Genomic DNA, 55,643 nt, shown 5'->3' with positions numbered 1-55,643 from the left:
AACTGCTCACGGCTGATGTCACTGGGATAGCGTGCTCTCATCTCCATATGATCGGATATTTCGGGCAGACTTTGAACAGGTTCTTAGTGGATGAGTCATAAATGCAGAGTCCGAACAATGGCTGCGCTGCCGTTTCAGTCGCTCAAAGTCATGGCAACGACGTACCGATGCGGTAGCGTGGCTGGGGATTGGCGGAGAGCGGCACAGGGATGTGCCACGGCGGCGAGTCAGACAGGATGTCTGACCGAGCCGAATAGCCGATCCCCGGCCGCGCTGCCGCCGCTTGCCGAAGCCAGTAACTGACAAGCGGGTTGTACGCGGAGAAACCGTACCCTCACCTCAACCCCTCTCCCAGCGGGAGAGCCTTTAGGCGTCGGCGTCAGGCAAGACGTGACGCCGTTCGATGTAGGCTGGCCAACGCGCGCGTGGCGATGCCGCGCATCTGTTCGCTCAGCTTGTCGTTGTCCATGGCTTGCTGCCAGAACTGCTCGGCCATCCCGGCAGCGCGCCGCCATTGCGCGAACTGATCAACGCTAGGCGGTGGAATGTCGATATCCCGCTGCACGACTTCGCCACTGGATGCCGGCCGCAGTGCCATCGGCAGCATGTCGTACACCGGCGCAAGTTGCAGGGGCAGGGTGTCGGCAAGCACCAATGCCGCATTGCCCAGGTGCATGTCGGTGTTGCCGATAAGCGTGCCGAACCAACTGATCACTTCCAGGCGCTCGGCGTCTTCCGGGCTTAGCCAGCCATCGCGCTTGAGCAGTGGAGCAAGGGTCCGCCAGCTGCTGGTGTTCGCGTCGCCGTAAAAGGCAGCGAACAGCGACATCAGTGAGACGAACCCGCGCCGGCCCAATGCAGCAGTCCGATCGAAGCGTGTCGATTCGAGGAAGACGCGCCCGCCCGCCTGCAGCAGCTGCGTTGCCGCTGCAGGGATGCCGCCGGCAATCAGAATCTGGCTGGCCAACCACTCCATGTGTAAAAGATCCGCCCAACGCCGGCCTGTTGGCTGATCGGTCTGGTCGGAGAACTTGACGATCACGGGGCGATACGCGCCATCTTCTCCCAGCACTGCAGTGAACTTCGGCTGCTCGCCAGCGGCAGACGAGCCAACGGCCTCGCCGCGCAATGCAGCTTCGGCGCGGCTGAGATATTCATCGGGGCGCGCCTGCATGGCGATGCACTCAGGCTGTTCGATCGCCTCCAAAGCCAGAGCCAGCGCCCGCTCGCCGATCAGCAGGTCGCCAAGCTGGTCGTGACCATCCGACAGCATGGCCACCAGGTTGTCCCTGGGCGACCACAGCGCCAGGTTGTCCGGTAGGCGCAACGGCCCGGCGACACGGTGCGCCAGATTGCGCCCGAGAAATCCCTGGGGCCGTTGGTCGTCGATAAACCACGGCAGCGACGCGAACATGCCTGTGTCCAACGGCGGATGCAATAGAACGGGGTTGTCCTGCAAAAGGTCGACAAAGAAATGGTCGTTATGCAGCACCAACAGGTGGCCCAGTGGTACAACGCGGGCATTGTGATCGATTCGATAGAGCGGCCACATATGCTCGCCCCGCAACTCACCTGTGGCCGCGTAGCCGGTAGTGCGCGCCTTGCCATAACGCAGCACTGCAGGACCTGCACTTGCGACCAGGCGAGACAAGGTAGGGCGGCTCACGCCCAGGCGCGCCGCCAGATCGGCCCCACGCATGGGGCCGTTGATGCGTAGCGCGGCGATCAGCCGTTCGACTGCGTCGGGAGAAGGCATGGAGCGCAGATTCTGAAACGATATGTGAAACGATAGTAAGCCACTAGTGACTACCTAATCAATTGATATAAAAGAAATTTCAGTTCAGCGATAAGCGTCATTGACGTCGGTAGGTGAAACAATACCCCGGTGTGCCTGGCTATCTTCATGGTCACCACCGAGGATGGATACACACGCAACGGACCGGACATCAATCCGCACCGATATCGTGCCGGCACGTCGCAGCATCCATCGCGGTCGGGCTCAGCAAGACGGTTACCAAGCCGTGTGTCTGAGTTGCATCCAGCGTACGTGCGTGACAGCCGTGGGACGTGGCAGCACTGCCGCACGGCGCAATGCGGCACTGGGCGTGGCGCGCGATGCGCTCAACGTCAGTGCGACGCGTTGGTCGGCGAGACACATACGGCTTGCAGGCGCATCGCGACCGCCGCTGCAACGTTCCGTTGCCGATGAAACAGTGGCAACGGCGAAATGTGCGTGGTATCAATGCATCCCATGAACGCACCCCGCAGCCAGTTTTATTTTTGGTACTACGGTTTTCCGATGCCGCTGGCGGAGGACGGATTGCGCTCACCCTGAAGAAATCTTCAGCAGCATTCCCGAAAAGCCGCCAGCGCACACTGGCGGCTTTTTTGTTGCCGCCTCGCCTGGCATCCCTGATGCAACACGCCCACCGAGACACTGTTATGCCGCCTGTGACCGATGACCTGCGTATCCGCAAGATCGAAGCCCTCGCCCCGCCCTCCCAGCTGCTGTCGCTGCTGCCTTGCGACGACCGCGCCTCCGAGACCGTGACCAATTCGCGCGCTGCCCTGCACGAGATTCTGCATGGCCGCGACGACCGCCTGGCAGTGGTGATCGGGCCCTGCTCGATTCATGATCCGGTTGCGGCGATGGACTACGCGCACCGCCTGCGCCCACTGCGCGAGCAGTTTGGCGACGCGCTGGAGATCGTGATGCGGGTGTACTTCGAAAAGCCGCGCACCACCATCGGCTGGAAGGGCCTGATCAACGATCCGGACCTGGATGGCAGCTTCCAGATCAACAAGGGTCTGCGCGTTGCGCGCGGCCTGCTGCGCGACATCAACAACCTCGGCCTGCCGGCGGGCGTGGAATTTCTCGACATCATCTCGCCGCAGTACATCGCCGACCTGGTGGCTTGGGGCGCGATCGGCGCACGTACCACCGAAAGCCAGGTGCATCGCGAAATGGCCTCCGGCTTGTCGTGCCCGGTGGGCTTCAAGAACGGTACCGGTGGCGACGTCAAGATTGCGGTGGACGCAGTGGGTGCTGCCTCGCATCCGCACCATTTCCTGGCCGTGACCAAGGATGGCCACACTGCGGTGGCGGCGACGGCAGGTAATCCGGATTGCCACGTGATCCTGCGCGGCGGCAAGCAGCCCAACTTCGACGCGGCCAATGTGGAAGCGGCAAGCCAGGTGCTTACTAAATCCGGCTTGCCGGCGCGCCTGATGATCGACGCCAGCCACGCCAACAGCGGCAAGAATCCCGAAAACCAGCCCAAGGTCATCGACGACATCGCCAGGCAGCTGGAAGGCGGCGAGACGCGCGTCGTCGGCGTCATGGTGGAGAGTCATCTGGTTGGCGGACGTCAGGAACTGGTACCGGGCTGCGCACTCACCTACGGCCAGAGCATCACCGACGGTTGCCTGGATTGGGACGCCTCGGTACAGGTGCTGGAGCGCTTGGCGACGGCGGTGCGTGCACGTCGTGCGAGGCGCGTTGCCGAAGCTGCGTGATTGGTGAGAGCCCCTCTCCCGCCGAGAGAGGGGTTTGGGTGAGGGTGCGGGGCGAAGCCATACTTGGAATGAGATGCCATGAGGCTTCGCTCGTACCCTCATCCGGCGCTTCGCGCCACCTTCTCCCGAGGGGAGAAGGGATAAAGCCCCTCTCCTGCCGGGAGAGGGGTTGGGGGTGAGGGTACGGCGGAAGACAGCCATCTAAGATTGCATGCTTACAAACGACGCGGCGCACTCGCAAGGGCAACAGATTCAAAGCCCAGACCACTCGAGTGCGACTCATCAAAGCCCAGCATACTCAACTAGATGCTGTGCACTCTGCCCGGCACGACGATCAGGTGCACAGAGCGCGGCATGATCGGGCAGCTGCAACGCGCGCGATCACCCCAACATATCCCCCGTCTCCAACCACCGCTGATGCCATGACAGCGCTTCGGTCAACAGATGCGGGGTGTGCTTGCCGTAGCTGTCGCGATTGGCACGCGCTACATAATCTTCCAGTGCATCGCGATAACGCGGGTGCACGCAGTGATCGAGCAACTGGCGCGCGCGTTGTTTGGGCGTGAGCCCGCGCAGATCGGCCAGGCCTTGTTCGGTGACGATCACCGAGACGTCGTGTTCGGTGTGATCGACATGGCTGACCATCGGCACAATTGACGAGATGCTGCCGGCCTTGGCGATGCTGGGGCTCAAAAAAATGGACAGGAATCCATTGCGCGCAAAATCGCCGGAGCCACCGATGCCGTTCATGATGCGGCTGCCCATCACATGGGTGGAATTGACGTTGCCATACAGGTCGGCTTCGATCATGCCGTTCATGCCGATGCAGCCGAGCCGGCGCACCAGCTCCGGATGATTGGAGATCTCCTGCGTGCGCATGACGATGCGTTGCCGATAGAAATCGATATTGCGCTTGAACTCCTCGTTGCCTTCCGGGCTGAGCGCAAACCCGGTGCACGAGGCATAACGCAGCACGCCATCGCGCAGCAGCGCGAGCATGCCGTCCTGGATCACTTCGGTGAACGCTTCCAACTCACGAAAGCCGCTGCGTGCCAGCCCCGCCAGCACTGCATTGGGAATATTGCCCACGCCCGATTGCAGCGGCAGCAGACTGGCCGGCAGGCGGCCCTTGCTCACTTCATGGCGCAGGAACTCGATCAGGTGTTCGGCGATGCGTTCGCTGCTTGCATCGGCAGCGGCGAACGGGCTATTGCGGTGCGGGCCATGCGTGCGCACCACCGCCACGATCTTGTCCGGATCGCAGCGCAGGCTGGGCTCGCCGATGCGGTCGTCGCCATGCAACAGCGGGATCGGTTTGCGACGCGGCGGCAGCGCGGTGCCGTAGTAGACGTCGTGCATGCCGTCCAGACCGGCCGGCTGCCAATCGTTGACCTCGATGATCACTTTCTTGGCCAGGTCCAACCAGGTCTTGTTGTTGCCGATCGAGGTCGACGGCACCAGGCTGCCATCGGCGCGGATCGCCGAGACTTCCACCACCGCGGTGTCGATCTGCCCGTAGAAACCGAACCACACGTGCTGGGCGACATGGCTGAGATGGATGTCGATGTAGTCCAGGGTGCCGGCGTTGATGCGTTGGCGTGCATCCGGGTCGGACTGGAACGGCATGCGCATGGCGATGCCCTCGGCCTTGGCCAGCGCGCCATCGAGTTCCGGTGCGGTGGAGGCGCCGGTCATCAACTTGATCTGGAACGGTTGGCCCTGCAGATGCGCCGCTTCGATGCGCTGTGCCAGCGCCATCGGCACCGCCTTGGGGTAGCCGGAGCCGGTGAAGCCGCTCATCGCCACGGTCTCGCCGGGCTGGATCAAGGCGGCAGCGGCCTCGGCAGAAACCAGGCGTTCGCGCAGCGGCGCGTGCAGGATGCGTTCGTCGGACATGGGCAGCACAGCGGAAACGGGAGAAGCGCAATTATCGCCGCTGCACACCTTGATCGGGGCGCGACCTTGGTGGAATGAGCGAGCGCGACACCGGTCATGCGCATGTTCACGCCTCGCCGCCAGCGCAACCGCGATAGTGACGGCAGACTCATCACTGCCTGCGCCCATGCCCACACTTCGCGATCGCTTCCAGCGCTGGCCCCGGCCGTGGCGCATTGCAGTGGTCGTGCTGGTGGCGCTGTATGCGCTGTATCTGCTGGCCGGCAACCTGTTTCTCAACACGCCGCTGTTCGATGCCGTCACCAACCGGCAGCCGCATAAATTCATCATGCAGACCGGCCCCGCGCTCACTGTGTTTCCGGGCCAGATGATGGCCTGGAACGTGCGCATGCGCGGGCAGGCCAACCGCACCGTTTACGTGTTGCATGCCGATCGCGCCAACGCGCGCGTCGCCTTGCTGCCGTTGTTCCGGCGCGAGGTGCGCTTGCCTTGGTTGCACGCCACCGGCCTGAGCGCGGAAGTCGAAACCTCCGATAAACCCATTCCACCACCGCCACGCGGAGATCAGGGCTGGACGCTGCGCTTCGATGCGATCACCAGCAACAGCATCCGCAGTGCGCGCCTGGGCAAGTTGCTGATTGCAGGACAAGGCCATGCCACGGTCGGCTTTCTCAAGCAGCTCAAAGGTGGCCCGTCGGAGCTGTTTGCTTCCGAGGCGAGTTTTACCGATGCGGTGGTCAGCTACGACGGGGTGCAGGTGTTCAATGGCGCGCAGCTGGACACGCAATTCCAGTTTCCACGCCATTACCGCGATGAGGCTCCGGGCCTGCGCAAGCTCGGCATCACCCACGCGCGCCTGCAGCTGAAGGCCAGCACGGTGGCGTTGAAGATCGACACCGGCGCGCCGCACGTGGACATCCGCAGCGGGCCCTCGGCGGCGCGGGTGGAGGCCGACATCACGCTGGATCGCGGCGCATTGCAGCCTGGCAGCCATGCGGTCTGGCGGCTGCCGTTACTGGCGGGCGTTGGCGCGACCGATCGCGGCATGCTGGCGTTGCAACTGGATGTGGCGCGCGATATCCGCGTGCAGGCGCGGCTGCCGCGCGATGAAAAGACCGGCAGCGAGCTGCAGGCCGATCTGCGCCTCGCCGGCCGCGGCATTCCTTTCCAGGATCCGTCGCAGGTGTTGCCGCGATTGTCCGGGCAGGTACGTGGGCGTTGGAAGTTCGAATCCCTGAACTGGATTGCCGAGTTGTTCGTGCGCAAGCCGTGGTTCCAGCTCGAAGGCGGTGGCCTGGTCGAGGCCGATCTGCGTCTTGCGCAAGGCCGGCTCGCCAGTGGCAGCAGCCTGGAGATTCCGCGGGTGGAAGCCGTGGCGCAGGTGTTCGATACACGCCTGGCCGGTGTCGCCACCGCACACGGACGCATCGACGATGCCGCCACGCCGCAGGCGCATCTGGAGGTGAGCATTCCCACGTTCAAGGCCGCGCCGCGCGATGCGCCCAAACAGATCCTGCTGGATGGCCGCGATCTGCAGCTGGCCATGCATGGCGACGCCGAACTGGCGCGCCTGCGCGACACGCTCAAGGCGCAGCTGCGTTTCAGCGATGCGCGCGTGCCCGATCTCACCGTCTATAACCGCTATCTGCCGGGCAACAACGTGCGCCTGCTCGGCGGCAGCGGCAGCCTGACCGGCGATGTAGCGCTCAACGCCTCCGGCGAGGTCGGTAGCGGTCACGCGCATCTGCGCGGGCAGGGCGCACACCTTGCACTGGCCGGCGTGCAGATGCGCGGCGATGCCGAGTTGCAGGCGCAGCTGCAGCGCGCCGATTTCAAGAACAAGTTCTTCGACCTCAGCGGCACGCGTGTGCGCTTGCGCAATATGCGCGTAGGCGACGACAGCACGGATGCCAACTGGTGGGGGGAAATGCAGGTCGGCGCCGGCACCATCCAGGCCAGTGCGCCGTTCCAGGTGGATGCCGAAGCGGCGATTCGCATGCGCGATGTTGCGCCGCTGCTGTCGGTGTTTGCGCAACGCGCCGATTACCCGCGTTGGGTCTTGGGCTTGCTGGATTCGGGCGAGCTCGATGCCACCGGCCGGGTGCGTTGGCGCAAGCAGCAGGTGCTGATCGACGACCTGCATGCGGAGAATGCGCGCCTGTCGCTGCGTGCGCGCTTGGCCTTGAACGAGGAGCAGCGGCGCGGCGATCTGTATCTGCGCTGGGGCGTGCTGGGCGCCGGGATCGAACTCGATGGCAAGCAACGCCAATGGCATCTGGCCGGCGCACGCGAGTGGTACGACGCGCAACCGGGGCTGTTGCCGGCGGTGTCGAAGGCAAAGTAGGCGGCTGGTGTTTGAGGCCTTGCGTCGTGCGGCCAGCTTCGTCGTCGTCGCAGAGGCAGTGCGCGCACTGCCGCGCGTGTTGGACATCGAATGCGCACGGGCAGCCTGCTGGTGCCCAGCCGCAATCGCCGCTGCGCGCCGCACTCACGGCCTGCTTGGCACACTGCGCCACGCCGCGTGCGCGGTTTTCAGGAGCCTGCCGTCATGACGATGCCTGTTCGCGCCCGCTGGCGTGGGTTGCCCCGCGCGGTGCGTTGGCCTGTGCTGGCGCTGGTTGCGCTGTATGCAAGCTATTTGCTGCTCGGCAATCTGTTGCTCAACACACCGCTTGGGCCGGCAGCGCTCAACCGCAAGCCGGACAAATTCAGCATGCACTGGGGCCCTGCAGTGACCTGGTGGCCGGGGCGTCTGGTGCTGTGGAATGTGGACTTGCAAGGCCGCTCGACACGTAATAGCTGGAATGTCAGCGCGCAGCGCATGAGCGGGCAGGTGCGGCTGTTGCCGTTATTGCATCGGCAGCTGCTGGTGCCGGAGTTGCATGCATCCGGCGTGCGCGGTGGGATGCAGGCCGCTGCGCCGACACCCGGTGCTGCAGCGACGCAAGCGCCGGCGACAGCGCCGAGCACGCAGGTTGCCGCTGCTCCGGTGACTGGCGCAGTCGGCAGGCCAACGCCAGCGCAAGACAAGACATCTACATCAACGAGCAACGCAAAGGTCTCAGCCGGCACGCAGCCGCCCACGCAGATGACTGGCGCGCGCACCAGCACACCGCAATCCGCCCAGGTCGTCCAGGTCGTCCAGGTCTCTGAACCCCCGGCCAGCACCCTGCCGACTGCTCCGGCCTGGACCCTGCAGTTCGACCGCATCGTCGCCGACAACGTGCAGGCAGTGACGCTGCGCCAGCTGCACATCGAAGGCGATGGCCAACTGCAGCTGGGCGTGTTCAAACAATTGCGCGGCGGTCCGATGGAACTGTTTCCCTCGCGTGCGACCTTCGACAACGCACGGATGCGCTGGGATAACAGCGAAGTGCTGCGCAACGGCCAGCTGCGCATCGAAGCCAGCATCGCGCGGCATGCGCCCGAGCAAGCGCGTGGGCTTGCGCTGCTGCAACTCACCGACGCGCTGGTGGCGGTACATGGTGACACTGCCGCACTGGATGTGACACGCAATGCGCAGGGCCGCCACACGGTCGCCACGCGCGCCGGCAAAGGCCGCGTAGATGGCGAGTTGCGCTGGACGCGTGGCGCGCTGCAGCCCGGCAGCCAGCTGCAATGGCGCGCGCCGTTGCACGACAGCACGCGTATGCCGGCTGCCTTGCTTGGCGAACTGACCGCGCAACTGCAGGTCGATCAGGACATGCGCTTGCAAGTGCGCATGCCCGAGCCGGCCGATGCCGGGCTGACGCTGGATGCGGATCTGCGCGTGCAAGGCCGGCAGCTGCCGCTGCAATCCATGCGCAGCCTGTTGCCGCGTACCTCCGGGCATGCGCGGCTGCACTGGGAACTGGCATCGCTGAGCTGGATTCCGGCGCTGTTTCCGGATGTGGACTGGCTGACGCTGGAGGGCGACGGCCTGGTGGATGCCGATCTGCGGATCGAGCGCGGCCAACTCGGCGCCGGCAGTCGTCTGCAGGTGCCGCATGTGCGTGCGCATGTCGGCGTGATGGGGCATGCGATCGATGGGCAAGCCAGTGCCGATCTGCGTGTGGACGCCGATGCCAACGGACAGTTGCTGCCTGCCCTTGTATTGCAGATGCAGCAGTTTTCGATTGCGCACAGCGATGCGCCTGCGCGCCCGTTCGTGCAGGGCCGCGATCTGCGTCTGGATCTGCAAACGCGTGCCGATGCACGCAATCTGGCGACGTTGCGCGATGTCACACGCGCGCATCTTGTGTTCGTCAATGCGCGCGTGCCGGATCTGCGTGCCTACAACCGCTATCTGCCGCAGCAGCAACTGCGTTTCGATGGCGGCAACGGTGTGCTCAGTGGCGATCTGCAGATCGAACCCGGTGGGCGTATCGGCAAGGGCGGCCTGCGTATCGGTGCACGTGCGGCGCGGCTGCAGTTTGCCGGCCTGGCACTGCGTGGCGATGTGGATGCGGATCTGCGTCTGCAGCGCGGCGATCTGCGTGCAGAAAATTTCCGCCTCGATGCCAGCACCATCCAGTTGCGCAATATCGGATTCACAGGCCCGGATGGACAACGTCGCGATGGCTGGTGGGCGCGCATCGTGCTGGAAGACACGCACATGCAATGGCGCAAGCCGATCGGTGTGGATGGGCGCGTGCGCATCCAGGTGCGCGATCTGGCATTCCTGATGTCGCTGTACGCGCGCGATCGCTCGATTCCGAACTGGATGCTGCGGCTGGTGGATGCGGGGCAGGCGCAAGTGACCGGTCGCGTGCATTGGCAGGACGACACCGTCATCGTCGATCGGTTGCAGGCACGCAACGAACGCTTTCAGATGGATGCACGATTGCGTTTGCAGGGCACCCAACGCAGCGGCAGCCTGCTTGCCCGCTGGGGGATGTTGAGCGCGGCGGTTGGCCTGCGCGGCGACACGCCGGAATGGCATCTGCTGCGCGCACCTGAGTGGTATCAGGCCCAGCCCGATCTGCTGCGCTGAGGGCACTGCGCGGCAAGACGGTGTGAAGGAAAAGCGCCAGTTCTGTACTGCCAAGTATTGTTTTGCAGTGCAGCGTGCAAGTGGCGTTCGGGGCGCGCACTATGATCCTGCATCCCGACGTGGGGGAGGGAGCAAAGCCCGCTGGCAGTTCGCTGCAAGCGGGCTTTTTTATTGCCTGAGGTTTGGCGCGTCAAGTCACCGCCACCTGTGCTCAGCGGGAAAAACGCCTGAAGTCAGCCGGCTGGCAGGCCAGCCAGCCATGCCTTGCAATGGGCAGCATCGGCCGGCCACCGGAAGCCAGTGAGATAGGCCGGCCCGGAGCGCGCGGCTGCACGCGCCGCCGGCATCCGATAGAATGAGATCAATTCTCATTTATCGCCTGACGCCTCGCGGTCCGGGCTCAGCCGTTCAGGAGGTCATCGTGTCGGTCACGCAAGGCGCGCTTCATCAACAGGTGGAGCGCCTGTACACCGACCACCATGGCTGGCTGCAGGGCTGGCTGCGGCGCAAGCTGGGCGATGCGTTCGTGGCCGCCGACCTGGCGCAGGACACCTTCATCAGCGTGATCAATGCCGGTGCGGCCGCCGAGATCCGCGAGCCACGGCCGTTCCTGGCCACCATCGCGCGCCGGCTGATGGCGCACCGGCAGCGCCGCAAGCTGCTGGAAACCAGTTACCTGGAAATGCTGGCGGCGCTGCCGGAGGAAGTGGCGCCGTCGCCGGAGCTGCAACTGTTGGCGCTGGAAGCGGTGCAGCAGCTGGACCAGGCGCTGGACGGCCTGCCGCCCAAGGTGAAAGAAGCCTTTTTGCTGGCCCATCTGCAGGAGCTGAGCTACGCGCAGATCGCGCAGCGGCTGGGCGTGTCCAGCAGCTCGGTCAAGCAGTACCTCACGCGTGCCAACCGGCATTGCCTGTTCGCGCTCTCGGCGTGACTCGCGCAGATGGGTGATGCCGCGTCCCGCAGCGCGCAGTCCCTTGGCGCCCAGCGGCCACTGCTGGCCGGCGGGCAACCGATCAGTGCGCAGGTCGCCGATGCGGCAGCCGAGTGGCTGACGCTGCTGATGTCCGGCAGCGCCAGCCAGGCGCAGCTGCAGCAATGGCAGCAGTGGCGCGATGCGCATCCGGATCATGCGCGGGCATGGGCGCATATCGAATCGGTGACCGGGCGGCTGAAGACGCTGACGCCGCAGGCGGCGTATCGCAGCCTGTCGCCGTATGCCGGTAACAACGGCCAGGCATCGCCGGGGCGGCGCAAGGCACTGAATCTGCTGCTGTGGGGCGGGGTGGCCGGGGCCACCGGCGTTCTGGTCTCGCGCACCGAGCCTTGGCAGCGCGCCACCGCCGATTACGCCACCGCCACCGGTGAGCGTCGCCAGTTGCAGCTGCAAGACGGCAGCCGCGTCACGCTCAACACGCGCAGCGCTATCGATGTGCGTTTCGATGCGCACCAGCGGCTGCTGCAGGTGCTGGCCGGCGAAATCATGGTGACCACCGCGCATGCGCTGGGCGCCGGCCACGATGCGCGACCCTTTGTGGTGCGCACTGCGCAAGGCGATATCCATGCGCTGGGCACGCGCTTTTGCGTGCGCCAGGACGAGGGCGATACGCAGGTGAGCGTGCTGGAAAGTGCGGTGGAGGTGCGGCCGCATGCGGCGGAAAACGCGTCTGGGCGCGTACATGCGGGAGAGCAGTGTCGTTTTACCTCCGAGGCGCTCGGCGCCATCGCTCCAGTCGATGCGCAGGCGGCGGCCTGGGTACGCGGCCAGTTGATCGCCGACGAATTGCGTCTGGATGCCTTCATCGCCGAACTGGGCCGGTATCGCTCCGGGCTGCTGCGCTGCGACCCGCAGGTGGGTGCGCTGCGCGTCTCCGGCGTCTTTCCGCTGGACGACACCGAGCGCATCCTGGCGATGCTGCCCAGCGTGCTGCCGGTGCGGGTGAGCCGGCGCAGCCGGTATTGGGTGACGGTGCAGGCGGCCGGGCAGGGCTGAGGCGCTGCCAGGCGGCACGTCGACGAAAAAAGTTTGCTGCCGGTCTGCCCGATCGCCGCAGTTGCGGCACCTCCACAATGACGGTGTCAGTGCGACACCAACATCTTGTGGAAACAGCATGTCGATCACTGCCCGCCGCGGCCAACGTTTTTCTTCTCCGTTTCAGCGCATCGCCTCGTTGCAGGCAACACAGCGGCCCATCAGCACGGCAGTTGCGATTGCGCTGTGCAGTCTGGCGCTGTGTGCAGGCATGCCCGATGCAATGGCGCAAAACGCAGCCGCCACGCAGGATGTGCGGCAGAGTTATCGCATTCCCGCCGGCCCGCTGGCACCGGCGCTGCGCAATCTGGCCGGTTCGGCCAACCTGTTGCTGAGCTTCACCGCCGCGCAGACCGACGGCAAGACCACCGCCGGGCTGGATGGCAGCTACACCGCACCGGCGGCGTTGGCGGCGTTGTTGGCCGGTAGCGGCTTGCAGGCGGTGCCGTTGGAGACCGGCGGCTATGTATTGCGCGCCGCGCCACGGGTGAGCGCGACCAGGAGCGAGGTGGATGCGTGGTTGCTGCCGACCGTCAAGGTGACCGCGCAGGCCAACCGCAGTGCGGCCACCAGCGGCACCGGCAGCTATACCGCGCGTGCGGTGAGCATCGGCCGCGGCGAGCAATCGCTCAAGGACATCCCGCAGTCGATCAGCGTGGTCACCCGCCAGTTGATGGACGAACAGAACATCACCTCGGTCTACGACGCGCTGGCCAGCACCACCGGCATCACCATCGTGCAGAGCCCGCAGGGCGGCAAGTACATCTATTCGCGCGGGTTCGACATCACCACGGTGCAGTACGACGGCGTGCCGCTCAATCGCGGCATGTACGGCCGGGCCAGCAATTACAGCGACAACATGGGCATCTACGATCGCGCCGAAGTGCTGCGCGGTGCGGCCGGCCTGCTGCAGGGCGCGGGCAATCCCGGTGGTGCGGTGAACCTGGTGCGCAAGCGCCCGCTCGATGTGCCGGGCGTGAGCGTGATGGTGCAGGGCGGCACGTGGGATCGCTACGGCGCGCTGATCGATGGCAGCGCCAACCTCACCGCCGATGGCGCGTTGCGCGCGCGTGGGGTGATCGACTATCAGGACCAGGGCTCGTTCGTGGATGGCGTCACGCGCCGCACGCCTACCTACTACGGCACGCTCGACTACGCGTTCTCGCCGCAGACCCAGCTCAGCCTGGGCATGAGCTACGAACAGGTCGAAGGCCGGCCGTTCTTCGGCGGCTTGCCCAGCTTTACCGATGGCCGCGATATCGGCCTGCCGCGCGAGACCAATCTGGGCGCGCAGTGGAACCGGCAGTCCTCGTCCAATCGCGGGCTGTATCTGGATCTGGATCATCGCTTCAATGACGATTGGGTGTTCAAGCTCAGTGCGGTGCAGGTGCGCGAGCTGCACGATCTGAAATACGCCAGCTCCAGCCGTGCGATCAATCCGGCCAACGGCACCGGCGCCTTGTTGGCGGCACGCACCATCTCCGATACGGATGCGTTCGGCTTCGATGCCAATGTGATCGGGCATTTCAGCGCGCTGGGCCGCCGGCATGAGCTGGTACTGGGCAGCAATTTCGCCGAGAACACGGTCGACACCGTCTACGGCACCAAGAACAACTTCCAGACCTTCAACGTGTTCGATCTGCAGCGCAATGTGCGGGCGATCAGCGATGACGAAATTTTTGCCAATGCGCGCGAGGCACGGCATGGCACCTCGCGCGAGTTCGGCCTGTACGGCGCGTTGCGCTGGCAGTTGAGCGACCCGCTCAAAGCCATCGTCGGCACCCGCGTGAGTTGGCACGACACCCAGTGGAACACCACCACCACCGGGCTGTCGCCGTCGCAATCGATCGAGCACACCCGCGAGACCGGGCAGGTCACGCCATATGCCGGCCTGGTGTATGCGTTGAGCCCGACCTGGTCGGCCTATGCCAGTTATGCGGACATCTTTCAGCCGCAGAACGCGCAGACCGAAGCCGGCGACATGCTCAAGCCGATGACCGGCGCCAACTACGAGCTGGGCATCAAGGGCGAGTGGCTGGATGGCCGCATCAACACCGCCTTTGCGTTGTTCCAGATCGAGCAGAAGAACCGCGCGCAGGCCGACTTGACCACCAGCCCCACCTGCCGCAACAACGACTTCTGTTACATCGACAGCGGCAAGGTGCGCAGCCGCGGCTTCGACGCCGAAGTGAGCGGGGAGGTGCTGCGCGACTGGAATGTGTTTGCCGGTTACACCTTCAACCGTACGACGTATCTGCAGGATGTCACCAGCCAGGGACAGGCTTTCAACAGCTATACGCCCAAGCATTTGTTGCGTGTGTGGACGACGTATCGGTTGCCGGGCGTGTTGCAGGATGTGACCGTTGGGGGCGGCGTCAGTGCGCAGAGTGCGGCGTATCGGCAGATCGGCACTGCCATCGCGCCGATCGAAGGACGTGCGGTGTGGAATGCATTGGCGCGCTATCAGGTCAACCGGCAGTGGTCGCTGGCGGTCAACCTCAACAACGTGTTCGACAAGCAGTACTACAACACGCTGTCCAGCTTCGTTAACGGCCGCTATTACGGCGAACCACGCAATGTGATGGTGACCCTGCGCGGCGCGCTGTAATGCAGGCATCGGCAATGAGATGGTGCGTGGCGATGGCCGCATGAAGGAGGGGTTTCGCCAAAGCATGGCGTGGCTGCACACCTGGTGCGGCCTCACCTGCGGCTGGTTGCTGTGCGCGATTTTCTTGACCGGCACGCTCAGCGTGTTTCGCGACCCGATCACCCGCTGGATGCAGGCCACGCCTGCCTTGCCGAGTGCGAGCACGCACGCGGCGTTGCCGGAACAAGCGCTGGTACCGCGTGCATTGGCACAGCTGCGTCAGCTCGCGCCGCAGGCACGCCTGTGGCGGATCACCTTGCCTGCGCATCCAGGTGAGGCGCTGACGCTGTTCTGGCGTACGCCGGATGGCCAGGGCCAGGCCTCACTGGATCCCGGTAGCGGCGAAGTCTTGCCGTCGCCGTGGGGCCGGCAGACCGAAGGCGGCCGGCATTTCATGAGCTTCCACTACACCTTGCACGGCGGCATTCCCGGCTATTGGCTGGTGGGCTGGGTGTCGATGTGCGGGCTGATCGCGCTGGTGTCCGGGGTGATCGTGCATAAGCGGATCTTTCTGGATTTTTTCACCTTTCGCCCCGGCAAGGGCCAGCGCTCGTGGCTGGACGCGCATAACGCCACCGCGGTACTGACGCTGCCGTTTCTGCTGATGATCGTCTACACCGGGCTGGCGTATTTCTACACCAGCTACATGCCCGCGCCCTTGCAGGCGGTATATGGCAGCGATGAGGACGCGTACACGCGGTATGCCGATGATCTGTCACCGGCGTCGCCTGTTACAGGTGCCGACGCCACTGCGCTGAACAGCGTGCCTGCCTATCTGCCGGAGTTGGTGCAGCGCGCTGCGGTACTCAACGGCGCGCCTGCACAAACGCTGGTGATCGAGCGCCCGGATCAACCCGGCAGCAAGCTGCGCGTGATTGCGCATATGGCCGATACCGGCAGCTCGCGGCGTCTGCTCAATCCACCCGGCAGCGTGGTGTTCGATGCGAATAGCGGCGCGGTGCTGGAGCAGCATGCAGACGCCTCACGTACCGACGTGCGCGCGCAGGATGTGGAAGAGGTCATCAAGACCTTGCACGTGGCCGGTTTTGGCGGCTGGACCAGCAAGTGGCTGTATTTCACCTGCGGCCTGGCCGGCACCTTGATGATGGCGACCGGCACGCTGCTGTTTTCGATCAAGCGGCGTCGGCGCAGCGAGCAGGAGTTCGGTGCGGCCACTGCCGGCATCTATCGGGTGGTGGAAGCGCTCAATGTCGCCGCGCTTGCGGGAACCGCATTGGCGAGCATTGCGTATTTCTATGCCAACCGCTTGGTGCCGGCTGCGCAGGCCGAGCGCAGCCAGACAGAAATTCATGCGTTCCTGTGGGTGTGGATGGCCACGCTGCTGCATGCGCTGCTGCGCCCGCCTGCACGTGCATGGGTGGAGCAATTGGCGGTCACCGCGCTGCTGTGTGTTGGTTTGCCGCTGCTCAATGCGCTGACGACCGGGCAACACGTTGGCGTGTATCTGGCTGCCGGCGATCTGCAACGTGCCGGGGTCGAGCTGGTCTCGCTCGCCTTTGCTGTGGCATTTGCGTACGCCTCATATCGCGCGCATCGCAGTGCCATGCGGCCTGCGCCGGTGCGGGCCAAACGAGGCGCCACTGCCGCGAGGGATGCGTTGTGAATCGTGCCTCCAGCACTGCATCGGTAACGCGTGATCGCTGGTCAGTCGCCGGTCGCGTGCTGGCCGCCAGTGTCGGTGGCTATGCACTCACCTCCATCGGCTGCAGCGTGCTGGCGCAGCTGCTGACCCGGTTCGCCGACGTCTCGCCAGCGGTGGCGGTACTGAGCACGACGTTACTCAGCTTCGTCATCTACACCGTCGTGGTGTTATGGATGTTCCGCGCGCGCAATGCGTTGCGCATGTGGTTGTGGCTGGGCATGTGCCTGGGAGTGCTGGCTTGCACTAACTGGCTACTGCGGAGCACGCCATGGGTGGGCTGATCACCGCGCTGCTGGGCACCGCGCTATGCCATGCCGCAATGATGGCGTTGGCGCTCGCGATGCATCGCCATTACGAGCAGCTGACCGGGCGTCGCACTGCACCAGTCACACAGCGATGGCTGCTGTGCTTGATCGGTACCTGCCTGTTGTTTGCAGCGCTTGTGCTGTGCGTACTCGGTTGGGGCGGCACGGTGGGAACGATGTTGTGGTTGGGGTTTCTCAGCGTGGGCGCGCTGTTGGTGGCGCTGGGCCTGGCGTACGCGCCGCGCTGGAGCGCATGGCTGGCGTTGCTGCTGGGCTGCGCGGCGTGTGTAGTGATTGGCTGGCGCGCGCAGTAGGTGGTGCGGCGTTCGCTGACCAGTGAAGTGAGGTCGGCAATGGCAGTGACGTTGCTCGCATCAAAACGAGCCGACGCTCTCCACTGGTCCTTGCCCGCCCACCGTCGCGGGACCTTACGCGGCATGGATGCCGCGTAAGAGCCTACATGGACGTACTTGCGGCGTGTCCCGCGATGGTGGGCGGGCAAGGGCCTTGCAGCCAGGCCGCAGATCAGCCGCTCTAAACCAGACGCATCCGCACCGTTTAATTACCTCTCAAGGCGACCGAGTGCTTGAACTTCAGCGCAGTTGGGATGTTCTCAAGCCGAAGTCGTCGAGGGCGCGATGCCCTCACCGCTAGCGGGACACGCCGTGAATCCGTCCGTGGAGGCTCGGTGGCGGCATCCATGCCGCCACACGGTCCCGCAAGCGGCGAGGACACCGCACCAGAGAGTTGCCCGGCTGCTTTCTTAAAAGCTTTTTCCGTCGCTCGGTCTGTGTGAGGAACATGACCGAACGCGTCGGTATCCAAATAACGCACGTCGTGCACTGCTTGCGCCATGCACACCGACACTCCCGAACTGGTCCTTGCCTGCCCACCGTCGCGTAAGAGCCTACACGGACGTACTTGCGGCGTGTCCTGCGATGGTGGGCGGGCAAGGGCCCTGCACGGAAGCCACAGAGCACATGTGTTGCAGTTGTGTTGGCTGCTCTAAACACAGCCGGATCAATCGCAGACACGTGCCGCCATCACGCAGGGATGCCAGAATCCATGTATGTCGCCGCCCATCGTCTCCGTGTCTCCTGCGCTCACCGCTCTGATCGAGCGGGCCGTAGCGCGCGTCCGTCATGCTCTGCCTGCCGACCAGTCCTGGCCGGGCGATGACGTCGACCAGCGGCTCGAAAAAGTCGCGCTCGCCAGCGAGTTTGCACTCGATACCCTGGCGCGCCAGCCGGCGTTGCTGCAGTACCTGGCGCAGCCCGATCCGCCACCGTTGCCACTGCCGCTGCTCGATCCCGCACAACCCCAAACCTGGCCGGCGCAGTTGCGGCGCTACCGCAGCGCAGAATCCACACGGCTGGTGTGGCGCGATGTGCTTGAGCTGGACAGCGTGGACGACACCCTGGCCGGCGCAACCCGGCTGGCCGAAACCTGCCTGCAATGCGGGCTGCAGGCACTGGAGCAGCAATTCCGCGACCGCCACGGCCAGGTGATTGCCGAAGACGGCAGCGTGCAGCGGCTGGTGGTGTTCGGGCTGGGCAAGCTCGGTGGTGGCGAGCTGAATTTCTCCTCGGATGTGGACCTGGTCTACGCATATCCGCAGAGCGGCCAATCCGATGGCGCGCGTCCGCTGGCCGCCGAGGAATATTTTGCACGTCTGGGCCAGCAGCTGGCCAAGCTGCTCGACGAAACCACTGCCGATGGTTTCAGCCATCGCGTGGATCTGCGTTTGCGCCCGTTCGGCACGGCCGGGCGGGTGGCGTTGTCGTTCACCGGCATGGACCACTATTTTCAGCGCGAAGGCCGCGATTGGGAACGTTATGCCTGGCTCAAGGCGCGTGCGGTGGCCGGCGATATGGCGGCCGGCGAAGCCTGGCTGGAAACGCTGCGGCCCTTCGTTTACCGACGCTATCTGGACTTCACTGCACTGGATGGCTTGCGTGACATGAAGGCGGCGATCACCGCCGAAGTGGCGCGGCACGATCGACTGGACGACATCAAGCGCGGACCGGGCGGCATCCGCGAGATCGAGTTTCTTGCGCAATCGTTGCAGCTGATTCGCGGCGGGCGCGAACCGACTCTCCGTGAGCGCCGCCTGTTGCCTGCATTGCGGGCGCTGGTCGCCGCGGGTCAGATGGATGCCGACAATGGCGATGCCTTGATCGAGGCGTATCGCTTCCTGCGCCGGCTCGAAAATCGTCTGCAGATGCTGCGCGATGCACAGACGCATGCCTTGCCGCAGGCAGCGCTGGATCGCGAACGTATTGCGTTGGGCCTGGGTTACGCGGATTGGTCGGCATTGCTGCAGGCACTGGCCCCGCAACGCGCGCGCGTGGCCGCCGAATTTGCCGAGCTACTGGCACCACGCGTCCATGCCACCGCGCCCGATGCGCTTGCCGATTATTGGCGCGCGTTACCGGAAGGCGATGCCGCGCCGTTGGCAGGCATCGGCTTGCACGATCCAGCCGGCGCGCATCAGGTGCTGGTCGATTTTGCGCAGTCCTCCGGCGTGCGTGCGCTCTCCGATACTGCCGGCGCGCGGCTCGACCGCGTGATGCCGGCGCTGCTGCATGCGGCCACACGCGCCAGCCAGCCCGATGCCGCCGTGCGCCGCATGCTCGGCCTGTTGCAGGCCACCTTGCGCCGCACCAGCTATCTGGCGCTGCTGGACGAACAACCCAGCGCGCTCGCACGCCTGGTCGATGTGCTCTCGCGCAGCGCCTTGCTGGCCGAGCGCCTGGCGGCGCATCCGTTGTTGCTGGACGAATTGCTCGACACCCGCATCAGCGGTCCGTTGCCCGACCGCGCCGCATTGCATACCGCATGCGTCGACACCTTGCAGATCGACGATACCGAAGCGGCCTTGCGCGAACTCAACGAGCGCCGGCTCGCGTTGAACTTCCGCATTGCACTGGCCACGCTCGATGGTCGCCAACAACCCGTGGACAGTACCCAGCAACTGGCCTGGCTTGCCGAGGCCGTGGTGCAGACGGTGTTGCAACTGGCGCGCCGCGAATTGGTCGCCGCGCATGGGCAGGTGCCTGGCGGCGCGTTCGCCATCATCGGCTATGGCAGTCTGGGCGGCCTGGAGCTGGGCTTCGGCTCGGATCTGGATCTGGTGTTTCTCTACGATCACCCAAGCGAGGTGGAAGCCTCCGATGGCAAGCGACCGCTGGAAGCCGGGCGCTGGTTTGCGCGGCTTGCGCAGAAGGTGATGACATTGCTGGGCGCCGAAACCGGCGCCGGCCGTCTCTACGACATCGATGTGCGGCTGCGCCCGGACGGCGGCAAGGGCGCGTTGGTGTCCTCGCTCGCCAGCTATCGCGACTATCAACGTGATCGTGCCTGGACCTGGGAGCATCAGGCGCTGGTGCGCGCGCGTGCGGTGGCTGGCGATGCCGCGCTTTGCGAAGCGTTCGTGCAGGTGCGTCGCGAGACGCTGACACGCGTGCGCGACCCCGCACTGCTGCACGAGGACGTGCGCAAGATGCGTGCGCGCATGCGCAGCGAACTGGATCGCAGCGATGCCGGGCGACTGGATCTCAAGCAAGGCGCCGGCGGGTTGGTCGATCTGGAATTCCTGTTGCAGGCCGGCGTGCTCGGCCAGGCCGCAGAGCATCCCGCGGTGTTGCTGGCCTGCGCCACGCCCGCGTTGATCGACGCGCTGGTGCAGGTGCAGTGGCTACCGGCCGAGACTGCAGCGCCGTTGCATCACGCCCACGCCACGTTGGTGGAGGCGGGCCTGAGTTGCACGTTGGACCGTCGGCCACGTTTGATCGCGCCGACGCCGGCGATCCAGGACGCAAGGCGCAGCATTTTCAATGCCGCGCGTGCGCAAAGGCTGGAGTTCCCGCTCGGAAAGGATGAGGCGTCGTTGTAGCGTTGATCGGTCAGCGGTGCGCGTTGCGATGCGATGCGAATTGCAGCATGCAGATCGGGTTGGCAGATACGTTGCTGCATTGGAATTACATGCATCGGCTGCGTTCGGTGTTGGCCAGCAATGCCTACGCGTAGGCGACGCGCTCAGGCTTTCGGGCGTGGCGCACTCCGCCACAACAGTGCGCGGAACGGGCCGAGCAGAAATACGCCCATGCCCAGCTTCACCGCCAGATCGCCGGCCGCCCAGCTGATCCACGGCAGACCAACGCCGGCAAAGGCGATGCTCCAGAAGATCGCCGTATCCAGCGTGGCGCTGCAGGTGGTCGCCACGATCGGCGCGCGCCACCAGTTGCCATTGCGCAGACGATCGAACACGCTGATATCCAGCAACTGCGCAGCGATAAACGCGCTGCACGACGCGATTGCGATCCGCGGCGTCGCCAGCCAGATCGACAACACCACCGCGAGCGCAAAGCCGCACCAGGCCACCTTGCGCGCTGCGCGGGGGCCGAAGCGGCGATTGATCAGGTTGCTCACCAGAAACGCCAGCGGATACGAAAACGCGCCCCAGGTCAGCCAGTCGTTGATCGGGTACTGCACCAGAATATTGGACAACAGCACCACCGCGCCCATGGCCAACACCGCCCACGTCAAGGCACGTGCGGTGAGCGGAGCGAACAGCGTGGGGGATGTGGTGGACATGGCGGGCGGCAGTGAGCGATCAGCGCGAATTATCCGCGCGTTGGCGCATGCGGGCCAGTGCGCGCGGGGGCCGCCAGTGTCTGCACCAGTACCACGGTGTGGCTGTTCGGCAGACAGTGGCCGATACACGCGCGCGCACCGCGCGTAACACCTTGTCCGGAGACGTAAGACGTCAGCGACGCCCCATCGCGGCCGAGAGCTTTTGTACGCAGCGTTCCAGCATCACCAGGTCTTGCTGCTGTTCTGTGCAGCGGCTTCGGCAGTGGGTACGAATGCCAATGCCTGGCCCTGTGGCGACTGCACGGTCCAGCCCGCGCCGGCCGGGCTCGGTTGAAAGGTTACCGTCTCGCCAACGTGGAAGCCGGCAGTCGGGTCGTCCTGGCGTGCCGGCCAGCGCAGCAGGGCGGTGTTGTCGGCTTGCGCTGGATCCTGCAACTGCACTTCGCAGCCGCCATCGGTGGTTTTCTCCACCGACTTCACTCGCATTGGCGGCAACGGCCCGGCAGAGGCCTTGTTCGATGCATCGCCGAGCGCTTCCGAACCCCTGCCCACACTGTGGCCGACAGCGATCGACACGAATACCGGTGCAGACACCACCAGGATCGCCGACATCATCGAGGCATCGCCGCGCGTGATCGTGGTCAAGCCTGCGTGGGCCCGCATCGGTTGACCAAACGCGATGGCCAGCAACAGACCAAGGCCGGCAGATCGAAGAGGGATATTCATGGAGATGCTCCGTGCGTGGTGACGCTATGTGGAATGGAATGATCCTGCTGCAGCATGTGCTGTTGCTGCAGGAAGTCGAACACCGACTCGACCGTGATCACCGAATAATTGCCGGAGATGCGCTCGCTGGCAGGATGGTCGGTGACGGCGGCATTGGCGACGAAGAAGCGTGCGCCGATGCGCTTGCTCAGATCGAGATGCAGGCGCGTGGGCTGGTAGCCGTTACGCTTGAGCCAGGCTTGCGCGCTGCGCCGATCCTGCACCGGCGCCGGTATCGTAGAAGGTGAATCGGTCGCCGTCAGCGCTGCTGCCAGCACTTCGAGCACCCATTGATTGGAGTTCTGATACTCGGTGGAAAACGGATAGGCAATCATGCTGTAGCGCGCTTCGTGCAGCGTGTGCGCCAGCGGGGCCGGATCCTGTAACAGCGTGTGTAGCTGCTGCTGCAATGCAGGCGCCAGCACGCCGACGCGCAGATCTGCATTGAGTGCACTTTCGCCGATGAAGTTGCTCAGGCCTTCGCGATACAGCTCGGAGCTGTCCGACTTGCAGTGATTGAGCAGGTGCTTCACCCGCCAGGTGCCGTCGTCCTCGCGCAGCGCGAAGGCCAGGTGGCTGTGTTTCAAGCCGTAGCGGCTGAGATCCTGGCCGCCGCGTGCCAGCAGCACCACCTGCGCACCATCCACTGCATCCAGCGCCTGTTGGGTGGATTTGGCCATGTCGAACATCGCCGCCAGCGTGGCCGGTGTCGGGTAATGCGGGGTGCACACCGGCGCGGCAACGGCGGGCAGTGCGGCACTCAGGCACAGGAGCAACAGCGTTGTTGCAGGCCAGGTGCGTTGTTTGTCTTCCATTTGCATGCGGGTGCATCGTCCTTGTGTCTGCCCCGTGTCACTCACGGCCGCGCCATCATACGTGCAGGCGCTCACGTACCAGGGTGGCAATGCGTTGGGTTTCGCGCAATGGTTCAAGGTGCGGCTGCGCTGCGAACACCGCGCTTGCCTCGCATAGACGGCCGTGCGCTTGCAGTGCCCGAACATATGTCTCAACCCGCCCTTGTGCCTGATCGGCAAATGCTGCGGCCACCGGTACGCGCGTGGCGCAGGCTTCGGAGAGAAGGTTGACCGAGTCGGCGCTGGCCGCGATCGCATCGGCCCAACCCAGCAGGCCTGCGTATGGATTTGGCCCATCGCGCGTGTCGCACCACAGCAGGCCTGGCAGATCTGCGCACAGCTTGCGCAGCGTCGCCATTGCCTCCGGCGGAGTGCGTCGCGACGTGGTCACCAGCAGGCTGCCGCCGACCGCGTACAGCTGCTCGCGTAGCTGCGCGCACAGCGCCGCCAACGCCTGGGTCGTCCACGGCACATGTGCGGTGGGGCCGCCGATCAGCAGCGCCACGCGCGGGCCGGGCAGGGTGCCGAGCGTGGGGAACGCGGCGCGGCCGGCGGCCAGCCAGGCATCGTCCACCGGGTGCAGGCTGCCGAGCAGGGTGATCACGTTCGCGCCACGCAGCGCATCGTGCTCGGGAACGATCAGCAGATCCCAATGGCGCCGGTCCAGGCGTGGGTCCAGGACTTGCACCACCCGGCTACCGCGCGCGCGCAACAGCCGGGTGGCCAGCGCGGCCTGGCGTCCGCAGCCGATCGCCAGCGCCGGTGGCTGCTGCAATTGCCGGGCGAATCCGGGTCCGAACGCGGCCTGGGCGCCTGGTAACAGGCGCGGCGCAACCCAGCGCCAGGGCGCGCGGGCCTGCAGATGCAGCGCGGTGACCGGCTCTGGCTGCAACGCACGCGCCAGCGCCTCGGCCTGGCGTGCGTTGCCGGCGCGGCCATCGCTGACCGCCCAGGTCAGCGCCATCGTTTCGAATCCGACATAGATTTGTTTCAGATTGAGCGTGTGTTGCAGCAATCGCGTCACTCTACACTGCGGTTCTTCACACCTGGGCCGGTGCCGCACTCTACTGTCGCCCATTCCTTTGCCTTCCGGAGTCTCCATGTCCGACCTGCTCGACGCTGCCGTGCTGGATCAGCTGTTCCGTACAGCCCGCACGCAAAACGCCTTTCTCGACACGCCCGTCAGCGAAGACCAGCTGCGCCAGCTCTACGACTTGGTGAAGTGGGGCCCGACTGCCGCCAACGGCTCGCCGGCACGTTTCGTGTTCGTGACCAGCCCGGAAGGCAAGCAGAAGCTCAAGCCAGCGCTGTCCGACGCCAACGCCGCCAAGACGCTGGGCGCGCCGGTCACGGTGATCGTCGGTTATGACGAGCAATTCCACGAAAAGCTGCCCTACCTGTTCCCGCATGCCGATGCCAAGAGCTGGTTCGAAGGTTCGCGCGATATGCGCGTGTCCGGTGCATTTCGTAACAGCTCGCTGCAGGGCGCCTATCTGATCCTGGCCGCACGTGCGCTGGGCCTGGATGCCGGCCCGATGTCCGGCTTCGACAATGCCAAGGTAGATGCGGCGTTCTTTGCCGGCACGCCGATCAAATCCAATTTCCTGATCAATCTCGGCTACGGTGACCCGGCCGCGTTGTACCCGCGGCTGCCGCGCTTGAGTTTTGACGAAGCCGCACGCATCGAATAAGCGCGCGTCCCCCCTTTCCTGCAGTCCTCGTCCGTCTGCGTTGCGTCCCATCCGCGTTGATCCAACGCGTCTCTCATCACATGGAGTTTCAATGAAGACCACCCACAAACTGCTGCTGCCGCTCGCCCTGACCCTGGCCATCGCCGCCTGCTCCAAGCCGGCCGACAACGCCGCCGCACCGGCTGCCGAAACCCCGGCCGCCACCGCACCGGCCGATGCCGCTGCTGCCCCGGCACCTGCTGCCGCCGAGTCGACCGCCTCGACCGCGCCGGCCGTGATAGTGGCCTCGGGCACCTACACGCTGGACCCGAGCCACACCGACGTGCTGGCGCAGTGGAGCCACTTCGGCTTCTCCAACCCCACCGCGCATTTCGGCAATGTCGACGGCACCCTGGTGTACGACGCGGCCGACGTGACCAAGTCCACCGTGCAGGTCACCCTGCCGCTGTCCGGCTTGAACAGCTTCACCGCCAAGTTCGACGAACACCTCAAGAGTGGTGACTTCTTCGACGCGGCCAAGTTCCCGACCGCCACCTTCAAAAGCACCAAGGTCGAAGCGGCCGGCCCCAACAAGCTGACCGTCACCGGCGATCTGACCATCAAGGATCAGACCAAGCCGGTCGTGCTGGACGTCACCCTCAACGGTGCCGGCGAGCACCCGATGAAGAAGGTGCCGGCCGCTGGTTTCGACGCCACCACCACCATCAAGCGCACCGACTTCGGCGTGGGCCAGTACGCCCCGAACGTCAGCGACGAAGTGAAGATCCGCATCACCACCGAAGCCCTGCAGGCCAAGGCCGGTGACGCTGCTGCTGCGAAGTAATTCGCTGCAAAGGTGGTGCATCGGTGCGCGTGATCGCACCGATGTGTGGAACGCAGGAGCCGTTCGATTGGCGTCATGCTGTTCACTGAAGAAAAAACGGCGCCTCTCCATCTCGGTGGGAAGCGCCGTTTTTTTTATGGGCGTTGCGGTCGAGGGCGCGGTGCCCTCACCGCTCACGGGACACGCCGTGAACCCGTCCCTGGGGGCTCGGTGGCGGCATCCATGCCGCCACACGGTCCCGCAAGCGGCAAGGACACCGCACCAGAGAGTTGGTCGGTAGCCTACACGGACGTACTTGCGGCGTGTCCCGCGATGGTGGGCAGGCAAGGGCCCTGCGGAAAATCCACAGATCAACCGCCGTCTGCAGGGGAAACTCAGCATCCAGAGCCGCCATGCTGTCCGTTAGTGCGGAGCTGATTCCGCCTTCCAATATCCCTTCGCGCGCACCGACTCCTTGTCCACCCCGTGGTGCTCTTCGAGAAACTTGCGCATCGCACGTGCACGCATGGATTCGGCGCCGATCCAGTAGAAGGTATCGCCGTCGTGCGGCTCGTAATCGCGCAGGCTGTCTTCCAACAAGGTGCTGCTGGCCGCATCGAAACCGTTGCGTTCCAGCCAGTACACTTCCACGTCGGCGGCGCTGAGCAACTCCTGGCGTTCTGCGGCGTCGGCAATTTCGATAAAGACTTCTGCATGCATGTCGGCAGGCATGGATTCCAGCCAGCGGCCGATCGCCGGCAGTGCGGTTTCGTCGCCGATCAGCACGTAGTGGTCGTAGTCGTCGGCGACCAGGAACGAGCCGCGCGGCCCGCCGATCTTCAGCGTGTCGCCGGGCTGTGCGTGCGCTGCCCAGCTGGTGGCCACGCCGTCGCCGTGCAGCACGAAGTCGATGCTCAGCTCGCCGCTTTGCGGGTCGAACATGCGGGGTGTGTAATCGCGACCGGGCGAGGGCAGTGCGCCTTCGTCATAGCGCGGGCCTTCCGGCGTCATCGTCGGCAGCACGAAGTCGCCATCGGCATTGGGGAAGAACAGTTTGACGTGATCATCCGGTGCGTCGCTTTGAAAGCCGGCCAGTTCGTTGCCGCCAAACACGATGCGGCGCATCTGCGGGGTGATCGATTCGCAGCGCAGCACCTGCACGGAGCGCAGGCGCGGGTCGCGGCGGATTTGGGTGTTGGTGTGGGTTGCCATGGGGGAATTGTTCCTGGATTGCCGGGTGTATGCGCGATGGAAAGAAGTGGGGAGTAACTGGCAAAACTGATGGCGCAATAAACGATCAAATAAACCAGCTAGGCAAATAAACCAGCTAGGAGCAGCTGCTGTTAGCAATCCCTTCTCCCATCGGGAGAAGGTGCCCCGCAGGGGCGGATGAGGGTACGAGCGAAGCCTCGCGCAGTTGCAATGACACGTGGCACACGCACTCAGCCGTCGTCGCGCTCCATGCCGTCAGCGGCGGCGTTGAGTAGCGCAGCGATGCGTGCGGTTTCTGCTTCGGTCCACTGCCCGTGCCGCGCAAACAGGCCGTGCTTGATGCGGTGGATCGCCTCGCGAATCGGTGCAGGTGTCTGTGCCTTGATCAACTCGCGTGCGCGGCGATGCGTGCGTGCCAGCGCCGCGTCGAGTGCGTCGCGCTGCTGTGCCACGTGCGTGCGGCCGGCCTCGGTGACCTGATAGCGCTTGCGGCCGTCATCCTGAGCCGTCTGCACCCAGCCGTCGGTTTCAAGCTGGGCCAGCGCCGGGTAGATCGCGCCGGCACTCGGGGTGTACAGCCCTTTGAACAACGCGGCGATCTGCCGCATCAGCTCGTAGCCGTGACGCGGCTGTTGCTCGATCAGGGCAAGTAATAACAAACGCAGATCGCCATGCCCCAGCGGCCGTGAACGCCCACCTCCACCACGCTCGGGCGCTGGGGGGGAGTCCGCATCGGCATCCGTGGAGAAGTTGTCGAGTGGACGGTTCGTGTTCATTCGATATATCGAAGCATGGAGAAACGATATATCGAATCCGTGTGGTTCGCAAGCGCTGACGCACGCGGGAGCGCCGGGGCGGTGCGCCTTGGTCGCGATGAGCCTGGCCCAACCGGCCCAGCAGCAACCGTCGATCGCCGTGGCCGCGTTGGCTGACCGATATCAGTCGGCCCGACGCCGGACGACACCAAAGCCGACTGGCACCAAAGCTGGCCAGCACCGATGCCGAGTGACATCGACGCCAACCAGCACCAACGCTGACCAACGCCAAAGCGGACCAACGCCAAAGCCATGCTGCGCCGCGACTAGACAAGGTCAAAATCCATAATTACGATGTAATTACTCCGACATTACGGGCCTGGCCCGATGAGGCAGACGCATGAGTCGACAGTGGGACACCCAGGCCGAGAGCCGGCGCCAGCGCTTGCAGCGCGCCGCCCCGCTTGCGCCGCAAGGGCGTGTGGTGGCGGCCAGCGATGTGGTGGCGCTGCTGGAAGCGGTGATCGAGCCCGGCGACCGCGTCTGCCTGGAAGGCAACAACCAGAAGCAGGCGGATTTCCTGGCGCGCTGCCTTACCGAAGTGGACCCGGCACGCGTGCACGACCTGCACATGGTGCAATCGGTGTTGTCGCTGCCCGCGCATCTGGACGTGTTCGAGCGCGGTATCGCCAAGCGGTTGGATTTCTCGTTCTCCGGCCCGCAGGCCGCGCGCCTGGCCGGGCTGGTCAGCGAAGGGCGCATCGAGATCGGCGCCATCCACACCTATCTGGAATTGTTTGGCCGCTACTTCATCGACCTGACCCCGCGCATTGCGCTGGTCACCGCGCAGGCCGCTGACCGCCACGGCAATCTCTACACCGGCCCGAATACCGAAGACACCCCGGTGATCGTGGAGGCCACCGCATTCAAGAGCGGCATCGTGATTGCGCAGGTCAACGAGATCGTCGACACGCTGCCGCGCGTGGATATTCCCGCCGACTGGGTGGACTTCGTCACGCAGGCGCCCAAGCCCAACCATATCGAGCCGCTGTTCACCCGCGACCCGGCACAGATCTCCGAGATCCAGGTGTTGATGGCGATGATGGCGATCAAGGGCATCTACGCCGAATATGGTGTCAACCGGCTCAACCATGGCATCGGCTTCGATACCGCCGCGATCGAATTGCTGTTGCCCACCTACGCCGAATCACTCGGGCTGAAGGGCAAGATCTGCCGGCATTGGGCGCTCAATCCGCATCCGGCGCTGATTCCGGCAATCGAATCGGGCTTCGTCGAATCGGTGCATTCGTTCGGCTCGGAACTTGGCATGGAGCAGTACATCGCCGCGCGCCCGGACATCTTTTTTACCGGTGCCGACGGCAGCATGCGCTCCAATCGTGCGCTGTCGCAGACCGCCGGTTTGTATGCCTGCGACATGTTCATCGGCTCCACCTTGCAGATCGATCTGCAGGGCAATAGCTCCACCGCCACGCGCGACCGCATTGCCGGTTTCGGCGGCGCGCCCAATATGGGCTCGGATGCGCGCGGCCGCCGGCATGCCAGCGACGCCTGGCTCAAGGCCGGGCTTGAGGCCGCACGACCGGGCGAGATGCCGCGTGGACGCAAGCTGGTGGTGCAGATGGTGGAAACCTTCCGCGAGCACATGGCGCCGGCCTTCGTCGACAAGCTCGATGCCTGGGAACTGGCCGAGCGCGCCAACATGCCGCTGCCGCCGGTGATGATTTACGGCGACGACGTCAGCCACGTGCTGACCGAAGAAGGCATCGCCAACCTGCTGTTGTGCCGCACGCCGGAAGAGCGCGAGCAAGCGATTCGCGGCGTGTCCGGCTATACCGCCGTCGGCCTGGGCCGCGACAAGCGCGCGGTCGAAAACCTGCGCGATCGCGGTGTCATCAAGCGGCCGGAAGACCTGGGGATTCGTCCACGCGACGCCACGCGCGATCTGCTCGCCGCGCGCACGGTCAAGGATCTGGTGAGCTGGTCCGGTGGGTTGTACGACCCGCCGAAACGTTTTCGCAATTGGTAGGGGCACAGCATGGAAACCTTGCGGTATCGCTTCGATGGCCAGCAGGGCGCGCGCGCCGGGCTGGAGCATGCGCTGGTCGGCGTGGTCGCCTCCGGCAATCTGGAAGTGCTGGTCGAGCGCGTGCCGCTGGACGGCGCGATGGAGATCGAGATCCTCACCGCCGCGCGCGGATTCGGCGCGATCTGGCAAGCGGTGCTGGACGATTTTGCCGCACGCCATCCACTGCGCGATGTGCACATCAGCATCAACGATGTCGGCGCCACGCCAGCGGTAGTGAGTTTGAGATTGGAGCAGGCGATGGATGTCTTGCAGGGAGCCGACGCATGAGCCGCCCCTTTCACCCCGTAGGAGCGCACCCGTGCGCGACGGGCGTTCCCGGTGACGCTTCGGTCGCGCCCAGGTGCGCTCCTACGCGAGCCATCGGGAGCCGCACATGAGCACCACCACTCATCTCGTAGGAGCGCGCCTGAGCGCGACGGGCTTTCTCGGTAACGCCCCGGTCGCGCCCCGGTGCGCTCCTACGCTAGCTAGCGGGAGCCGCACATGAGCACCATCCGCATGGCCGAGCGCAGCTATTACGAAGCCGATGCGCGCGAGCGTATCGACGGCTTGCTGGACGCCGGTAGCTTCCGCGAATTCGTCGGTCCACGTCGCCGCCTGATCAGCCCGCATCTGGCCCAGCTCGACACGCCCGGCGCCTTCGATGACGGCATCGTGGTGGGCGAAGGCACGCTGCGCGGGCGCAACGTATTGATCGCCGCACAGCAAGGCGCCTTCATGGGCGGTGGCGTTGGCGAGGTACATGGCGCCAAGCTCACCGGCCTGCTCGAACGCGCCGCAAAAACGCAGCCGGCAGCGGTGCTGCTATTGCTCGACACCGGCGGCGTACGCCTGCACGAAGCCAACGCCGGCTTGATCGCCATTTCCGAAATCATGCGCGCCACGCTGAGCACACGTGCTGCCGGCGTGCCGGTACTGGCCTTGATCGGCAGCGGCAACGGCGCCTTCGGCGGCATGGGCATCGTGGCGCGCTGCTGCAGCGCGGTGATCATGTCCGAAGAAGGCCGCCTGTCGCTATCCGGCCCGGACGTGATCGAGACCGTGCGCGGCGTGGAAGAATTCGACGCGCGCGATCGCGCGCTGGTGTGGCGCGTCACCGGCGGCAAGCATCGCTATCTGCTCGGCGAAGCGCAGACCTTGGTGACCGACCGCATCGCCGCATTCGCCGATGCGGCTGCCCATGCGCTGGACACACTTGCCGAGCCGGAAGGCGAGGCCGCACTGCAGGCGCTGGACCTTGCGCAGCAGCAATTGTCCAAACGCATCGACGCCTACGGCGATTGCCGCGACGGTCTGGAGATCTGGCAGCGCCAGCGCATCGTCAATGCGCAGCGTTTGCCGTTGCTGGACACCGAGGCCTTCCTCGCTGCCACTGCCGACCGGAGCATTCCATGGAACTGAGCCAACTGCTCGATCAGCTGTTTCCGCTCGGTCACGCCATCGCACGCAACGACGATGTGCTCACCGGCAGCGCGATGACCGCTGCGGGCGAGGTCACCGTGATCGGTACTGCCAATAAACTGGAAGTCGGCGTAGACCACGCACTGGCGTTGGCCGCCACCGTGTTGGCGAGCACCCGTGCACATCCGCAACGGCCGATCGTGATGCTGGCCGACACCGCCGGGCAACGGCTCGCGCGCCGCGATGAACTGCTGGGCATCAACGGCTATTTCGCGCATCTGGCACGCGCGCTGGATCTCGCGCGCAGACGCGGTGCGCGCCTGGTCACGCTGGTGTATGGAGAATCGGTCAGCGGCGGCTTCCTCTCGTTCGGCTTGATGGCCGACCATATCCACGCCTTGCCCGATGCACAGATCCGCGTGATGGATCTGCGTGCCATGGCACGTGTGACCAAGCAATCGGTGGACACCTTGCAGGCGCTGAGCAAGAGCTCGCCGGTGTTCGCGCCGGGTGTGGAAAATTACGTGCGCATGGGCGCGGTGGAGTCGTTGTGGGAGGGCGATCTGGCGCAGGCGTTGCTCGATGCATTGGCCACGCCCAGCGACGGCGACCAACGTCGTACGCTTGGCGCACAACGTGGCGGCCGTACGTTGGCGCGCGATGTTGCCGCCGCCGTGGCAGCCGGCGAGGCCTGAGCATGCCCGGCCGCCACGCACTGGTGTGGTTGCATCCCGAGGCGCGCTGGCAGGCGTTGATGCCGGGTGCGCAGCTGCGGCTGCAGCAGTGGTTCGCTGCGGGTTTGCCGGCGGTGGTGGCGCGTGGCGACGGCAGCGAAGCACCCGGCACACTGCGGCTCGGCGTGCCGTTGCCGCCGAGCGAAGGCAAGCAGCGTCTGGCGCTGACAGCTAATGTGGCCGATATCGCACGCAGCACCGCACCGCTGCTGTTGGACGCAGTGATCGCACACGCGCCCAGCGACATGCAGCCGGCATTGCAGGCCTTGCTAACGCAGACCCATGCCAACGCATTACAGCCGCGCGTGTTCGGCAGCGTTGCATGGCAGGCACTGACCGGGCTTGCGTATGTGCATGCGCACTCGGATCTGGACCTGTTGTGGTCGATCGAAACACCCGAACAAGCGCATGCGGTGGTGACGCTGCTGCAGCGCTGGGAACAACGCCATGGCCTGCGCGCCGACGGCGAATTACTGCTGGCCGACGACGGCACCGCAGTGAACTGGCGCGAATATGCCGGCAGCGCGCAGCAGGTGTTGGTGAAATCCAATCAGGGCTGCCGGTTGGCGTCGCGCACCGCGTTGTTTCCTGTGTGGAGCGCGGCATGAGTGCGCTGGCGAAAAATGTTGCCCATACCAAGGCCGAGACCGCATGTACGCGTGGCGATATTCAACATCGTGCATCGCTGCAGGGCACATCGCGTCTGATCAGCGGCATTGCCAGTCCACTGGCGCACCGACTCGGCCGCCTTGCAGTTAGCGCGTTACATGCAGAACTGGCCTGCGCACCAAAGCCCGGCCTGGTCACCCCGTTCGATACCGGTAGCCACACCGATATGGACGCGGCCACCTTCCTGCGCAGCCTGTTCGCGTTGCGTGGCTACTTTGTCGCGATTGCGCAAGCCGGTATCGATAACGCCCCGTTCGCACGCCTGCGTCAGCTCGGTATCGATGCCGAAGCGGCGATGCTGCGCGCCACCGGCGGGATCAACACCCATCGCGGTGCGATTTTCAGCCTGGGCCTGCTGACTGCACAGGCAGCGCGCCTGCGCGTCGCGCACGGGCGCCGCCCCGCTGGCGAAGCGGTCTGCAACGCGGTGCAGGTGTGGCGCGCTGCATTGCAGGCTGCGCCGCTGAATCCGCACAGCAATGGTCAGCGTATGCGTGCGCAGTATCAGGTCAGCGGTGTGCGCGAGCAGGCCGCAGCCGGCTACCCGCTGTTGCGCGAAGTCGCGCTGCCGTGCCTGCGCGCTGCGTTGCACAGCGGCGCCACGCGGGAAGCGGCGTTGGCGCAGACGCTGATGCAGTTGGTTGCCGAAGTAGACGATCTGAATCTGCTGCATCGTGGTGGGCAGGAAGGGCTGGCTTATGCAAAAGCGCAAGCACGTGCCTTCCTCGCCGACGGCGGCATCGCGCCACCGCAGTGGCGTGATTGTTTGAACGCCATCGGTAAGCAATTTGTCGCCCGTCGTCTGAGTCCAGGCGGCAGTGCCGATCTGCTGGCTTGCACCTGGTTTCTGCATCTGCAGGAAAGCGCATGACGCTCGCCGTGCTATGCCCAGGCCAAGGCGGCCAACACGCCGGGATGTTCGCGCGTGTCGCCGATACACCCGCGGCGGCCAGCGTGCTCGCTGCTGCGACCAAGCTGCTCGGTGCATCAGCGCAAACGCTTGCCGCGGACCCAAACCGTTACGCTAATGCCATTGCACAGCCACTGGTGTGCGCTGGCACGCTGGCGCAATGGCAGGTGCTGCAGACGCAACTACCCACGCCGTTGCTGGTACTTGGCTACAGCGTCGGCGAGCTCGCCGCGCATGCGGTAGCCGGCAGCATGGACATCGATACCTGCCTGCAGCTGGCCGCCACCCGCGCACGCCTGATGGACGCGGCCAGCCCGGACAATGCCGGGTTGATGGCGGTGGTCGGCCTGCCACTGCGCGCACTCGAAACGCTATGCCAGACCCATGGCGCGGCACTGGCCATCATCAACGGCGACGACCACGCCGTGCTCGGCGGCCCGCACGCTGCGCTGCAGGCACTTGGCGATGCCGCACAGGCGCAAGGCGCGCGCATCACGCTGCTGCCGGTTAGCGTGCCGGCGCATACGCCGTGGTTGCGCGCGGCCGCAGACGCATTCGCCATGGCATTGAAAACTGCAGGAATCACTGCGCCCAAGCTGCGCGTGCTGGCCGGTATCGATGCACGTGCAGTCACTACGCAGGTATTGGTGATCGACACGCTGGCCGTACAGATTGCGCAGACCGTGCGCTGGTACGACGTGCTGGTGCAGGCCGCAGAGCGCGGCGCACGCGTGTTTCTCGAACTGGGGCCAGGCAGCGCATTGGCGCGCATGGCGCGGGAGGTATTGCCGGACTGCGAGGCGCGGTCGGTGGACGAATTCAACAGCACCCAAGGTGTTGTCGAGTGGGTCACCGCCGCGTGCGAGCGCGCGGCATGAGGTAACGCCAAGACAGGCCAGCAATGCATAGCGAGCAGGCGACCGCCTGGCAGCTGCGCATCGGTGCTGTTGGCCGCTCCTGGTGTCTGACAGGGCGTGACCCTTGGGTGGCGGGTGGCCATCCGTGCTGTACGCGTATCAGGTGTCTGGGAGGGCGCATGACCCCGCAACTTGCAACGATTCTTGGCTTGGTGATCATGTTCATCGTCGCCACCGCATTGCCCATCAATATGGGTGCGGTGGCCTTCGCGCTGGCGTTCATCATCGGCGGCGTGTGGGTGGGGCTGGACGGCAAGGAGGTGCTGGCCGGCTTTCCGGGCGACCTGTTCCTCACCCTGGTCGGCATCACCTATCTGTTCGCCATCGCGCAGAAGAACGGCACTATCGATCTGCTGGTGCACTGGGCGGTGCGCGCGGTGCGCGGGCGCATCGTGGCGATTCCCTGGGTGATGTTCGTCATTACCGGGTTGCTGACTGCATTCGGTGCGCTCGGGCCGGCGGCAGTGGCCATCATCGGCCCGGTGGCATTGCGCTTTGCCAAGCAGTACCGCATCAACCCGTTGATGATGGGCCTGCTGGTGATCCATGGCGCGCAGGGCGGCGGGTTTTCGCCGATCAGCGTGTATGGCGGCATCACCAACAAGGTGGTCGAAAAGGCCGGGCTGGACGTCACCGAGATGGCGGTGTTCCTCACCAGCCTGGGTTTCAACCTGATGATGGCGATCATCTGCTTCTGCGCGTTTGGTGGGCTCAAGCTGATGCGTCGGCAGGAGGTCTCGCTGGCCGATGCGCAATACGTGCCAGTGGCCGATGACCAGGCCTCCAAGCGCCCATTTGCGATCGAAGGGCATGGCTCCTTGGTTGCCGCTGGCGGCGGTACCTTGTCGACCAATCCGCTGGCGCTGGAGGCTGTCTCCATCACCCGCGATCGCTTGATCACGTTGGTGGGCTTGCTGGGTCTGGGTGTCGCGGCGCTGATCTACAACCTCAATGTCGGTCTGGTGTCGATCACCGTTGCTGTGGTCCTCGCATTGATCTCGCCCAGCGCGCAAAAGGGCGCAGTGGATGGCATCAGCTGGTCCACGGTGCTGTTGATCAGTGGTGTGGTCACCTACGTGGCGGTGCTGGAAAAGGCCGGCGCGGTGGACTACATCGGTACCGGCGTCTCGCATATCGGCATGCCGTTGTTGGGTGCGCTGCTGGTCTGTTATGTCGGCGGCATCGTGTCCGCGTTCGCATCGTCCGCAGCCGTGCTCGGCGCCACCATTCCGCTGGCGGTGCCGTTCCTGATGCAGGGTCAGCTGGGTGCGGCCGGGGTGATCTGCGCGCTCGCGGTGTCTTCCACCATTGTCGATGTCAGCCCGTTCTCCACCAACGGCGCGCTGGTGGTGGCTTCGGCCGCGAAAGAAGAGCGCGACGCGCTGTTCCGCCGCTTCCTGGTCTACAGCGGGCTGGTGGTGTTGTTGGGGCCACTGACGGCGTGGCTGCTGTTCGTGGTGCCGGGCTGGCTGTGAGCCGGCATGCGCACAGCGGCGGAGTGGGGCGCCCCCGTAGAATGGGCGCCCCTGCTCCGACGCTAACGACCTGCCCGCCATGACCCTCGCCCCTGATTCGCGCACCGCCAAAAAGCGCGTACCGCTGTACGAGGAAGTGGCCGAGCGCCTGCGCCAGAAGATCTACGACTACGCGTTGCCACCGGGCGAGTGGATCGACGAGCCGGCCTTGGCCGAAGAACTCGGCATCAGCCGCACGCCCTTGCGCGAAAGCCTCAAGCTGCTCGCCGCCGAAGGCCTGGTGCAACTGGACGCCGGCCGCGGCAGCCGGGTCACACGGTTGACGCTGGAAGATCTCAACCAGCTGTTCCCGGTGATGGCCATGCTCGAAGGCCGCTGCGCCCACGATGCGGTCAAGCGTATCGATGCGGCTGGCGTGCAGCGCCTGGAAGACCTGCACGCGGCGATGGAAGCCGCCGCCGCCGCCGGCGACCTGGCCGAGTACTACCGCAACAATTATCTGATTCATGAAACCGTGCAGCAGTACGCCGGCAATCCGTGGTTGATCCGGGTCACCCACGATCTGCACCGCATCCTCAAGATGCATCGTGGCCGTCAGCTGCTGACGCCGGGACGCATGGCGCAATCGTTGGCCGAGCATCGTGCATTGATGGAGTGCGTGCGGCGCGGCGATGCCGAGGGCGCAGAGCGCACGATGCACGGGCATCTGCTGAGCCAGGGCCAGGCCTTGGCGGCGTATGTGGCAACGGGCGGAATGTTGAACGTGCCGGCACCGTTACCGCGAGTGGGTGGGGTGTAGAGCCGCCGTGGCGAACCGCTTAAAGCAGCTGGCCTGATCCCAGGGGCGCCTGACGCTCCTACCCTTCGCCCTCCGGGAGAAGGTGCCCGAAGGGCGGATGAGGGTACGTCCGCACGTAGCGGCGGGAAGCTCTTGCTCTTGCGAATCCCGAATCCCAAATCCCAAATCCCAAATCCCAAATCCCAGCCATTGAAAAACCGGGCTACCGCACACCCAACCCAAGCAACCCCTCCACACGTTCAATCAACTGCGTCCCAGCCAACCCGGCAAACACCTCCGGGTGCGCATAGCCCCACGCCACCGCAGCAAACGGCAATCCCACCACTTGCGCCGCTTCCCAGTCGGCCATCTGGTCGCCCACATACACCGCCTGCGTCGCGCCATACCCGGTGGCGCGCAACACGCGACGCAAGGCGCGTTGCTTGCCTAGCAGATGCGCACCACCATCGATCACGGCGAACTTCGCGCTCAAGTCCTTACCCAAGGCGCGTTGCACATTCTCCACAGAGTTCGACGACACCACTGCCAGGCGCGTGCCGCTGGCATGCAGCGTCTCCACTACGTCGCCGATGCCGTCAAATAACGCCATCGGCGGGGCGGCGCGCATCAGGCGGATAAAGTCGGCGGCCACCAGCGGCACGCGCCAGGCACGCAGCCCGGAGGCCTTCAATAGTTCTCGCGTACTCAGCCGGCGAGCAGCCTCCACCTCGTGCGCTTGTGCCGCACGGAAACCGTGCCGCTCGGCCAGCACGCGCTGGGTGCTCAGAAAGAAACCAAACGAGTCGGCCAGGGTGCCGTCGAAATCGAAAATGATCAGTGCGGGCATTGCAACGCAAGTATCAGGGCGCCATAGCCTACCCAATGCCGCTGACGCGCCATACGCACACACGTCGCTACATGTACGCGCAGGCGATGCCGCTTACACTTCGGCGAAGTGCGGCAAGATCGGGTTGTCGCCGTCGGCGTGCTGTTCGATGACCTTGCGCTGCATCGCGGACAGATACGCATCCAGCTCTTCGGTGGAGGCGAACACATCGCTCAGCGGCACCGCCTTGACCATGTCGAAGACCTTGCGGATCTGCGGCTGCGGGTTGGTCACCAGCAGCTTGCCCTGATGGGTCGCCAGCGCCTTGCGCACCTTGAAGATGCTGCGGATGCCGGCGCTGGAAATGTATTCCAGCGCGGTCAGGTCCAGCACCAGGGTAACGATGCTGGTGCCCAGCAGTGGCGACAGCGCCGCATCCAGGTCCTGGTAGGTGTGGGAGTCCAGGCGCCCGGTCAGGATCACGCGTTGACGGGTGTCTTGCGGCGGGTCGATCTGGATGGCGAGCGTGGTCATGGCAGTGCCTCGGGGACAGGGGCGTACGGATGCAGCAAGGTGATACGCACGACGTTATATGCACCATCGCGACGGTAGTCGATGTGATCGGCGAACTGATGCACCAAAAACAACCCCAATCCGCCGATCGGCCGATCGTCGAGCGCGGCGTCCAGCTCGAGTTCCGGCAGCGCACGCGGGTCGAAGGCGCTGCCCGGGTCGCTCAGCTCCAGCACCAGCGCCTGCGCGTCCAGCTGCAGCTGCAGGCGTAAGGGCTGTTCGGCGCATTGGCCGTGGGTGAGCGCGTTGCAGCCGAGCTCCTCCACGATCAGCCGCACCTGGCCGATGCGCGCTTCGTGCAGGCCTTCGCGCATCAGCGAGTCTTCCAGCGCGTCGTTGGCGCCGGCCAGTTGGGCCAGCGACGGCGCGATGGCCAGTTCGAGCTTCATCCGGTCGTTGCCTTTCCGGGACCGTCCCGGCCAGCGTCTGCCACCGGCTCAGCATGCTCCTGGCGCAGCCGGATCGCCAGCAGCGTGATGTCGTCGTACGCGTCGGCCTGGCCGGTGAAGCCGGCGATGTCGTCGATGACCGCCTTGCACTGTGCCGCCGCGCTACGGCGCGGGTGCAGCGCGGCCAGCAGCCGCTCCAGCCCGTAGCTGGCGCCGTGTTCATCCATCGCCTCGGTCACGCCATCGGTATAACCCAGCAGCGTCTGCCCGGCGCGCATGCGGCCCTGCAGCACCGGGTAGGCCAGCTGCGGCTCGATGCCCAGCGGCGCACCGGTTTCCAGCGGCAATGGCCGCACCGTGCCATCCAGGTCGATCAACAGCGGCGGCTCGTGCCCGGCGCTGGCCAGCCAGTATTCGCCGCTCACCACATTGATCACCCCGCACAGCACGGTGGCGAACATGCACGGCTCGTTGTTCTCGGCCAACCGCGTGGAGGCGGCGATCAAGATGGCGTCCGGGCGTGTGTGCCGGCGCGCGGCGATTTCCAGCACGCTCACTGCGCGCGCCATGAACAAGGCGGCCGGCACGCCCTTGTCGGAGACATCGCCCACCACAAACCACAACAGCCCCGGCTCGGTCTCGATGAAGTGGTAAAAATCGCCGCCCACCGCCTTGGCCGGTTCCAGCCAGGCGCAGGTTTCCAGATGCGAGTTGGCACGATCGAAGGTACGCCCGGATGGGAGCATCGCCTGCTGGATCTCGCGCGCAATCTGCAGCTCGCTGTACATACGTTCGCGCGCAGAGGTCATCTCGCCGATCTGCGCGATATGGTCGCGGATCGCACCGCGTGCACTGTCGAATGCACGCGCCATCACGCCCACCTCGTCATCGCGTTCGATATGCCGCAGCGGGTACTCGAATTCACCACGGCGAAAATGCTCGGCGGTATCGGTCAATTCCTCGATCGGCCGCGTCAAGGTGCGCGTGATCCGCCCCATCAACCACCACCACACCGCCGCGCCCAGCAACGCCGCCAACGCCACCCATGCGGCCAGCCAGTTCAGGCCGGCCAGCACGTAGTTTTCCGATGCGGACAGCACAAAGGTCCAGCCGCTGCGCCCCACCGCCGCGCTATGGGTCAAAAAGCGCTCGCCATCGGGCGCGGTGTGCGAGAACGAGATCGGCTGACCCGCCGCCACTGCACGCTGCAGCGGAGCCAGATCCGGGCGCGAACGCGCCACGTAGGTAGCGAGCGTGTCATGCAGATTGAGCGCAGGGTCGGGGCTGAACATCACCATCCCCTCCGGCGACAACAGCATCGGCCGGATGCTGATGTCGTGCGGCAACTGGTCGATGATGGCGCGCAGATGTTGCAGCGGCAGATCCACGCTCACCATGCCCACCGGCGCCGCATCCACCGCATCGCCCGGCCGGCGCAGCGGCAGGTTGTAACTGGTGTACAACTCGCTGCCGCCATTGGTGTTGATATACGGCTCGGACCACCATGCACGCCCTTCGCGCTGGGTGCGCAGATACCACGGCATCGCGCGGTAGTCGTCGCCCAGCTCCTGCACCGATTTTTCCAGTACGCGGGTGCCATCGCGATGCACGTACCAGACAAACCCGGTATCGCCGGCTTTTTGCGTGCGCGGTTCGATGATCAAACGCGCCGCGCCGATATCCGGGTCGCCACTGAGCGTAGCCAGCAGCAACGCACGCAGATTGAACGGCTGCAGCCCCACCGCACCGCTGCTGGCGGCCAATGTGCGGCCGCTCACCTGCACCGAATCCAGCATCGCCGCCAGGCTGCGCGCGGTCTGCTCGGTCAAGCCATCCACTTCGGTGCGCGCTGCCTCCACCAATTCGGCACGGGCGCCCAGATAAAACACCGTGCCCAGGACCGCCAGCAGCAGTACCAGCACTGCGGTGGCGGCCAGCAACACGCGCATGCGCAGGCTGCGCCGCCAATGCACGCGCGGGGTGACGGCCACGTTGTCGGCTGGCGATGTGAACCCCGTGGCGATAACGCGCTCCCCCTAGCGGACAGGTCGAATCATGGCAGCTTTCCGGCGGGCAACAACTGCCTCACGTCAGCTGCCGTAAATTGACCCCACCGGCTCAAGCGGACTAGATTGAGCCCCCTTATCGCCATGGAGGCCGGCCTTGCGCCTGATTCTCACACCGAGCCTGCTGGCCCTTTTGCTTACGGCCTGTAACGCCCCGGAGACCAGCATGACCCAGACCACATCCCCCGCAACCGAGGCCACTGCAGAAGCCGACGTGGAGGCGGGCGGTCGCGGCCTTGCCAAATTGAATCCCAGCCCGCGCAAGGCCTTCGAGGTCACGGTCACCCTGGACAAGGCGCCTGGTACCTTCGGCCTGGTCCAGGGTGCGGCGCAATACGACGTCAGCAACGAAGCCGAATGCGGCAAGATCCAGCCCGACACCGGTACCGCCGGGCGCATCACCAGCCAGGAAGATTTCGCGCTCAAGAAGATCTCCGACACCGAATACCGCGGCACCGTCTATCTGGACCTGATGCAGGACGAGGACTATTACGGCCGCGGCGTCTGCCATTGGGAATTCAGCGGTGCCAGCGTGCTGCTCAAGGCCACCGGTGCCGAGGAAGAAACCCGCTTCCTGTCGTTTATCGAAGGCAAGACGGTGACTGCGCAGCAGCCGCAGACGAAGTACTACTGGAGAGAGGGTTATCCGAACTCAGGAATGGATGACTTCCCTGATGTGGGCGAACTGACTCCTGACAAATTCAAGCCTGAGATCCGCGACAATCTCTTCACCATCACACTGGCTGCCAAGGAAGTTGCGCCATGAGCATTCCATCGCCCCAATATGCGGGCTTGTCTGAAGACGCCTACAAGGATCGTGCGGTAGGTCGGCGTGCGCCGGGGCAGGAAGAGATTGTCACGGTTGAGGGGCAGCGTTACGCCGTTCTCGAACACGTCAACAACAATTCCAATGGCTACCAGGGCACCATTTACCGCCGCGAAGGCAGTGGCGAGATTGTGGTCGCGCATCGGGGCACTGAAGGCGCGGCCAAGGACATTCTCACCGACGCGGCGATGGTCACCTCGCGGACCAATCCGCAAGCAGCCGATGCGCTGGCATTGACCAAACACGCGCTCGATTATGCGGAAATTGCGGGAAAGCGAACCGGCCACGCACCCGAAGTCACAGTCACCGGCCACTCCCTCGGCGGCGCGCTCGCACAGGTCTCTGCGCACCACTACGACCTCAAGGGCGAAACCTTCAACTCGTACGGCGCGGCCAGCCTGAGCTACCGCATTCCGGAAGGCGGCAACAGCGTGATCAACCACGTCATGGCGTCCGATCCGGTCAGCGCCGCCTCACCGCATTTCGGGCAGGTGCGCATCTATGCCAAGCCGGATGAAATCACCACGTTGAATGGCGCCGGCTACAGCAACAGCAAGGCCAACTTCCTGATCCCGGACTACCCGCTGGTGGCGGCCGGCAGCTCGCTGGGTGCGCACAAGCTGGGCAACTTCCTGGGTGAGCACTCGGCGCTCACCGATCCCAACGCGCGCCCGCTGGCCGAAAAGAACGCGCGGATGATCGACGAATACCGAAACGATGTGGATGGGCTGCGCACCGGCACCACCATCCTGACGCGCAGCGCGCGTGGCCTCGGCCAGGACGCGGTGGACGCCATCCGCGGCCCGCTCGCCCCAGGCGAGCCCGCCAAGCGCGACGCGCGCGAGCATGGCAACGACCACACCTCGCTGCGCATCGACCAGCCCGGGCACGTGGGCAATAGCCTGTTCCAGGATGCGCAACGTGGCGTGCACGCGCAGGACGCCCGTGCCGGGCGCAGCCCGGATCAGCAGAGCGCGCAGTTGTCCGGCTCGCTCGCATCGGAAATGCATGCCATTGGCGGCAAGCGCATCGACGAGGTGGTGATGAGCCCTGATGCCGCGCGCACCTTCGCCGTGCAGGGTCGTGCCGACGACCCGGCGCAGCTGCGCGTCAGCGTGGAGACGATGACTGCCATCAATACCCCGCTGGAACAGAGCAGCCAGCGCGTTGCAGACAATGCCGCACGCCAGTCGGTGGCATTGGAACAGCAGCAGTCGCAGACCCAGCAGCAACAGCAGGGCGCACGCGCGATGAGTTGAGTGCGGTCATGCGTTCGCGGCCCGGTGGTGTTCATTCGCCCAACCAGCCTCCGTGACGCAGCGCCGCTTCAACCTGCGACTGCTTCCATCGCACGTTGCACCAAAAACGCCGGCTTGCCCGGCGTTTTTTCGTTTGATCGCTGCCGATCCTGCAGCGAGAGCTCGTTGAGTGCGCCGAACAAGAGTGCGCCGAACAAGCAGGGCATCAGGAGTTGCGCTTCCACCAGCGCGCCCAATTGCCGGCAGGCCTGTAGCGCGTCGCCGTATCTGATCAGGCCCAGGTCCATTGCGGTCGCAGACGATCGGCCATGCGTGTCGTTGCGGCGACAGAGCGCCAGCATCAGATGCCTCGCGCAATACCGCGCCGTTTTTCTGTTGCACCCGCACAACATCGCGCTGGCGAAAATAGTGCCAGTTCGCTGGCGCAAGGTTTTTTCCGCCGCGAACTATGCCGCAATCGCCCAGCACCTATAGCGAGCGCAACCGCGTTGCAGTGCCGTGTTTGAATCGCCACCGTTTCGCAGCGTGCGTGGCATCGCGGCATTGCCCGCATCGCCGCACAGCACGCATCGAGATTCAGGGGGATCAGGCAAGGCGCCGCGTGGCGCAACATCCATCGATCAAGGGAGAGGGTTTCATGAGCATGTTTCGTAAGGGCTATAGCCGCTTGCTGTTGGTGCTGCTGCTGGGCTTCGTCAGCGCCGGCGCAGGCGCGCAAGGCATCGCCAAGGGCGCCGATGTCAGCTGGCTCAACCAGCAGGCCGCGGCCAACCCGCCGCAGGTGTTTCGCGATGCGGCCGGCAACACTACCGACTTCATCAAGCTGTTCAAGGACGTCGGCGGCAACGCCATTCGCCTGCGCGTGTGGGTCAACCCGTCCGGCGGCTGGAACGATGGACGCGACACGCTCGACAAGGCCAAGCGCGCCGCCGCGCAAGGCATGCGCATCATGATCGACTTCCACTACAGCGACAGCTGGGCCGACCCCGGCAAGCAGACCAAGCCGGCCGCCTGGGCGGGCCACTCCGTCGCCCAGCTCAATACCGATGTCTATAGCCACACCCAGGGCATCCTCAAGTACCTCAAGGACAACGGCATCACCGTGACCTGGGTGCAGGTGGGCAACGAGATCAACAGCGGCATGCTGTGGAACGAGGGCAAGACGCCCAACTTCGCCAACCTGGGCCAGTTCATCAACAGCGGCTACAACGCCACCAAGGCCGTGTACCCCAACGCCAAGGTCATCGTGCATCTGGCCAACGGCTACGACAACGCCAACTTCCGCTGGTTCTTCGACAACCTGCGCTCGGCTGGCGGCAAGTGGGACGTCATCGGCATGTCGCATTACCCGCCGGTGGGCAGCTGGCAGGACTACAACAACCGCCTGGACACCAACATGCGCGACATGATCTCGCGCTACGGCAGCGACGTGGTGGTGGCCGAGGTCGGCATGGACTGGCAGCAGGCCGCCACCACCCGCGCCATGCTCACCAACCTGCTCAGCCGCAGCAACGCCATCGGCTCGCGCGTGCTCGGCGTGTTCTATTGGGAACCCAACGCCTACCCCGGCTGGCAGGGCTACACCATGGGCGCGGTCAACAACAACGGCCAGCTGACCGAGGCGCTGCAGGCGTTTTGACCGGCCGCTATCGACTGCCCCCGTAGGAGCGCACCCGGGCGCGACGGGCTTTACCGGTAACGCCCCTCGCGCCCAGGTGCGCTCCTACGGTGCATGCACATCGGCCCATTCCGCGCCGAGCCGGGCGCTGGCGCTCGGCAATCGCCCGGCGGCCCTCATCCTTTGGTCGTACACCGGCAGCGGCCGCATGCGTGGCATCCGCCACCAACGCATTCCGCACAACACCATCCCATTCCATACGCACCCGTAGCGAGGAATGGCAACAGGTGCGTGCGGTACACTTGGGGGTTCACGAATTCACGATGTCGACACACCCGCGGGGTGTGTCCCCCGGGAGCGCTAATGAACTGGTTGAACGAAGTGCTGCACAACGATCCGAACCCGCTTGAGACGCAGGAGTGGCTCGAATCGATCAAGGCCGTCATCGATGTAGAAGGTCCTGAGCGCGCCCATCAGCTGCTGGAAGGCATGGTCGAACAGACCCGCCGCGGCGGCGCTTACCTGCCGTTCTCGCCCACCACCGAGTACGTCAACACCATCGCACCGGCCAACGAGGCCAAGAATCCCGGCGACTCCGCGCTGGAGTGGAAGATCCGCTCGATCATCCGCTGGAACGCCATGGCCACCGTCGTGCGGGCCAACCGCAAGCCGGGCGACCTGGGCGGCCACATCGCCTCGTTCGCCTCCAGCGCCACGCTCTACGACGTGGGCTTCAACCACTTCTGGCGCGCGCCCTCGGACAACCACCCGGGCGACCTGCTGTTCATCCAGGGCCACAGCGCCCCGGGCATCTACGCCCGCGCCTTCCTCGAAGGCCGCATCAGCGAAGCCCAGCTGGACAACTTCCGTATGGAAGTGGACGGCCAGGGCATCTCGTCCTACCCGCACCCGTGGCTGATGCCCGAGTTCTGGCAGACCCCCACCGTGTCGATGGGCCTGGGCCCGCTGGCCGCCATCTACCAGGCGCAGTTCATGCGCTACCTGGAGAACCGCGGCCTGATCGAGAAGTCCGACCGCAAGGTGTGGTGCTTCATCGGCGACGGCGAGTCGGACGAGCCGGAAACCCTCGGCGCCATCGCGCTGGCCGGCCGCGAAGGCCTGGACAACCTCATCTTCGTGGTCAACTGCAACCTGCAGCGCCTGGACGGCCCGGTGCGCGGCAACGGCAAGATCATCCAGGAACTGGAAGGCGTGTTCCGTGGCGGCGGCTGGAATGTCATCAAGCTGCTCTGGGGCGGCTACTGGGACGCCCTGCTGGCCAAGGACACCGACGGCGTCCTCAAGAAGCTGATGATGGAAACCGTCGACGGCGAATACCAGAATTGCAAGGCCTTTGGCGGCGCCTACACGCGCGCCAACTTCTTCGGCAAGTACCCGGAGACCGCGGCCATGGTCGCCGGCCTGTCCGACGACGACATCTGGCGCCTCAACCGTGGCGGCCACGACCCGCACAAGGTGTACGCCGCCTACAACCAGGCCGTGAACACCACCGGCATGCCCACCGTGATCCTGGCCAAGACGGTCAAGGGCTACGGCATGGGCTCGGCCGGTGAGGCGCTCAACCCCACCCACCAGACCAAGAAGCTGGACGACGCGGCGGTCAAGCACTTCCGCGACCGCTTCAACATTCCGGTCACCGACGCCCAATTGGAAGACGGCCAGGTGCCGTTCTACCACCCCGGCGAAGATTCCCCGGAAGTGCAGTACCTCAAGGAACGCCGCAACGTGCTGGGCGGCTTCCTGCCCTCGCGCCGTCCCAAGGCCAGCAAGTCCTTCGTCGCGCCCACGCTCGACAAGTTCGAGCGCCTGCTCAAGGACAGCGGCGAGCGCAGCTATTCCACCACCATGTCGTTCGTGCAGAGCCTCAACATCGCCCTGCGCGACAAGGAACTGGGCCCGCGCATCGTGCCGATCGTGGCCGATGAAGCGCGCACTTTCGGCATGGAAGGCATGTTCCGCCAGATCGGCATCTATGCCCCGTTCGGCCAGAAGTACAAGCCGGTCGATGCCGACCAGCTGATGTACTACCGCGAGGACCAGACCGGCCAGGTGCTGCAGCAGGGCATCAGCGAGCCGGGCGCCATCGCCTCGTGGATGGCCGCCGGCACCAGCTACTCGGTCTCCGACGTGCCGATGCTGCCGTTCTACATCTACTACTCCATGTTCGGCTTCCAGCGCGTGGGCGACATCGCCTGGCAGGCAGCGGACATGCGCACGCGTGGCTTCCTGCTCGGCGGCACCGCCGGCCGCACCACGCTCAATGGCGAAGGCCTGCAGCACGAAGACGGCTTCAGCCAGGTCATCGCCGGCTCCATCCCCAATGTGCGTAGCTATGACCCGACCTTCGGCTTCGAAGTCACCGTCATCATGCAGCACGGCATGAAGGCGATGATGGAAGACCAGATCGACGAGTACTACTACATCACCCTGATGAACGAGAACTACGCCCACCCCGGCATGCCGGAAGGCGCAGCCGAGGGCATCATCAAGGGCATGTACCTGCTCAAGGAAGCCGGCAAGCCCAAGAAGGGCGAGCTGCGCGTGCAGCTGCTGGGCAGCGGCACCATCCTGCGCGAGGCCATTGCCGCGGCCGAGCTGCTGGACAAGGACTTCGGCGTCACCGCCGACATCTGGTCCTGCCCCAGCTTCAACGAAGTGCGCCGCGACGGCTTCGCCGCCGAACGCTGGAACCGCCTGCACCCGGAGGCCGAACAGCGCAAGCCCTACGTCACCCAGCTGCTGGAAGGCCGCCAGGGCCCGGCAATCGCCGCCACGGATTACGTGCGCCTGTTCGCCGACCAGATCCGCGCCTTCGTCCCGATGACCTACAGCGTGCTCGGCACGGATGGGTTCGGTCGCTCGGATACGCGTGCGAACTTGCGCCGGTTCTTTGAGGTCGACCGTTACTACATCGCACACGCGGCGATTGCCGCGCTGGCGAAGGATGGCAAGATGACGGGGAAGGATGTGGCCCGGGCGATCAAGCAGTACAAGATTGATCCTGAGAAGGCGAATCCTGTTGGGGTTTGATGCTGAGCGCCGCGCTTTACAAGAAGCGCGGCGCAGTCTTGCATGGGGATAAGTAATGGCTTCAGATAAAACGGACGTAATTCTGCACCTGTTCGAAAAGTACTGGGATCCCGGCAACCTTCGACTCACCAAAACGCTTATGACTTTGCAAGATGTCGCGGAAGCGATTCGTGCTTGCAATACTCAAGACGGTAAAGATCGTAGCGATAGAAACCCCGCGAACTTCCTTAAGGACGTGATACGTAGCCGTGGGGCTTCGAAGATTTGGCCGAGAAAAATAGCGCTTCTTGGGTATACCGGTGAGCAGCGTACAGGAACGGGCGATTCTTTCGAGTTCGTTCCTTTATCTGCTGGCGATGATGAGCCCTTTCCCGATCTCTATCGAGTAACGGATAAAACCGAAAGAATAGACATGCAGTCGGTAAGCATGTCCTTGGCCTCAAGGGAACTGGGTCGATCAGACGAGGCTTGGTTGATCCAAACTGCGGTAAACCTGCGTGTAATCGAGCAGCATATGGCCACTGTCTCCGCGCTGCAGGTCAAAGAGGTTACGCATCTCCAAATGACGGTAAAGCTGCGAGCCACTGAAATTGACGCTCTGTATCTAGCTAACGTTCCGGGCTATTCCAGCGTTTTTATAACGTGCGAAGCAAAAAAAGGTAGCGAGCGAATATTAACCGGCCAAATAATGAGTCAGGTTAGAGCTGCATTTGAAACAACAAATGCGGATTTGGTCGTTCCTATCGCCATTAGGTCCGAAAAGGATCTCGGAATTCACGTTATAGAGTTCAAGTCCGTTTCACGTGCCTTGCTTGGAAGTTTTGTCGATTTAGAATTTTCTTCTGATGCGCTCTATCGTTTAGTTCCCGCTGTCAGAGGGATCTAAAAAATTTTAGTTGTTTGGATGCACGAGCAAAGAGGTGTCGGTAACTGGCACCTCTCTTTAATGTCTCATCGAAATTTGTGGCTGGCACGGCTTCGAAGAGGTTACTCGGAAGGTGTGCCAATCTATGGTGTCAGATTGAGACTGGCAATTGGCGAAATCTCTGACTGCTTACGCTTCTTTATTCCGCTTTTCTTGTCCCTGCGACCGATTGGATTTGCGATACCCCAGTAGGCAGCCGCTTCGGTCGTGCCGAAGCGTAGCAGGGCATCGTCTCCAAGCGAAACGACTTTTCTAGGGCGTTGTGGCTTGATCCCCAGAGCACGCATCACCTCGCTTGCGACTGATCGAGCGAGAGGAGGCGGTACGGCGTTTCCTATCTGGCGCGCACCATGCCACTTCGTCCCATTGAATCGGAACCAATCGGGAAAGCCATGAAGTCGGGCCATCTCGCGTACGGTGATGCAACGATTCCATTTGTAATGGATTGGGCGTGGGCTGGTAAAAGCGCCGCGCGCCGAATCTGTTCCTGCTCTAAGCGTGTTTGACACGCCCTCAGGGTGAAGCTTGAAGAAGCGGGACACGGGTTCGACCTCACCTGGAGGCGTTGAGGCAAAGCGTTCGCGCGATATCTCGCTATGATTAGAGCGGGCGCTCGAAGTCAAAATAGCGGGGTTCCAGTCCCTCCTGTATCCATATTCCCAGCCTGTCGAGTCCAAGCAGCGCATGTGGGAAGCATAGGTATTGGTATCGTTCCAACGTGTTACGCGCACTGCTTCGTTTCCATTCAGTCGAGCGAATCGTTCGGCATCCGGTAGATCACTAAGAGCATCGAAGCAGGTTGGTGCTGTAGGAAGCTCGGTCTCTGTGGCTCCGGGCTTGCGGGTCGTAGGCATGGGATAGGATGGAAGCGGAAGGCCCCGCTTGGCTCCGAGCAGAAAAAGGCGTTGCCGATCTTGGGGTACTCCATAAGAACAGGCGTTGAGGACCTTCCAGTTCTCAACGACGTCGTAGCCCGCTACCTTGAACTCCTCGATGATCTCGACGAGGAACTTTCGATGCTTGCCGACCGTAAGTCCCTTGACGTTTTCGAAGACGAAATAGCGTGCGTCCAACTCGCGAACGATCCGCACGAAGTCCTTCACCAATGAATTTCTCGGGTCGTCCAGCGCGCGTTGTCCGATAAGCGAGAAGCCTTGGCAAGGAGCGCCTCCGAACACTACGTCAACAGTGCGTTCGCCTATACCTGCCGCGGCGCGAATGGTCGATCCGCTTAACTCCGTAACGGATCTCGGGATCACTCGGCAATGCGGGAAATTGTACTCATGGACGGCTGCATGCACTGGATCTATCTCCACGGCCGCAACTACATCGAATCCAGCCTGTTCGAAACCAAGGCTAAGGCCGCCGGCGCCGGCGAAGAGGTCGATTCCTAGGGGTCTGCTCATAGTCGGAAGTATAGTAGGCCCTCGCTCCTTTGTCGATCGGAAGAGGTCATTTTGCATGATCAGAGATCCTTCTCTTAAGGGTGGCGGATGTTGCGGCAATGCTGTCTCAAGGTTTGAGACGGAGGATTCATGGATCGATTGACTCCGGAACGGCGCAGCTGGCTGATGTCGAGGATAGGCTCGAAAAATACGAAGCCAGAGCTTGCATTGAGGTCGTTGCTGCATGGGCTTGGGTTCAGATTTAGGTTGCACCGGCGAGACCTGCCTGGCACCCCTGATGTGGTCCTCCCCGGCCGTAAAACTGTCATCTTCCTTAACGGATGTTTCTGGCACGGTCATGCGTGCAAGCGCAACAAGATGCCGAAGTCTAGGGTGGATTACTGGGGGCCTAAGATCGAAGCCAATCGTCAGCGAGACGCGAAGAAGCGCAAGCTATTGCGTGCGCTAGGCTGGCGTGTGCTGGCCGTGTGGGAATGCGAGCTGAAAGATCTCTCTAGGCTTTCAGGTAAACTCGTGCGCGTGCTCGATAGCCTCCATTGTTAAAAATGTATTTGTCAGACACTCATGCGTAGCGCGTGTTGGGCATCTTGCTGGTGGCTTCGTGCCAATTGCTGTTGCCGTATATGTGCCTGTTCCTGGTGAACTGCCTGGTCGATAGAAGCGGCTGCGCGCCTGTGGATTGGGTCGTCGATGCGCCCTCTGATCGCGACGATGTCGCCGTTCTTGCCCATCAATACTTGACCGACCAACGGGGGGCGGATTCAACTCCGATTCGCAACGCTGTTGAGGACCTCCTCGGAGAAGACTTCGAGGGGCGTTATCTGGCAGATAGTGCCGAGCGTGCTGATTGCGGCGCAGTTCGCGGCTGATCGTGCTGGGCGCGCGCTCCAACGCATCGGCGATGGCCCGCATCGACATCCCGGTTTCATATAAAGCATGCAAACGGTATCGTTCGGCCTGGTCCAGGCGGCTGGATGACATGGGCAACTCCACTTGGCGGTGAAGTCGCTCAAGTCAGGTCGCCTGGGCCACTTCACAACCGTTGGTGTTGCGAATCGGAGTTGAAGCCGCCGGGGGATTAAGCAGCGAATGATGTAGTCAGCGCTGTCCACAAGACAAGCTTTGTAGAGCCCTTCCCATAGCGTGCCGGTGTGCACGCGGCGGCTATTGATGCGCCCAAGCCGCTGTATCAGCTGCCCGATCCGTCCTGGTGCAGGTGGCGTGGCAGGCAAATGCATATGGTTGTTGTCCATCCATACATAGGCATGCAGCTGGCAGCCTGTGGCGTGTAGGAACTCATGCAGCAGGAGCAGGTGGCGCAGCAGGTCGCCATCATCCAGAAAGCACGGCAAGCGGTTGTTCCCGCGCCGCACGATATGCTGCGGGATGCCGGGAAGGTCGATGCATCTGAGTCTGGCCATATCGCAACGTTCGCAGCTAGGCGTTCGTGTTGATAGCGGGTAGACCATCCAAAAGTTTGAGGCAGTTGCCTGGAATTTGCGTAAGAAGTGAACTTGACCCCGTAGCGCTCAAAGTGGTCTTACCTTTCGCACGCAATTGTGAATTTGTCGTAGACTTTGATCAATGGCGTCAGGCACGCAGTGGCGCGGACGAACTTAGCAAAGGTGTAGGGCGCCATGATCACAGAGCGACATATAAGCAGTGTTTCAGATTTCCTTGTTGCTATCCGAGAGGATCGTGAAATGCGATCCGGCACAATTTGGTTCCGAGGTCATTCTGACGCGGCATGGAGACTGCTGCCGGGATTCATGCGGTCTGCCTCTGATACCTCCGAAACTACGCTTCTCAATCGATTTCGGCAAAGCGCAGCAATGCTCGCAGATGGACGCCCGGCAACGTCATTCGACTGGACATTCCTCATGCAGCACTATGGGGTTCCAACTAGGCTGCTCGACTGGAGCGAAAGCCCCCTCATTTCTATGTATTTCGCGGTTGAAGACTGGGCTGACAAGCCGAATATTGACGCTGCCCTTTGGTGCCTCTGGCCCACGTCTTTAAACCAAAATGCTAACATCGTAGACAAAGTTGAAGGTCATTATATTCCTTCTTTCGAAGATGACGAGCTTCAGGGTTACACTGTTGACAGCCTGCGCCAAAACACTAGATTGGAGCTATTTCCGGTCGCAACCATCGCTACGAGGAACAACGCTAGAATTCAGGCGCAGATGGGCACCTTTACTATTCACCATAATAAAAAGATTGCGATCGAAGACGTCGGTGATCATTCGCACGTTGCGAAATATATAATCCCTCACGCTAGTAAAGAAGCGCTTGCTGAGGAGCTTAAGCTACTTGGCATGACAAGGTTCAGCTTATTCCCTGAACTCGCGAGCGTCGGTGCCATTCTCAAGGATATGATGAAATGAGCTACGTCGATACCTCAAGCCTTAAGAACAGCACTATTATGTTGCTTTACTCAGAGCGTTCCGAAATAAACATGAGTCCTGAGTATCAGCGCATGGGAGGGGTTTGGACTAGTGAGAAACGTCGGCTTTTGATTGACTCAATTCTTAATGATTACGATCTGCCGAAAATATATTTTCATGTGCTTGGACAAGATGAGGTGCATAAATCAGGATTTCGCTTTGCCGTAATTGACGGGCGGCAGCGTCTTGAGGCAATTTGGGGCTTTATGAATGGCGATTTTACGCTGGCTTCTGATTTTGAATATCAACGAGATGCTCAGCTAAATCTTGGCGGACTTAGTTATGAGGATATTGCGAAACAGTACCCCAAGATTCGTGTGAAGTTCGACTCCTTCGTTCTTCCAGTTGTTACTGTGGTGATTGAAGGCGATGATATCGATCTGATCGAGGATATGTTCTCTCGGCTAAATGAGGCGGTTCCGCTGAATGCCGCGGAGAAGCGAAATGCAATTGGTGGCGATGTCGTCCGGGCAATTACGGATGTTTCTCAGCACATTTTTTTTCATAGTCGAGTTAAATTTCGCAATAACCGTTACCAGCATCGCGAGGCTGCAGCACGATTTCTACTCGTCGAAGATAGTCTCAATACTTCTGGTCAGATCGTTGATACAAAAAAGGTCTATCTAGATTCGCTCGCCAAGCGATACCATGACGGGTATAGCGCTCGGGTTGACAAGCTCAAGGCTGATGTAACGAATGTACTGAATCGGATGGCGGCGGAGTTCGCCGCAGGTGACGAGCTCCTACATGCACAGGGAATTCTCGTGGTTTATTACCTGATCTTTCGATCGGCGGTTATCTACGGAGAGGAAGCAAAGATCACTCGGCGTAGCCTTCTTGATTTCAGGCAGAAGCTAGCTGTGAACCGTGAGGCTGCGATAAAAAATTATGAGGGGGCCTCATTCGATCTGCTTGAGTTTGATCGCCTTAATCAGCAGGGGACCAATGATGCTTCTAGTATAAAGGAGCGTGTCAAAATCCTTAGTGAGTTTCTCGGCGTCACGCTTCAGAAAATCTGAAGCATCTCAACTGAAGAAATAACGTGATTAATAACGCGGTCAGGTTAAATTATCAGTCGACAATAAGGGGTGGTTAAGCGAGCCGCCCGTACAGGTCCGCGCGGCGATGTCTGATAGCGGGCCTGTATCGCTTCCGTCAGGCTGAGGTCTTCTTCTTGAGCAGGGGGCCCGGCCATGCCGCGTCAGCCGCGTCTGGAACTGCCCGGCGTTCCGATGCATGTCGTCCAGAGAGGCGTGAATCGGTGCGCGATCTTCTTGGAAGATGAGGATCGGCATCACTATTGCCTGCTACTACGCGTGGCCTGCGAGCGCTTTGCTGTGCGGGTGCATGCGTTTGTGCTGATGGACAACCACGTGCACCTGCTGGTCTCGGCGGATAAGGCTGGCGCGGTGTCTTCAGCGATGCGGCTCAGTGGCCAATCGTATGTGCAAGCCTTCAATCTCAGGCACTGGCGCAGCGGAACCCTGTGGCAGGGGCGTTTCAAGTCCTGCTTGGTGCAGACCGAACGGTATGTGCTCACGGTCTTGCGCTACATCGGACTCAATCCGGTACGCGCCCGCATGGTGGAACTGCCAGCCGAGTACCGCTGCTCAAGCGTGCACACGCATCTTGGGCTTGCGAAAAGCCAGCTCATCACGTCGCACGAGGTCTATTTGCATCTTGGTTGCGATGCAGCCGAGCGGGTGTCTGTCTATGCAAGTGGCTTCATGCGGGTCTAGCCCGAGAGGACGAACATGCATTCCGCCTTCACCTCATGCAGGAGCGCGCCTTGGGCGACTCGCGCTTCCAGGCGATGGTAGAGCGTGCATTGGGCAGGCCAACGACGTGACGTCCACGTGGTCGTCCTGCCGGGGTGACTCAGGTTGGCCAATTGCCTCAATCCCTTTAAATGGCGCTGTTGCTACAGACGGAGGCGGATGCTGGCGAGCAGTTCGTCGGACAGGCTTTGCCGACAAGAGCGCGGTAGTCGTTCGATCGCTCATCCCAGCCGTTGCCAAGCGCAGGCCACCAGGAGTGTGGCGTCAGCGCGGAGTGCCCGCGCTGGCCAAGATTGGCTACTGGACCGGTGATACGCCGCCGGATCATCAAGCAGGCGTGCACGCACCGGGGTGTTCCAAGAAGTTCGCTAAACCATTCGGGGGCTCATGCTCTGAGCCTGGGGCTCCATTGAAGGCTGCACAGCAGCTTGCTGGGCAAGCGCTGTACTGGAATGTTCGATGGTGGGGGGCTGCTCGCCAGCTAGTACCGATGCGCGGAACCCAGGAGTCGTGCCGACGACGAACACGTCGCCTTCCCGCTCAATGACCCGGCCCACCTTCGACATGTCGTTGATTCCGGCTTCGTGCGCACGCTGAGCGGCGAAAGCGACCCGCTCATCGGAGATGTGCAGAGGCAACCCTTCGCGTAGCCCGGCGAAAAGACGATTGCCAGCGTGCTCTGGATCAGTCATTGCCCTAGCCGAAGGACTGTTACGTTCTTCCGATGGCTCGACCTTCCCAAGTGAGTTGCTTGATCGTCCCTCGCGCGCAGGCTCATTCGCTTCAGGCGTGGACGGGGACGTAGGATGTCGAGACTCCAGCTCGCGAATGGTGTCGATCAACGCGTTGGGCGTTTCCACGGTGGGCAACCATGTGCCTGCATCAATCTGTTTTCCGGTGACGCGAGACACCGTTTCGCTAGCCCACGACGAGCAGTTGTTATTTAGTTCCCAGGTGACATTCTCGCGAAGCGCTTGGTCGAGGGCCTTGGTTTGAGTTGGCGACAGTTCGTAGTAGCGGTCGGCATCAGAAGGTTCTCCCTTTTCTATTCCGGAACGGATGTCGGTGCCGGCCCCGTTACCCTTCACCATCGGATGGTTGTCGGGCCACAGTCCATAATACTCCGTGGGCGAATCGCCTCGCTTGACCGTAATCCACGCATGGCCATCGGTCAGGCCGCCCTGTCCACCGTTGCTGTGTATTCCAAGCACAACGCGTTCATTCGCCGGTTCGGTGCTCATTGCATCGCTCCTTGACTGGAATTAAGGGGCCAACGTCTCTTCACTGTCTGCGTAGACCAGTACGACCTTTTCGCCTGCGTACGGTACGGTGACCTTCGGTGTCCACGGCTCAGCTGGTGGCATGGCAGCTTTCGCCATGGCATCGCATTTATCATTGATGCCGCATCTGCGGATGGCGATACGCAACACGCCGCCGTCATTCGCGAAATCAACGCCAGGAGAATAAAACAGACTCTCTGCAGGCATGTGGTAAGTGATTTGTAGCGACTTTCCTGCTTTCTCGATCTTGACCGGCTGAACATCATTTTTCTTGTAATCAGAGCGCATATTTCCTCCTGCACAAGCAGCCAAGGTTGAGAGTGCGAGTAATCCCGTAGCAAAAATGAGCCTAATTTTTATATCCACGTTCATGCCCAGGTATGGGATTCGTCCTGACACGTTATCACCCGGCACATCGACAAGCTAGAGCGTGTTATGAACTTTGAAATAGAGCGGCTGCATTTCCAAGCATCAGGATCGTGAAGACGACAAAGTGCAAACCGGC

The 55,643-nt window shown here is 63.4% G+C and carries 46 protein-coding genes and 3 pseudogenes; 32 read left to right on the top strand and 17 right to left on the bottom strand.

All coding sequences use genetic code 11. The features are described from left to right. Positions 1-379: 379 nt before the first annotated feature. Positions 380-1,756, bottom strand: a complete 1,377-nt coding sequence (yjjJ, locus tag XcyCFBP4188_RS18820; RefSeq protein WP_104592620.1) for a type II toxin-antitoxin system HipA family toxin YjjJ — start codon at positions 1,754-1,756, stop codon at positions 380-382. 686 nt (positions 1,757-2,442) lie between these two features. Between yjjJ and XcyCFBP4188_RS18815 the strand changes: the two genes are divergently transcribed. Then, positions 2,443-3,516: a 3-deoxy-7-phosphoheptulonate synthase gene (locus tag XcyCFBP4188_RS18815; protein ID WP_043888949.1), complete on the top strand. Its 1,074-nt coding sequence runs from the start codon at positions 2,443-2,445 to the stop codon at positions 3,514-3,516. Positions 3,517-3,897: 381 nt separating this feature from the next. On the opposite strand, the gene scpC is transcribed toward XcyCFBP4188_RS18815, so the two are convergent. After that, positions 3,898-5,412, bottom strand: a complete 1,515-nt coding sequence (scpC, locus tag XcyCFBP4188_RS18810) for a succinyl-CoA:acetate CoA-transferase ScpC (RefSeq protein ID WP_104592619.1) — start codon at positions 5,410-5,412, stop codon at positions 3,898-3,900. 166 nt (positions 5,413-5,578) lie between these two features. Here scpC and XcyCFBP4188_RS18805 point away from each other — a divergent pair, with 166 nt between their 5' ends. From XcyCFBP4188_RS18805 to glnE, 10 genes and pseudogenes are all read left to right on the top strand, one after another. Next, a complete protein-coding gene (locus tag XcyCFBP4188_RS18805) occupies positions 5,579-7,756 on the top strand; it encodes a translocation/assembly module TamB domain-containing protein (RefSeq protein ID WP_046932635.1) in 2,178 nt (725 codons plus the stop codon). A gap of 204 nt (positions 7,757-7,960) precedes the next feature. Then, positions 7,961-8,375 (top strand): annotated as a pseudogene (locus tag XcyCFBP4188_RS23790) (hypothetical protein); the annotation flags it as partial. A gap of 218 nt (positions 8,376-8,593) precedes the next feature. Then, positions 8,594-10,384 (top strand): annotated as a pseudogene (locus tag XcyCFBP4188_RS18800) (hypothetical protein); the annotation flags it as partial. A gap of 421 nt (positions 10,385-10,805) precedes the next feature. Continuing rightward, positions 10,806-11,315, top strand: coding sequence for a sigma-70 family RNA polymerase sigma factor (locus XcyCFBP4188_RS18795; RefSeq protein ID WP_043909174.1), 510 nt, complete (start codon positions 10,806-10,808; stop codon positions 11,313-11,315). Positions 11,316-11,324: 9 nt separating this feature from the next. Then, entirely contained in the window at positions 11,325-12,374 is a 1,050-nt protein-coding gene (locus XcyCFBP4188_RS18790; RefSeq protein WP_006450964.1) for a FecR domain-containing protein, read from the top strand. A gap of 118 nt (positions 12,375-12,492) precedes the next feature. Then, complete coding sequence (locus XcyCFBP4188_RS18785; RefSeq protein WP_248283114.1) at positions 12,493-15,021, top strand: TonB-dependent siderophore receptor; 2,529 nt, start codon at positions 12,493-12,495, stop codon at positions 15,019-15,021. 40 nt (positions 15,022-15,061) lie between these two features. Next, the gene (locus XcyCFBP4188_RS18780; protein ID WP_104592622.1) at positions 15,062-16,684 is read left to right on the top strand and encodes a PepSY-associated TM helix domain-containing protein; all 1,623 of its coding nucleotides are present in this window, start codon (positions 15,062-15,064) and stop codon (positions 16,682-16,684) included. Beyond that, on the top strand, positions 16,681-17,004 hold the full coding sequence (locus XcyCFBP4188_RS18775; protein ID WP_167393570.1) for a hypothetical protein: 324 nt from the start codon (positions 16,681-16,683) through the stop codon (positions 17,002-17,004). Before XcyCFBP4188_RS18780 ends, XcyCFBP4188_RS18775 begins: the two co-directional genes overlap by 4 nt. Beyond that, on the top strand, positions 16,992-17,342 hold the full coding sequence (locus XcyCFBP4188_RS18770) for a DUF3325 domain-containing protein (RefSeq protein WP_074058372.1): 351 nt from the start codon (positions 16,992-16,994) through the stop codon (positions 17,340-17,342). Before XcyCFBP4188_RS18775 ends, XcyCFBP4188_RS18770 begins: the two co-directional genes overlap by 13 nt. A gap of 755 nt (positions 17,343-18,097) precedes the next feature. Then, a complete protein-coding gene (glnE, locus tag XcyCFBP4188_RS18765; protein WP_104592616.1) occupies positions 18,098-20,923 on the top strand; it encodes a bifunctional [glutamate--ammonia ligase]-adenylyl-L-tyrosine phosphorylase/[glutamate--ammonia-ligase] adenylyltransferase in 2,826 nt (941 codons plus the stop codon). A 143-nt stretch (positions 20,924-21,066) separates the two neighbouring features. Here the strand turns inward: glnE and XcyCFBP4188_RS18760 are convergent, their stop codons facing one another. From XcyCFBP4188_RS18760 to XcyCFBP4188_RS18745, 4 genes are all read right to left on the bottom strand, one after another. Beyond that, a complete protein-coding gene (locus tag XcyCFBP4188_RS18760) occupies positions 21,067-21,624 on the bottom strand; it encodes a VUT family protein (protein ID WP_006450269.1) in 558 nt (185 codons plus the stop codon). A 222-nt stretch (positions 21,625-21,846) separates the two neighbouring features. Continuing rightward, complete coding sequence (locus tag XcyCFBP4188_RS18755) at positions 21,847-22,350, bottom strand: hypothetical protein (protein ID WP_006450268.1); 504 nt, start codon at positions 22,348-22,350, stop codon at positions 21,847-21,849. After that, complete coding sequence (locus XcyCFBP4188_RS18750) at positions 22,347-23,204, bottom strand: DUF2145 domain-containing protein (RefSeq protein WP_104592615.1); 858 nt, start codon at positions 23,202-23,204, stop codon at positions 22,347-22,349. Before XcyCFBP4188_RS18750 ends, XcyCFBP4188_RS18755 begins: the two co-directional genes overlap by 4 nt. A gap of 55 nt (positions 23,205-23,259) precedes the next feature. Next, positions 23,260-24,207, bottom strand: coding sequence for a mitochondrial fission ELM1 family protein (locus XcyCFBP4188_RS18745; protein WP_043908539.1), 948 nt, complete (start codon positions 24,205-24,207; stop codon positions 23,260-23,262). Positions 24,208-24,343: 136 nt separating this feature from the next. Here XcyCFBP4188_RS18745 and XcyCFBP4188_RS18740 point away from each other — a divergent pair, with 136 nt between their 5' ends. Further along, a complete protein-coding gene (locus XcyCFBP4188_RS18740) occupies positions 24,344-24,934 on the top strand; it encodes a malonic semialdehyde reductase (protein ID WP_006450265.1) in 591 nt (196 codons plus the stop codon). Positions 24,935-25,025: 91 nt separating this feature from the next. Next, positions 25,026-25,757: a YceI family protein gene (locus XcyCFBP4188_RS18735; RefSeq protein WP_006450264.1), complete on the top strand. Its 732-nt coding sequence runs from the start codon at positions 25,026-25,028 to the stop codon at positions 25,755-25,757. 402 nt (positions 25,758-26,159) lie between these two features. Here the strand turns inward: XcyCFBP4188_RS18735 and XcyCFBP4188_RS18730 are convergent, their stop codons facing one another. After that, the gene (locus tag XcyCFBP4188_RS18730; RefSeq protein WP_104592614.1) at positions 26,160-26,948 is read right to left on the bottom strand and encodes a siderophore-interacting protein; all 789 of its coding nucleotides are present in this window, start codon (positions 26,946-26,948) and stop codon (positions 26,160-26,162) included. A 230-nt stretch (positions 26,949-27,178) separates the two neighbouring features. After that, the gene (locus tag XcyCFBP4188_RS18725; protein WP_043910628.1) at positions 27,179-27,724 is read right to left on the bottom strand and encodes a PadR family transcriptional regulator; all 546 of its coding nucleotides are present in this window, start codon (positions 27,722-27,724) and stop codon (positions 27,179-27,181) included. A gap of 379 nt (positions 27,725-28,103) precedes the next feature. Here XcyCFBP4188_RS18725 and mdcA point away from each other — a divergent pair, with 379 nt between their 5' ends. The 9 genes from mdcA (at position 28,104) to XcyCFBP4188_RS18680 (ending at position 36,715) form a co-directional block, all read left to right on the top strand. Beyond that, positions 28,104-29,750 carry a malonate decarboxylase subunit alpha gene (gene mdcA, locus XcyCFBP4188_RS18720; RefSeq protein ID WP_006452521.1) on the top strand — a complete coding sequence of 549 codons (1,647 nt, stop codon included), beginning with the start codon at positions 28,104-28,106 and terminating at the stop codon, positions 29,748-29,750. Between the two features lie 9 nt (positions 29,751-29,759). Continuing rightward, the gene (gene mdcC / locus XcyCFBP4188_RS18715; RefSeq protein ID WP_104592613.1) at positions 29,760-30,077 is read left to right on the top strand and encodes a malonate decarboxylase acyl carrier protein; all 318 of its coding nucleotides are present in this window, start codon (positions 29,760-29,762) and stop codon (positions 30,075-30,077) included. A 231-nt stretch (positions 30,078-30,308) separates the two neighbouring features. Continuing rightward, positions 30,309-31,211, top strand: a complete 903-nt coding sequence (locus tag XcyCFBP4188_RS18710; protein ID WP_043910636.1) for a biotin-independent malonate decarboxylase subunit beta — start codon at positions 30,309-30,311, stop codon at positions 31,209-31,211. Continuing rightward, the gene (gene mdcE, locus XcyCFBP4188_RS18705) at positions 31,202-31,906 is read left to right on the top strand and encodes a biotin-independent malonate decarboxylase subunit gamma (RefSeq protein WP_006452518.1); all 705 of its coding nucleotides are present in this window, start codon (positions 31,202-31,204) and stop codon (positions 31,904-31,906) included. Before XcyCFBP4188_RS18710 ends, mdcE begins: the two co-directional genes overlap by 10 nt. Positions 31,907-31,908: 2 nt before the next feature. Continuing rightward, positions 31,909-32,553, top strand: a complete 645-nt coding sequence (mdcG, locus tag XcyCFBP4188_RS18700) for a malonate decarboxylase holo-[acyl-carrier-protein] synthase (RefSeq protein ID WP_104592612.1) — start codon at positions 31,909-31,911, stop codon at positions 32,551-32,553. Continuing rightward, complete coding sequence (gene mdcB / locus XcyCFBP4188_RS18695; RefSeq protein WP_104592621.1) at positions 32,550-33,485, top strand: triphosphoribosyl-dephospho-CoA synthase MdcB; 936 nt, start codon at positions 32,550-32,552, stop codon at positions 33,483-33,485. Before mdcG ends, mdcB begins: the two co-directional genes overlap by 4 nt. After that, the gene (gene mdcH / locus XcyCFBP4188_RS18690; RefSeq protein WP_104592611.1) at positions 33,482-34,402 is read left to right on the top strand and encodes a malonate decarboxylase subunit epsilon; all 921 of its coding nucleotides are present in this window, start codon (positions 33,482-33,484) and stop codon (positions 34,400-34,402) included. The genes mdcB and mdcH overlap by 4 nt, the downstream gene beginning before the upstream one ends. A 158-nt stretch (positions 34,403-34,560) precedes the next feature. Continuing rightward, the gene (locus tag XcyCFBP4188_RS18685) at positions 34,561-35,916 is read left to right on the top strand and encodes an SLC13 family permease (RefSeq protein WP_074058360.1); all 1,356 of its coding nucleotides are present in this window, start codon (positions 34,561-34,563) and stop codon (positions 35,914-35,916) included. 79 nt (positions 35,917-35,995) lie between these two features. After that, positions 35,996-36,715, top strand: coding sequence for a GntR family transcriptional regulator (locus XcyCFBP4188_RS18680; RefSeq protein WP_006452513.1), 720 nt, complete (start codon positions 35,996-35,998; stop codon positions 36,713-36,715). Between the two features lie 202 nt (positions 36,716-36,917). On the opposite strand, the gene XcyCFBP4188_RS18675 is transcribed toward XcyCFBP4188_RS18680, so the two are convergent. From XcyCFBP4188_RS18675 to XcyCFBP4188_RS18660, 4 genes are all read right to left on the bottom strand, one after another. Beyond that, positions 36,918-37,541 (bottom strand): HAD hydrolase-like protein, encoded by a 624-nt coding sequence (locus XcyCFBP4188_RS18675; protein WP_104592610.1) that lies wholly within the window; start codon positions 37,539-37,541, stop codon positions 36,918-36,920. Between the two features lie 93 nt (positions 37,542-37,634). Continuing rightward, positions 37,635-38,054 carry an STAS domain-containing protein gene (locus tag XcyCFBP4188_RS18670; RefSeq protein ID WP_006452511.1) on the bottom strand — a complete coding sequence of 140 codons (420 nt, stop codon included), beginning with the start codon at positions 38,052-38,054 and terminating at the stop codon, positions 37,635-37,637. Next, positions 38,051-38,482 (bottom strand): ATP-binding protein, encoded by a 432-nt coding sequence (locus tag XcyCFBP4188_RS18665; RefSeq protein WP_023905273.1) that lies wholly within the window; start codon positions 38,480-38,482, stop codon positions 38,051-38,053. The genes XcyCFBP4188_RS18670 and XcyCFBP4188_RS18665 overlap by 4 nt, the downstream gene beginning before the upstream one ends. Continuing rightward, positions 38,479-40,431, bottom strand: coding sequence for a SpoIIE family protein phosphatase (locus tag XcyCFBP4188_RS18660; protein ID WP_233397346.1), 1,953 nt, complete (start codon positions 40,429-40,431; stop codon positions 38,479-38,481). The genes XcyCFBP4188_RS18665 and XcyCFBP4188_RS18660 overlap by 4 nt, the downstream gene beginning before the upstream one ends. A gap of 283 nt (positions 40,432-40,714) precedes the next feature. On the opposite strand from XcyCFBP4188_RS18660, the gene XcyCFBP4188_RS18655 reads away from it, so the two are divergent. Continuing rightward, on the top strand, positions 40,715-41,314 hold the full coding sequence (locus XcyCFBP4188_RS18655; protein ID WP_167393569.1) for a hypothetical protein: 600 nt from the start codon (positions 40,715-40,717) through the stop codon (positions 41,312-41,314). After that, a complete protein-coding gene (locus XcyCFBP4188_RS18650) occupies positions 41,311-42,633 on the top strand; it encodes an XVIPCD domain-containing protein (RefSeq protein ID WP_104592607.1) in 1,323 nt (440 codons plus the stop codon). The genes XcyCFBP4188_RS18655 and XcyCFBP4188_RS18650 overlap by 4 nt, the downstream gene beginning before the upstream one ends. A 68-nt stretch (positions 42,634-42,701) precedes the next feature. On the opposite strand, the gene XcyCFBP4188_RS23235 is transcribed toward XcyCFBP4188_RS18650, so the two are convergent. Next, a complete protein-coding gene (locus XcyCFBP4188_RS23235; protein WP_218972691.1) occupies positions 42,702-42,920 on the bottom strand; it encodes a hypothetical protein in 219 nt (72 codons plus the stop codon). 350 nt (positions 42,921-43,270) lie between these two features. Here XcyCFBP4188_RS23235 and XcyCFBP4188_RS18640 point away from each other — a divergent pair, with 350 nt between their 5' ends. The 3 genes from XcyCFBP4188_RS18640 to XcyCFBP4188_RS18630 all read left to right on the top strand — a co-directional run bounded on the left by XcyCFBP4188_RS18640 (position 43,271) and on the right by XcyCFBP4188_RS18630 (position 48,188). After that, a complete protein-coding gene (locus XcyCFBP4188_RS18640) occupies positions 43,271-44,272 on the top strand; it encodes an arabinogalactan endo-1,4-beta-galactosidase (RefSeq protein ID WP_104592606.1) in 1,002 nt (333 codons plus the stop codon). A 342-nt stretch (positions 44,273-44,614) separates the two neighbouring features. Continuing rightward, on the top strand, positions 44,615-47,302 hold the full coding sequence (gene aceE / locus XcyCFBP4188_RS18635) for a pyruvate dehydrogenase (acetyl-transferring), homodimeric type (protein WP_104592605.1): 2,688 nt from the start codon (positions 44,615-44,617) through the stop codon (positions 47,300-47,302). Positions 47,303-47,357: 55 nt separating this feature from the next. Then, the gene (locus tag XcyCFBP4188_RS18630) at positions 47,358-48,188 is read left to right on the top strand and encodes a hypothetical protein (RefSeq protein WP_104592604.1); all 831 of its coding nucleotides are present in this window, start codon (positions 47,358-47,360) and stop codon (positions 48,186-48,188) included. Between the two features lie 122 nt (positions 48,189-48,310). Here the strand turns inward: XcyCFBP4188_RS18630 and XcyCFBP4188_RS18625 are convergent, their stop codons facing one another. After that, a complete protein-coding gene (locus XcyCFBP4188_RS18625; protein ID WP_043907175.1) occupies positions 48,311-49,633 on the bottom strand; it encodes a DNA cytosine methyltransferase in 1,323 nt (440 codons plus the stop codon). 129 nt (positions 49,634-49,762) lie between these two features. Between XcyCFBP4188_RS18625 and XcyCFBP4188_RS18620 the strand changes: the two genes are divergently transcribed. Together XcyCFBP4188_RS18620 and XcyCFBP4188_RS23135 are read left to right on the top strand one after the other, a co-directional pair. Beyond that, on the top strand, positions 49,763-50,176 hold the full coding sequence (locus XcyCFBP4188_RS18620; protein WP_046933741.1) for a very short patch repair endonuclease: 414 nt from the start codon (positions 49,763-49,765) through the stop codon (positions 50,174-50,176). A 32-nt stretch (positions 50,177-50,208) separates the two neighbouring features. Further along, complete coding sequence (locus XcyCFBP4188_RS23135; protein ID WP_167393568.1) at positions 50,209-50,502, top strand: hypothetical protein; 294 nt, start codon at positions 50,209-50,211, stop codon at positions 50,500-50,502. Here XcyCFBP4188_RS23135 and XcyCFBP4188_RS18615 read toward each other — a convergent pair. Further along, a pseudogene (locus tag XcyCFBP4188_RS18615) lies at positions 50,441-50,614 on the bottom strand (helix-turn-helix domain-containing protein); the annotation flags it as partial. The gene XcyCFBP4188_RS23135 and the pseudogene XcyCFBP4188_RS18615 overlap by 62 nt on opposite strands. 656 nt (positions 50,615-51,270) lie before the next feature. On the opposite strand from XcyCFBP4188_RS18615, the gene XcyCFBP4188_RS18605 reads away from it, so the two are divergent. The 3 genes from XcyCFBP4188_RS18605 to XcyCFBP4188_RS18595 all read left to right on the top strand — a co-directional run bounded on the left by XcyCFBP4188_RS18605 (position 51,271) and on the right by XcyCFBP4188_RS18595 (position 53,819). Beyond that, positions 51,271-52,020, top strand: coding sequence for an FRG domain-containing protein (locus XcyCFBP4188_RS18605; RefSeq protein ID WP_043907680.1), 750 nt, complete (start codon positions 51,271-51,273; stop codon positions 52,018-52,020). Further along, positions 52,017-53,099 carry a DUF262 domain-containing protein gene (locus XcyCFBP4188_RS18600; RefSeq protein WP_104592603.1) on the top strand — a complete coding sequence of 361 codons (1,083 nt, stop codon included), beginning with the start codon at positions 52,017-52,019 and terminating at the stop codon, positions 53,097-53,099. Before XcyCFBP4188_RS18605 ends, XcyCFBP4188_RS18600 begins: the two co-directional genes overlap by 4 nt. A gap of 174 nt (positions 53,100-53,273) precedes the next feature. Further along, positions 53,274-53,819 carry a transposase gene (locus tag XcyCFBP4188_RS18595; RefSeq protein ID WP_233397345.1) on the top strand — a complete coding sequence of 182 codons (546 nt, stop codon included), beginning with the start codon at positions 53,274-53,276 and terminating at the stop codon, positions 53,817-53,819. A gap of 407 nt (positions 53,820-54,226) precedes the next feature. Here the strand turns inward: XcyCFBP4188_RS18595 and XcyCFBP4188_RS18585 are convergent, their stop codons facing one another. Beyond that, entirely contained in the window at positions 54,227-55,099 is an 873-nt protein-coding gene (locus XcyCFBP4188_RS18585) for a hypothetical protein (protein WP_006449355.1), read from the bottom strand. Between the two features lie 21 nt (positions 55,100-55,120). After that, positions 55,121-55,510 (bottom strand): hypothetical protein, encoded by a 390-nt coding sequence (locus XcyCFBP4188_RS18580; RefSeq protein ID WP_006449354.1) that lies wholly within the window; start codon positions 55,508-55,510, stop codon positions 55,121-55,123. Between the last annotated feature and the right edge of the window lie 133 nt (positions 55,511-55,643).

The organism is Xanthomonas hortorum pv. cynarae, from assembly GCF_002939985.1.
Taxonomy (GTDB): Bacteria; Pseudomonadota; Gammaproteobacteria; order Xanthomonadales; family Xanthomonadaceae; genus Xanthomonas; species Xanthomonas hortorum_D.
The sequence above is the reverse complement of the archived record's forward strand: the minus strand, read 5'-3'. Positions and strand labels throughout refer to the sequence as shown.

Bases quoted from the DNA above. Each gene is read 5' to 3' on its own strand.
- XcyCFBP4188_RS18680 (WP_006452513.1), top strand. From the start codon at position 35,996: ATGACCCTCGCCCCTGATTCGCGCACCGCCAAAAAGCGCGTACCGCTG.
- mdcC (WP_104592613.1), top strand. From the start codon at position 29,760: ATGGAAACCTTGCGGTATCGCTTCGATGGCCAGCAGGGCGCGCGCGCC.
- XcyCFBP4188_RS18620 (WP_046933741.1), top strand. From the start codon at position 49,763: ATGGATCGATTGACTCCGGAACGGCGCAGCTGGCTGATGTCGAGGATA.
- XcyCFBP4188_RS18605 (WP_043907680.1), top strand. From the start codon at position 51,271: ATGATCACAGAGCGACATATAAGCAGTGTTTCAGATTTCCTTGTTGCT.
- XcyCFBP4188_RS18785 (WP_248283114.1), top strand. From the start codon at position 12,493: ATGTCGATCACTGCCCGCCGCGGCCAACGTTTTTCTTCTCCGTTTCAG.
- mdcA (WP_006452521.1), top strand. From the start codon at position 28,104: ATGAGTCGACAGTGGGACACCCAGGCCGAGAGCCGGCGCCAGCGCTTG.
- mdcE (WP_006452518.1), top strand. From the start codon at position 31,202: ATGGAACTGAGCCAACTGCTCGATCAGCTGTTTCCGCTCGGTCACGCC.
- XcyCFBP4188_RS18585 (WP_006449355.1), bottom strand. From the start codon at position 55,099: ATGAGCACCGAACCGGCGAATGAACGCGTTGTGCTTGGAATACACAGC.
- XcyCFBP4188_RS18710 (WP_043910636.1), top strand. From the start codon at position 30,309: ATGGCCGAGCGCAGCTATTACGAAGCCGATGCGCGCGAGCGTATCGAC.
- scpC (WP_104592619.1), bottom strand. From the start codon at position 5,412: ATGTCCGACGAACGCATCCTGCACGCGCCGCTGCGCGAACGCCTGGTT.
- XcyCFBP4188_RS18735 (WP_006450264.1), top strand. From the start codon at position 25,026: ATGAAGACCACCCACAAACTGCTGCTGCCGCTCGCCCTGACCCTGGCC.
- XcyCFBP4188_RS18600 (WP_104592603.1), top strand. From the start codon at position 52,017: ATGAGCTACGTCGATACCTCAAGCCTTAAGAACAGCACTATTATGTTG.
- XcyCFBP4188_RS18665 (WP_023905273.1), bottom strand. From the start codon at position 38,482: ATGAAGCTCGAACTGGCCATCGCGCCGTCGCTGGCCCAACTGGCCGGC.
- XcyCFBP4188_RS18685 (WP_074058360.1), top strand. From the start codon at position 34,561: ATGACCCCGCAACTTGCAACGATTCTTGGCTTGGTGATCATGTTCATC.
- XcyCFBP4188_RS18780 (WP_104592622.1), top strand. From the start codon at position 15,062: ATGAAGGAGGGGTTTCGCCAAAGCATGGCGTGGCTGCACACCTGGTGC.
- XcyCFBP4188_RS18670 (WP_006452511.1), bottom strand. From the start codon at position 38,054: ATGACCACGCTCGCCATCCAGATCGACCCGCCGCAAGACACCCGTCAA.
- mdcH (WP_104592611.1), top strand. From the start codon at position 33,482: ATGACGCTCGCCGTGCTATGCCCAGGCCAAGGCGGCCAACACGCCGGG.
- XcyCFBP4188_RS18725 (WP_043910628.1), bottom strand. From the start codon at position 27,724: ATGAACACGAACCGTCCACTCGACAACTTCTCCACGGATGCCGATGCG.
- XcyCFBP4188_RS18730 (WP_104592614.1), bottom strand. From the start codon at position 26,948: ATGGCAACCCACACCAACACCCAAATCCGCCGCGACCCGCGCCTGCGC.
- mdcB (WP_104592621.1), top strand. From the start codon at position 32,550: ATGAGTGCGCTGGCGAAAAATGTTGCCCATACCAAGGCCGAGACCGCA.
- XcyCFBP4188_RS18580 (WP_006449354.1), bottom strand. From the start codon at position 55,510: ATGAACGTGGATATAAAAATTAGGCTCATTTTTGCTACGGGATTACTC.
- XcyCFBP4188_RS18745 (WP_043908539.1), bottom strand. From the start codon at position 24,207: ATGGCGCTGACCTGGGCGGTCAGCGATGGCCGCGCCGGCAACGCACGC.
- yjjJ (WP_104592620.1), bottom strand. From the start codon at position 1,756: ATGCCTTCTCCCGACGCAGTCGAACGGCTGATCGCCGCGCTACGCATC.
- XcyCFBP4188_RS18650 (WP_104592607.1), top strand. From the start codon at position 41,311: ATGAGCATTCCATCGCCCCAATATGCGGGCTTGTCTGAAGACGCCTAC.
- XcyCFBP4188_RS18660 (WP_233397346.1), bottom strand. From the start codon at position 40,431: ATGCGCGTGTTGCTGGCCGCCACCGCAGTGCTGGTACTGCTGCTGGCG.
- XcyCFBP4188_RS18630 (WP_104592604.1), top strand. From the start codon at position 47,358: ATGGCTTCAGATAAAACGGACGTAATTCTGCACCTGTTCGAAAAGTAC.
- glnE (WP_104592616.1), top strand. From the start codon at position 18,098: ATGTCGCCGCCCATCGTCTCCGTGTCTCCTGCGCTCACCGCTCTGATC.
- XcyCFBP4188_RS18790 (WP_006450964.1), top strand. From the start codon at position 11,325: ATGGGTGATGCCGCGTCCCGCAGCGCGCAGTCCCTTGGCGCCCAGCGG.
- XcyCFBP4188_RS23235 (WP_218972691.1), bottom strand. From the start codon at position 42,920: ATGGACCTGGGCCTGATCAGATACGGCGACGCGCTACAGGCCTGCCGG.
- XcyCFBP4188_RS18760 (WP_006450269.1), bottom strand. From the start codon at position 21,624: ATGTCCACCACATCCCCCACGCTGTTCGCTCCGCTCACCGCACGTGCC.
- XcyCFBP4188_RS18770 (WP_074058372.1), top strand. From the start codon at position 16,992: ATGGGTGGGCTGATCACCGCGCTGCTGGGCACCGCGCTATGCCATGCC.
- XcyCFBP4188_RS18750 (WP_104592615.1), bottom strand. From the start codon at position 23,204: ATGGAAGACAAACAACGCACCTGGCCTGCAACAACGCTGTTGCTCCTG.
- XcyCFBP4188_RS18675 (WP_104592610.1), bottom strand. From the start codon at position 37,541: ATGCCCGCACTGATCATTTTCGATTTCGACGGCACCCTGGCCGACTCG.
- XcyCFBP4188_RS18655 (WP_167393569.1), top strand. From the start codon at position 40,715: ATGACCCAGACCACATCCCCCGCAACCGAGGCCACTGCAGAAGCCGAC.
- XcyCFBP4188_RS18755 (WP_006450268.1), bottom strand. From the start codon at position 22,350: ATGAATATCCCTCTTCGATCTGCCGGCCTTGGTCTGTTGCTGGCCATC.
- XcyCFBP4188_RS18625 (WP_043907175.1), bottom strand. From the start codon at position 49,633: ATGAGCAGACCCCTAGGAATCGACCTCTTCGCCGGCGCCGGCGGCCTT.
- mdcG (WP_104592612.1), top strand. From the start codon at position 31,909: ATGCCCGGCCGCCACGCACTGGTGTGGTTGCATCCCGAGGCGCGCTGG.
- XcyCFBP4188_RS18640 (WP_104592606.1), top strand. From the start codon at position 43,271: ATGAGCATGTTTCGTAAGGGCTATAGCCGCTTGCTGTTGGTGCTGCTG.
- XcyCFBP4188_RS18740 (WP_006450265.1), top strand. From the start codon at position 24,344: ATGTCCGACCTGCTCGACGCTGCCGTGCTGGATCAGCTGTTCCGTACA.
- XcyCFBP4188_RS18805 (WP_046932635.1), top strand. From the start codon at position 5,579: ATGCCCACACTTCGCGATCGCTTCCAGCGCTGGCCCCGGCCGTGGCGC.
- XcyCFBP4188_RS18595 (WP_233397345.1), top strand. From the start codon at position 53,274: ATGCCGCGTCAGCCGCGTCTGGAACTGCCCGGCGTTCCGATGCATGTC.
- XcyCFBP4188_RS18815 (WP_043888949.1), top strand. From the start codon at position 2,443: ATGCCGCCTGTGACCGATGACCTGCGTATCCGCAAGATCGAAGCCCTC.
- aceE (WP_104592605.1), top strand. From the start codon at position 44,615: ATGAACTGGTTGAACGAAGTGCTGCACAACGATCCGAACCCGCTTGAG.